This is a genomic window from Photobacterium frigidiphilum (assembly GCF_003025615.1).
GTDB classification, from domain to species: Bacteria; Pseudomonadota; Gammaproteobacteria; order Enterobacterales; family Vibrionaceae; genus Photobacterium; species Photobacterium frigidiphilum.
The window spans coordinates 1-47188 of record NZ_PYMJ01000041.1 but is presented as its reverse complement, the minus strand read 5'-3'; the positions used below and the strand labels follow the sequence as shown (position 1 = coordinate 47188).

Below are 47188 nucleotides of genomic sequence, written 5' to 3'. Positions count from 1 at the left end.
CGGCATGACAGTGCAAAATGAAACGGGCGGCATGACCACCGACTTCGGCAACGGCCACAAGGTCCTGGATGGCTCCGGTTCAATTTCCAAGAATCTGGGATTCGACCTCAACAGCCGCGAGGGCGTCAGCCAAAGTTATCGCAATTCAGCACGGGAATCATACAGCCAGGCAGAAACCCACCGCACCGCGTACAATGAGAGCACCGACAAGACCTTTGACCAGGTTGCCCAGTTCGGCCAGAACACCAACAAGACCCTGAGCTACAGCGACATCACCTCCAACAAGGAAGGCGCATCAACCGCTCGGGCAGTCAGCACCATGAACAGCACCGTAGAGGAATACGCCAAGCTCCACAACATCTCGCGCGATGAAGCTGAATCACACCTCACATCTAAATGGGCGGGTGTATCAGGAACAGTTGGGGGTAATATCCCATTACCTTTTGGAGCAAAAGTGGGTGTACAAGGGGATATGGGATATAAATCTACGAAAGACACACGAGAAAGCACCACAACCAGCGACTCAGAAAGCGACCGCCAGTCTCGGGCACTGCAAGAGCAATTCAATGCCTCCGCCAACGTGGTCAAAAACTATGATTTGACCGATAGCAGCAGTGAGACCCGCACCAAGGCCGATACCGCGCTGGCCACCATCGGCGACAGCCTGCGGGACACCGAATCTCTGGCCATCACGGCATCCACCGAGTTTAACCATGCAAGAGGACTCGAACGCACAGCCGACAAGGTCCAGGACATAAGCAACAGTGTATCATTCAACTTGAACCCGGACTTCCAAGCCTATATGAAGGAGCAGAACCCGGAGCATTTCGAGGGGATCATGTACGGCAGCACCGAAGACCTTCGCGAGCAACGGGCTGGTTACATCCAGCAGTTCCTCAACGAGCCGGAGACCCTGGCCAAGCTAGAACGCTACACCGATGACACCCTGCCGCAGAATCCTGATGGATTACGCCAGAGTTATGAGCAACAGACCGGCAAACTGGAACTGACTCCCGCCCAGCGCGCGGCTCAACAGGAGAAGCACAGTGAACTTCAGACACGCCATGATGAGGGTGTAGAGTTAATCATTGAAGGCAAAGGCGTACGAGATTACTTTGACGAGAATAGGTTTAATACCATTACTCGGGAGACCAACGAGAATATCATTGATGTTCAGGATGAAGTTGCAGATAAGGTGGAGCAACATCAAACACCATTACCTGAAGCTAAACCACAAAAGGTAATCGAGTCTAAGGTCGATGCTGAAACAAAACCCGACCCCATCACTCATCCCGCGATGGGAAGAGGATCGCGATAAAACATTAACGCTTAAGGAAGTACCCGGCTTTTTTGAACGCAAACGGAATTGTTCGAATCAACAGAATAGCTATACAACCACCAACCCATAACACTGTTGGCAAAAAGCCCTCCTTAGGACTAATAGGCAACAAAACAGAAATAAAGAGACCAAATACTCCAGCCATTATGATAACGGCATTGACTTTTGTAAAATGGATCGACTCGTCAACTTGTTCGTTATATTCCTCAGTCGCAGCCATGTGCTCATCCTGCGAAGCAGCAGGCTGAGCCCCCTCAACCGCTAAAATTTTATCGATTTCACCATCCGAAAAACCAGCTTCTGACAAGGCTTTCACTTTTGCAGTGATTGATACGCCTGTATCCGCTGATGCATGACCGCCCTGGTCAATGGCATTTTTCTTTGCCCGCATGGCAACAGCAGCCAGCAATGTGTTATCGGAATCGCTCATGAGAAACCTCACTCTAACTTGATGATTTATTAACAATCATTATACCACACGGTCAATATTTAACCTCATTTATACTGGTTTTATGATCAGTTAATCACAAAAAAAGGCTCACTATGTTTTGCGTTAAACGCTTACTTTTCATCACCCTGCTCGCGCTTGCCACACCGTTGCACGCGGCCTCCATCAAGACCCATTTGAACAGTATAAACAGCCCTGACCCAACGGTGCGGGCTGTCGCTGAAACCTACCTAAACGGCATTATGGATGCCAGCATGTACATGAATGCCATGTTAGGTGCCAACAACAAGCCACTGGCTTTTTGCCTGCCAAGCAAACAACCCCTGAACCGTCAACGACTCGCTGACATCATTGCCGATACCTATCACAACGCGCCCACGGACAAACAAGACCCCACACTCAATGCTGGAATGATAGCCATCATCGGTTTGACGAACACCTACCCTTGCCCCGGAGGCCAACAATGACCAATAAGCGCCCTAAACACAGTAACTACACCCGCGGCGGCCAGATAACATTTCACAACCTGACCATGTTCCTGCAAATCAATGCCAAGCTGGTTCGCTGGATGGGCTATGCCATTGTCGCGTTCACCGTCCTGTTATGTGTGATTTTACTCGACAAAGACACCCTCAAGGGCACCTATTACTTCTGGCTTTACAATGTTATCGCCAAAATAAAACCCGATACCCATGAGGTGTTCACCATATGGGATGGTATGACCTACAAAAGCACCCTGGGCCAACAACTGGCCAACCCGTTTTTTATTGAGGCCAATGCAAAATTCTGGTTTTCACTGCAGCTGTATTTCCTCGCCAGCCTACTGAGTGGCCTGACCCTTTTTACCCTCGCCATGAGTTTTTTCAAAAAAAAAGGGGATGAACAAACCGAGGATCATTTCATCCGTGGGGTTCGAATAGCCGAACCCCCCGAGTTGGCCAAAGAGCTTAAAAAGAAGAAGCAACAATCGCCATTCGCCATAAATGGCCTGAACATTTTTAAAAACAATTTCGAAGTTCAGCACATGCTGATTGATGGCACGACAGGATCAGGTAAATCGGTAGCGTTACGCAAAATACTGCGTTGGATAAAGGCTCGGGGCGATAAAGCCATCATCTATGACAAAGGCTGCACCTTTGTCAGTAAGTTTTACAACCCGGAAACTGACATCATTTTAAACCCGTTTGATGAGCGTTGCGCATTCTGGGATGCCTGGTGTGATGCCAAGGATGCCACCGACTTCGAGAACATGGCCGCCGCGCTCATTCCGATGAATGGCGACGGCGATCCATTCTGGGTTCAATCGGCCCGGACCATATTCACCTCCACCGCGTTTAAGATGGTCAACGAGCCTAACCGCACGACCGAACGCTTGCTCGAATTAATGCTGACCTCAGAGCTGGAATCATTAAGCGAATACCTCAAAGGCACCGAATCGGCCTCTCTGGTCTCCGATAAAATCCAGAAAACCGCCATTTCTATCAAGTCGGTATTAGCGGCCTATATAAAATCCTTGCGCTTTCTGGAGGGACTCGACCAGAAAGATGATCAAGGCAATCCCCTGCGTCCTCGATTCTCTATTCGTGACTGGGTAAAAGATGACGATGAAAAAGGGTTCCTGTTCTTGTCGAGCAACGCCCAGCAGCACGCCTCGTTGCGTCCGCTCATTTCAATGTGGTTATCCATCGCCTCCACCGCCATTTTGGAGCAAAACGAAAACCCCGACCGCCGAATATGGGTGATCATGGATGAAGCGCCGAGCCTGCATAAACTGCCGGAACTGTCTGAAACCATATCCGAGGTCCGTAAGTTCGGCGGCTGTTATATCATCGGTATTCAATCCTATGCCCAGCTATCCAAAATCTATGGTAATCATGCTGGCAAGGAGATCTTCGACCTCTTGAACACCCGATTATTCTTCCGCGCCCCATCCAACGAAATGGCTAAAGTTTCCTCTCAGGAATTGGGCGAGCAGGAAATGGATATCTCAAAAGAGAACTACAGCTACGGTGCCCATGCCATGCGTGACGGTATTTCATTAGGCCACCAAACCATCACCCGCCCAGCGGTCATTCCCTCTGAAATCATGCAACTGGATGACTTGCAGTGCTGGTTACGCTCACCGGGTAATTTCCCTATTACCAAGCTAGACCTTAAATTCGACAAGATGCGTGACCTTTGTCCACCGTTCATCAAACGTGATTACGCCCCATCAGAGAAAATGCAGTCCATTGAACAAATGCTGACCTATTGCCAAATCAGCGCCCTCAACCTCTTATCAACCGAAGAACAACATCAGTTAATGGGCATACACACCGCCCAATTCGAGGACGATGACGAGCGCGATGCCGAAGAGGCCCGCATGAAAGCCACCATTGACAAGGCCAAGGCTGCGAAGAAAAAAACGGCTGAAAAGGACAAGAAGCCATCCTCTGATAAACAAGCCGAGAAGAAAGCCAAAGAGAAGGAGCAAGCAGACGGTGAAGCGGTCACCGAGCAATTGTTCCAGGAAGAGCAAAATATTAACGAACCAGAGATTTTCTGATAATGAGTAAAAAGACAATGAACGCAACTGACATAAAAGCCGATGCTGCCGGCCTTGCCTGGTTAATAATCCGAGAAATAAAAAGACAACATCATCACCTTCGTTCCCCTGAGTATGTTCAGGAAACACTCGATATCCTCGACTGGCTACTTGGCGTCGCGTGTGATGACCAACCTTTAGCAACAACCTATGAGGAAATACAACACCTTCACGCACGTATCCTGCAAACCGACGAGATACATCATCGCTGGTCTTACTGGTGCAACACCCTGGCCACGCATGTAAATACCGAGAAATAACGAAAAGAGAAAAACGGAGAATAAAATGAAACCCTGCTTGTCGAGTTCCAATAAACCACCTTCGATATACCTGCAACGTCGTTTCCATGCCAACTGCTTTCGATCAAATTGACTAACACCCACGTAATAGGGCCGCCCGATACTGCGTTTTTCTAACGAAAAACACATCTTTTCGGCTTAATAGGAAATACGATGATATATCCCCTTCGTTTACTGCAAATAGGATTAGTCTTAGGCAGTGCTTTATTGACAGGCTACCCTTTCGCCTCTGTAGCAACAACCATCACAATGATCGCAATCGGCTTTATTATGCTCGCCTGCGTCGCATGTATTTATTCCCATCCGCGACGCTGGCGCAACCACATCAGGACGCCCATAGCCAGGATGCTGATTGATGCCTTTGGGCTTCTGTGTTTGCTGTTCTGGACTTACCTTCGCTTTCCCAGCCAACCGATCCTCCCGATGACAGGGACGACTCTGCTATTTTTCGCATTTATTATCGAGAGGTCCACAACGCAAACAAGACAATAAAACGTTTCACATCCAACTCATCAAAGCGCCTACTGGCGCTTTTTCCTATTTAGAACACTGACTAGCTCGTATAGGGAGCACCCAAAGCGATCGAACATCAATACGTCATAACCCCATCGCACCGGCACCCAACTACCAACCTCTTCCATGGAGAGCCTATGTCTACCTACGCCATGAATGAATACCTGACGGAAATGTTTTTCTGCATGAGCAGGCTGGCACTCTGTTACTTTTCTGTGCTGTTCGTCATCATCACTTTTATCTCGAAAAAACGTACCCATATTGTCCAGGCCATTGTGCTGGCCGGCATTGCTGTCTACAACAGCTTTTCAGCCATCCCGGTTTTCACCTATCTATCTGTGTTTATCATGACCCTGTTATTCCTTCGCCGATCATTCGACATCGTCGAGGCGGGCAATTTCTTTAACCTGCCCGCCTTTAAAATAATCTTGTTCATCAGCACGGTAATCATCGCCATATGGGGCATCATGGGCCTGGGCTTGCTTGGCTTCTTCATTATCTATATTCTCAGAATCGACCCAATGTTTTCCCTTTAACAACGAAAAAACAGGGCTCATCTCTGACACGACTTCCTTGCAAAACGTCTCATCAAAAAGACCGACACAAACAAAGCGATCGAACATCAATACGTCAACCCCATCGCACGGCACCCAACTACCAACCTCTTCCATGGAGAACCTCATGCATATCTACCCCGTTTTTAATTCCTATCTTGACTACATTTTTTATTTCCTTGTCCTGACTTTAGTCTGCTCGGCACTGCTGTTCATCATTGTATCCATTGTCTCAGGCAAAATAACCCACATTACCCAGGTTATCGTTTTAACCGGCATTGCCATCTACGACAGCTTTTCGTTTTTTCCAATATTTATGGTCCTGTCGTTCGCCATCATGATCACATCAGCCCCCTTCAGGGTCCATGGCGCCATCCGGCGCGGCATCATTGCCAACCCGGCAATCATTAAGTCGCTACAAATATTGACCAAAGCCTCACAAGCAATTTACGGTATCCTTTCTTTGATTATTCTGGTGTTCGTCGTCGCCTCCGTGCTCAGACTCGACCTTCCCTTCATCCCTAGCACCTCCACGAACTCCGAATCAAAGTGTTCGGCGCTTTTTTGCTCCAAAACAAATGGAATGTAAATATCTCAAAAAAGATCGAACACACATAACGAACCCGGTAAATATCAATAACAACAGACATAACAAAGAAATCAGAGTGGAAAGAAATGTGAGTTACAACGTCAAAATAATCATCAGATCTTCTAACAGAAATTAAAAAGGAAAAATACAATGAACGATGTTGACTGGATAACAACGTTATTCTCATATTACCTAATAGCAGGAGCGGTTCTAATACCTGTATCACTCTTGATTAAAAATGACAAAAAAGTGCAACTCATGAAAGTCTTTCTTATCTTATTTTGCTTTTATGGTGTTTTTGATGCATCCATCACTAATGCATTTTTCCTCTTACCTATTCCCCTGTCGGGGATGTATTTCCTCGCACTTGATGCCCGAATGAAAACCAAAAAAAACATTCAACTATTCATACATGAAATCATATTAGTACTCACTCATTTTATGTTAGTGGCATTTCTACTCTTCCTTTTCACCATTGATACAAACATTCCTCAGGGATGGTAAAAACAAGCAACGACGCCAACATAAACCCCTGTCACTACAGGCACCCAACTACCAACCTCTTCCATGGAGAGCCCATGTCTATCTACTCTATGTATTATTTCTTTTCTGATATTTCTGATTACATTAATGACCTCATGTTATTCAGTCTCTCGCTATTATTTGTTGTCACATCCTTTATATCGAGGAGGCTTATTCACATTATCCAGGCGATTGTATTGGCCGGGATTGCCATCTACGACAGCTCTTCGGTTTTTCCGGTAATTGCCTACCTGTCGATGTACATCATGAGCCTGTCGGGCATTATGCGGTCATACGGACTCCTTCGACGTGGCATTATCACCAATCCGTTAACCATTAAGTCTCTTATGTGGCTGACCATGTCAGTAACCATCATCTGTTGCACCCAGGTGCTGGTTATGATTATGTTTTATGTTGTTTCTGCTCTCAGAATAGATCCCGTCTTCGACCTTTTCGGCGGGCCACACAATTGCCTTTAACAACAGGTTCAGACTTTACGACGCTTTTTTGCACCAAAACCACCTACCACTCCACGCCCCTGAGCACTAAACCATCCCACGGCACGTGCCGTGTTCCTGACACAACCGGTCAAAGAGGCCGCGGCTTGCTACATCAGACAACCAACCAGTAAAGAACAATAAGCACAACAACCACAAAGATCATCTTGAACTTATCGTTATTGGCTTTTCTTGATAATGGATCCGGGTCTTTACAGTTTGGGCATTCAACAGCGCCGGTAGATACCTGATGCCCACACACGTAGTACTTCCCCAATACATTAGCCATAACACGCCCTCTAAATATCTTATAAGTCAATCGACTATAACAAAGCTTCACTACCTACAAGAGCAGCAGCAAATAACCTTGTAAGTACCAAGCTTTTTAATCACCAACAAGGAAAAAACCGATGAACACACAGATACATACGTCCGCTATAAGGCGCTTCTATCATCACTTGAACCGATTCTATGCGAACCCGCTGTCGATACTCCTTAGCCTGGCAGCGGGTTTCATTGTTGTCCTGCTCAACAACGACGTGCCGTACAGCAGTGTCAGGGGCTGGGGCACCTCCGAGATCGACACCATCCTCAAATTCGGCTTGTTGTTTAACCTGCTTATGCTGCTGGGATCATGGTGGGTTGTGACGGCCCGGCCAAAAAACTACGACATCATCGAGCCGAAAATAAAACCGCTCGTGGATACCATGAATAACACAGGCCTTATCCAGACCATCGCCTCCTGCGAAGGACACAGTCTTCCGGGCAAGCCGCCCTATGTGTATTTTCGTACCACCGTCGAGTTTGCGGCCCAGTTGGAGAAGCAGCTGCGGGCCAACCTGTCCCACCCAAAAATGCGGGCACTATGGTGTATAGAAGGCAACTTCAACCCGGAAGAGGAACTGGTCTTCACCCTTTTTTCGCCTGTCTATCATTCTCGCCTCTACGCGCTCAGACACACTGTCGAATTTTGGTTATTCAGAAAGCAGGTTGACAAGGAGCTGCTGTTCCTGGCACAGCTGGTCAACAAGGCGGCAGAGAGCTACACCGGAGCGCGCCTAAAGGACATCGAACACCCGCCCGCAGTCTTCGACTATCAGTCTGGATATATTGAGATGCGCAACATGACGGCGTTTATTCTGAATATCGTTGCCGGTGAGATTGATGACGGGAGTCTCCGGGTAGACGGTGACATGGCGTGGTATACCCAAGCGGCTATCGACAACAACGATCCCCGCATTGAACAACAAAAGAAAAAAGCAAGGCAGGCTCTGTCTATTACACACACATTACTCAAACGCTCTGCCCCGGTATCGCTTAGGCAGCATGACAAACTCCTAGAGATTTACTCGCTCTGCCTCAACGCCATCACATCACAAGAAGGTGAAAGAAAAGTGTTCGTTGACCACAGCGAGACACTCGACGATATCCGGTTCCCACCCGAATTGTTCGACGAATACTAACAAGCTGAAAACAAAATATCATCTAAAGAGCCAGAAGAAATAATTATTGAAATTACTCAAAAGATCGATAGCGATGGCTGCGCATTCCTTGGTGAATTTGATCGCGCCTCATTTAAGGTCATTGAATATCCAAAAGGAAAACATCTAACGGCGGATCTTATGCAAAAGCTGCTACATCAATGGTGCTTTGATTGTCAATTGGAACAGTTTGGCAAAAAGCCGACAAACGGCAGCTTTAGAGGTCAAATGGTCTTCATTGATCAAGAAGCGCCAGAAGAAGGGGAAAGAATTAACTTAATACTCGGTTAGTAACAACAGCTTGCCAACCCGATAATATTCCCCAAATCAAAATACCTGAGAAGTTACGCAGGATGGCAATCAACTACATAATTTTGTGAAGTGAAGCTAAGAAAGAAATAAGCGTCCAATTTCAAACACGGCCGCACCTCGATAATTTTTTACACTATCGATTTTTTTGTTGGTTTCTGAATCAAACCAATATCTCCCGTCCGTATGAAATTTTGAAAGCAACCAAGAGTAATCATTGATCTCTTGAGGCGTAACCTCCCCTAGACCTGTAGCTATACCAGCCATCATCGAGTGGTTTCCGGTCCCAACTAAAAAGAACCTCCAGGGAAGAACAAGCGTCACATAGTGATTATAATCTTCCCTCCAGTCTATAGGCTCCATTTCTGGTTGACGAGACGCCAAATAACATAAGTTATCGATGTAACGTTGTCTGTTCCAGGGGCGGGTAAATGCAATATCACGTCCAAGATTTAAAGTTGTATCGTCTGTATGTGAATCTATTTTTCTTGGGTCATACAAACACGATCCCATTTTTCCCGAAAACAAATGTTTAAGCCCAATTTGTTTAACAACTCCAGTCCCTAGCTCCGCAGTAACTAAGTTCACCTCAGATTGCATGGGTTTCAAGATTAGATTAACAAAGTCATAAAGAGCCAACGGATTTTGGGCTTTTATTTCGTGCGCCACCTGAACCAAATTATCAAATTTAACCACCTGCTGGGATTTAAACAGCATCTTTAGTTTTTTATGAAAATTCACAATTCCCCCTTAGGAGAGCCTTTCATGCCATTAATAGTCATTCAGACGAAGATATTAAAACTCTGTCAGTTAATCAAACTTATCCCTAACGACTTAGTCTCGCTATCACATCTTGATTATCAAATACCGATAGAGAAGCATCTCGATGAGTACCGAGAGTTGATAGACGAAATAGAGAGTCAAACTCAATTTTTCAGCAACAAGCGTACTCATTGGTCGATGAACCACGCACGAACTCATGACGATTTTTTGTTGCACTTGAGTGAAATCAAAACACCCAGCCATCAAAAGGAGAGGCTGTATAGAGCCAGACCGCGCCCAAGAGCATTACTTTAATTAAAGGCGAACAACACTTGAAATACATGAGCGTATTGCAGGGGCTGTTGCCAAGCCTCGATTCATCCCTATTTTTTTCATTACGTACCACACTTCTCCGCCCACCCTAAGAATTGTACAACGTTTCAGAATGGCAAGACGACCCGATAACAATCTAACTGCCTATCCCAAAACACAATATTCACAACCCCGAAAAAACATTTCCTAGATGCATCTATTTTGCATAACAGCCTATCGCCCCAAGGAGCACCCGATGTTATCAATCAGTCCCATGTCACAAAGCGCCAGTGATGCGGCCAGCTATTACCTTACCGAAGAAAAACATCACGACCTACCTAACGTCTCATTAGAGGTCGATACCCAATCCCCCGAGAAAGAAACCAACTACTACCTCAAAGAGCAGAGCAGCGAGCCCAATACCCAATGGTTTGGGAAAATTGCCGAGCAAGAAGGTATGCTGGGCAAGCCCGTTGAGGAGAAACAACTGGAAGCGGTATTATCTGGCCACCTCAACGGCACCACGGTGCACGGCAAGCGGGAAAACCACCGCAGCGGGTTTGATTTCACCTTCTCGGCCCCTAAATCCGTCAGCGTATTGGCCTTGGTCGGTGGCGATAAACGCCTGATGAAAGCCCATGATGACGCGGTCAAATTCACCCTGTCACACATGGAAAAAGATGCAGCACAAGCCAAATACACCGACAAGAATGGTAAAACTGCCTTTGCCAACACCGGCAACCTGCTCTTTGCCATGGTTCGCCACAAAACCAGTCGCGAAGATGAGCCGCAAATGCATACCCATGCCTTAACCAGCAACATGACCAAAGACGAACAAAACACCCTGCGGGCATTGGCGTCGTGCTTCAAGCAGCAAGGCGGGGTGATTAACGGCACCAATGAGCGGATTTATAACCATCAACTGTATTACGGTATGCTTTATCAAAGCTATTTAAGCAAGCAAGTCGAACCCCTCGGTTATGGTATTCACAGCGTGGGCAAAGGCCAGTTTGAAATCGAGGGCGTGCCCGAGGGATACCTACAAAGTCAGTCAACCCGCAGCCAGCAAATTGATGAACACGCGCGCAGTGTCGGCATGGATTCAGCCGCCGCACGCGATATGGCCGCCAAAGGCACCCGAAAAGGCAAATCCTACGCCAGTGACGCCACTCTGATGGAAAAATGGCAAGGCGATGCCAAAGCCAGCGGTTTTGACATACAAGCCTTTGTCGCCAGCAGCTATGCCCGCGCCAATAGCGAGGCACCCAGTCAGATCTTAAAGCCCGCCGCCATGGATGCGGCACACCGCGCTATCAACCACCAAGGCCAGACCCGCAACCAGCTGGGGTATGAAAAACTCATCGAATCCGCCGCAACCCAATTTACCCAGGGGGAAAAACTCGATGTCATCGACATCAAACTGGCCGTCGATACCCTTATTCAGCAAGGCCTCCTCATCGGCCTGAACGACAGTCAATCGCTGTTTACCACCCAGACCATGATCGACAACGAGCAAAAGCTGATCGCCAGTACTCAGGGACAAAAGCGTCACTTACGCACCCTGGTGAATACCCAAAGCCTGGAGCAGCAAGGACTCAGCGCCGACAACCAGGATAAAATCAATACCCTGTTTGCCAGCCGCAAACAAACCAACATCGTCAATGTGTTTGGCCAAAGCCAACAGATCGCCAGCGCCCTGCTCCATGTCGGCACTGAAAGTGGCCAGCGGATCCACATCATCACCCCGGACACCCTGAGCAAACAAACGACCGGCGCCAAAGTACCGCGCGAAGCGTTCACCGCCACCCAATGGGTTAAAAACCTGTTTCGCCCTGAGCATACCCACACCGTTCAGCGCCTGCTTCATGACAAAGACACCCCGTACAGCAACCGCGACCTGTTTGTGGTCGAGGCGGCCAACAAGCTGGGCGTCAACGAGGTACAAGGATTGATTGATAAAGCAAAGGTCAGTAACAGCAAACTGATCTTCCTCAACCACACCCATGCCCGCCAGGGCATGAAAGCCGGTCGCGTTATGGACACCCTGAAAAAAGGCAACGTAACCGAACACAGCTGGGTCGATACCAAGGACAATAGTGCTCAGTTGTTTGTTCATGAGAAAAACGACGGCGAGCGTATCGATGCGATAGCCAGGGCGTACAGTGACCTCACCGACACGTCTCAGGTACAGGTGCTGGGCACCACCCAAAAAGATGTGCAGGCATTGAACACCACGATACGCCACACCCTGCAGCAACGCGGGAACATCAACCGCCACGGCGTCACGGTGAGAACCCTTAACCCGGTTTTCTTGTCCGATGCCCAGCGGGAAGTGGTCAGCCATTATAAAAAAGGGATGGTACTCAGTGAGTGGCAGAAGGTACATGGCCGCAACACCAAACAGGATTTCACCGTCACCGCCATTAACCGGAAAAATAACCTACTCACCCTAAAAGACAGCAAAGGCAAAACCCAAGACATCAACCCCAACACCCGCGAAGCCAAAGTCCGTCAATTTTCCATTAGCCGCCCGGACAGCATTGAAATTGCCAGAGGCGATAAACTGCGGGTCAATGGCAACCACTTTGCCAGCAAGCTCAAACAACACCAGACCTTAACGGTCAGTAGCAGCAACGCCCTGTTCATTAACCTAAAAGACAATGACGGCAAGTATCACCTGCTCGCAAAGAGCCAGCTAAACGACGCGCCGCTGAGCTATAACTTTGCCCAACTCCTGAGCAAAGCGGACGACACCAAGGCACATACCTTGATTGGCATGAAGTCCTATGCCGCTTCCAAAGAGTTATTGCATGACTTGAACCATGGTCAGGCCAGCCGCATCGATGTCTTTACCGACAGCGGGGAAAAACTCGATAAGCAGCTGGAAAAAAGCACGATCCAACCCAGCGCCATTCACCGCGTCATGCAGGCCGATAGCGCCCCGGAAAAGTTCATCAACAGCCAAACGTTTGATGTACTGCGCCAGGACGTTAACGCCACACTGCATACACTGAAAGACAAGGCTCTCGACAAAGGACTCATCGAGAGCGCCGTCCAATACGCCATTGGCACCGTCTCCGAAAAAGAAGCAGGGTTCAGTCAAAAGCAACTGGTGATTGAAGCGATCAAGTACGCCTTTGAAGAAAAAGGCCAGGCCATTAAAGAAACTGACATTGTGGCTCACCTCCAGCAAGCCGAAAAAGGCCAACAGCTGTTATCGGCCGAATACCATGATGGCACCCGCTGGACCACCCATGCTGCCATTAATACCGAAACCCGTATTCTTGACCGATTAGCCGCAGGCAAGAACACCGTAACCCCGTTGGCCACGTCCGAGCAAGCCAACCATTATCTTGCCCAACAAGACCGTTTGGCCGAAGACCAAAAAAGTGCTATCTACCTAATCACCACGACCCCCGACCGTTTTGTGGCTGTACAGGGACTGGCGGGGGTGGGTAAATCCACCATGCTGGAAAGTGGCATCAAACTGGTTGAAAGTATCCAGGCCGATACTGAGGAAAAAACCACCTTCATTGGCTTGGCCCCCACCCATGCGGCGGTCAATGAGCTCAAGGCCAAAGGCGTTCAAAGCCAAACCGCCCAATCATTGCTCACGGATTTTCTCAGTGAGAAACACACGCCAGGGCAATTTCGCAACACAGTGTTTTTACTCGATGAAAGCTCGATGACCAGCAACCAGCAAATAGACCAGTTCACCGAATTGGTGAATATAACTGGCGCACGCGCCGTCAAGTTGGGCGATATATACCAGCTCACATCACAGGAAGCCGGCAAACCTTTTGAGCTGGCCATCACCAACAATATCATCGACAGCGTCACCATGAAGGACATGAAACGCCAGCAAAACGACACCCTGCTCGGTGCCATCCATAACATCGTTGACCGACAGGGAGAAAGTGCCTTAGAAAAATTAAAGCAACAAGCCCCGCTGCAAGACTATCAGCCCCTTCCTGCCACCAAGAACGAACAACAAGCCGACGACCAAGAACAAGCCAGCATCAACCAAAGCCACAATGTGATATCCACCTATCACAACACGGACAACCCGAAAAAAGACCAGGAGACCGCCACTCTGGCGCTAGCCACTACCGTGGCTCTGGAATACCTATCACGGACACCGGCCTCACGGGAAAACACCCTCATCATTGCTTACACCAACCAAGAGCGTGATGACATCAGCCACATTATCCGCCAGGGGCTGCAACAACAAAAACACTTGAGCGCCCAGCAATATAACGTGCCACGTTTGCGCAGTGTCGGGGCAACCAATATCGAAATGGCCACCATGATGCCGTATAAATCAGGGCTTATCTTACGTACCGGCAAAGACAACTACGCCGCCATCACTGACGTTGACCGCCAACACGGTGTTGTGACCGTGGCTGACATGAAAACGGGCGAAGAGCGCCCGTTCTTCCCTAAAAACCACGACCACACTTTTACCCAGCTCTGGAGTCAATCAGAACAACCACTGGCCAAGGAGGACAGCATTATGCTCAGGCAAACCGATAAAAGCCGCCAATGGCAAGGTAACAAGGTCTACCGCGTCACTGATATCAACAACGGAAAAATACAACTAGAAAGCAAAGATCGGCACACCTTGAGCCTCTCAACCACCCAAATGAAAGATGCACACTGGGATTATGCCTACACCCGAACCGCTGACATGGCACAGGGTTCAACCTATGAGAACGTCATTACCACCATCAAAGGCAAAGGGATACTTACCAACATTCGCCGGGCGTATATCGATATCACCCGTGCCAGTCATCACGTTAAACTCATCACTGACAACACCGAGAAAACCATGCTGTCATGGGTGAACAATGAGACCAATAAACCCTCGGCACTGGAAACCAGGGACAAGTACTACCCCGAACATAAAGCGCTTTTCAACGACCGTCCTATACCCAAAGACAACCCGGTCTATCAAGACATCAATGGTCGCTTAGATATCAAGACCATGGGGAAAGTCATTAACCAGCAATTACCTGCCTATACAGAATCACTGGCCACCCAACTATTGGGGCAGCCAGATACGACGAAATCGGGCCGGGACACACTCACTTTCCAGCAACCAAAAGGGGAATTGAAAATAACCTTAACCGGCCAATATCGCGGTCACTTTAAAAACTGGGGCACCGGTGAAAACGGCACGTTAATATCGCTGATAATGAATAAAGAAGGACTCAGTTATAAAGACGCTTTATTTAAAGCAGACACCTTATTATCAGAGCCGGATAAACATCAACTGACTATCAACCCACAACATGAACAATTAAAAGCCACCGTTCCGCTTAAACAAAGTCAGTTAGAAGCACGCGCTCAGCAATATTTCAATGACGGCATTCCTGTCACCAACACCTTGGCGCAGACCTATTTAGACACGAACCCACATCGTCCATTTAAAGATAATGACAGCATTCGCTTTCACCCGCGAATATATTCATCAGAATCAAAAACCCCCCACCCTGCTTTAATTGCCAAAATAGAAACGCCAGACAATGACATAAAAGGCATTGAAATCACCTACCTCAATAAAGACACAGGCGACATCAGCGACCTAAAAATAAACAAACGGGTATTGGGCACAAAATCGGGAAACCATATTCCGATTAACGAAGGGAGGAATATTGATTACAGCATTGTGGCCGTCGGCATTGAAAATGCCTTATTCATTAATGACAACAACCCCGCCAATGCCGATATTATTGCCGTCAACCGAAACACAGATTGTCGAACGGTCAACACAGATACTTTGCGTGACAATATTATTATGGTACTGGACCAGGGGAGCACAAAAATAAACTCACAGCTGATTGAAGATATTACCCACAAAATAGAAAAGGAAGGACGACACGTTACTATCATTGAATCCAATAGTATGCAGCCAATGACCAACACATCATTACTCGATGATATTAAAACAGCCATTCATGATATCACTACTAAAGATGCCCATATTCCAGAAACCATCCAATCACTCAACGAAGATATTGGATACACCCTAAACAACGATAGGGATATCGATAAAACAGACGTTAACAATACTGCCCAATCCTTTAAAGAACATGAAACAGATAAATACCATGCGTTGGCTGACAGACTTAATACCCCCAATGATGAACCCACCATCCAACCGCCACTTTTCGATATAGGCGAAAAGACCCGATAATAACGACAAGGGGATATTACTTATCCCCTTCTTTTTCTTCCCCCGCGAGAAATCTTTCCACAAACTCTTCTGCTTTTTCAAAAGTCACACGCTTCCTCGCATTAGACGCAGAATGATCACCTGAGTATTTTTCCTCATTATAGGTTTGGAAATAAATATTATTCTGCATGTAAAGATTCTTTGTCGAAAGCTCCAGCACCTTCTCCATCAATACCCGCATTGAAACTGCTTCCTCCTCCGATGAATGCTCCAACACCCTAAACGCAAAATCAATCAACTCACGTACCGCTTCAGCTTTGCTTTGGATACCTTTCTCTTTCTGGTAATCACCTATCTTCTTATATAACTCAGGCTCACACGCCACCTGGACCACTGGATTTCTCGCCATTTCCCCTCCGAATACACCAACATATCGCAATACACATGTATTGCACTGCATCATTCTACTGTATTGCGCGTGTATTGCACGAAAAAATAGGCGTATTGCGCGCGCAATACGCAAAAACAACGCAAACCAAAATATGACATAATTATCAATCGGTTAAACAGCAGCAATACACCTGCAATACACTGAGACAAAAATAAGCTGCAGCCCTTTAAAAATGCGGCTTCAATACACTTTCAATACGCGCGTATTGCGCACGCAATACACTTTCAGCAAAGTTAAGTTTAACTTTTTTAAAATTCGATAATGCCGAAACTCGTAAAAATATTAATTTTTTCACTTTAAATATCAGCAAGTTACGAACCACAAACAACAACCATCTCGATTTATCGAGATAGCGAGGTGTGTAGTCTTAATATATTGCAATATCCAACCCATCCAAATCGATCATCATTTTTCTTTCTTTTAAGGGGATCATTGCTCAGTAGACACATTCAGGCAGACTGATTGCCAACTGAAATCAGACAGGAAGGTAAAGAGAGCACAAGGTAACGAGGGGGAAAACAACGGCACAGAACGCACCAGGGCAACACAGAGAAAGGAGCAGATCACAACAAGACAATCAAAGCGTGACGGCGTCACAGTGTTATTTTTAGTTTTCAGTTTAAATAACACTGCACCGCATTAACAGAACGTAAGTAATAAACCACGAATCACTCAACATGAACAATTCAATGCCGCTCGCGGCATATAAGCCAACCCGTCAATCATCAATAAGCCATTACCATTCAATTGGCTAAACCCTAACAAGGTCGAATAAAAAAAGAAAACCACCTTCTTGCTAGGCGGCTCTTTATACGGCGGCAATCATTCCAAAAAAAACATTGCTACCTGTCGAAGACAAAAAAGAGGCATAGCGTATGCCGTCATGCTTTTTATGATGATAAATAAAAAAGGCCGCACAAGTGCGACCTTAACAATATAACCATGGATGACTTAATAATAACTGTCCATCATCACGCGATTATCACCCCGGTTAATATTCAATGAAAAAAGAGACAACTTATATTTACCCGACGCCGTAATATGAAAAACCAATGCGGGCACCAAACGATGAAAACGAGCATTCACCCAAGCACCACCATTAAACAACGTGATTGACCACGGTATCTCTGTCACTGTATTTAATGAATCTTCTAACAACTGCAATTCACTATAATCATAGAAACGTTGTGCGCCAACCCTATCACACACAAGTTGACTGATACCCATGGCCCGTAATTGCACTTTATCGTTTTCACACAATACATTGTATTGACGGCTCATTGTGAGTTTTTTATTAATTCTATTTTTTGCCAATAATAAACGGCTGGTCTGACGATGTGAACAACGGGGTGTATTCATAGCATTGATGAGCGATACAGTATTCATGATGACCTCGCAGTAACCCCACAAAAAACGCCACTGTGAAAACAGTGACGGCTTATTATTAATATTCAGACGGCAATAACAAAGTGGTGTACGTTCTATCGGCTTCGGTAATAATCAAGACTTCTTTATTCTGATAACGATACGACGATAAAATACGCGATCCATCAACCGTCGCTGAATTATTTAATGCAGCATCATCAACACAAACATGGCCCCAGTCACAGGCGGCATGACGAGCAAGAAACGACAAAGCCTCTTCTTGAATCTTATTAAACACATCCAATGCATTAGGTGTGATAAAAACATTTCCTAGCGAAAACGGTTTAGGCTCAACCATTTCGGTATAGTGGATAGAATCACAGTAAGCATTCATTGAAAGCTCAAAAAAATCTTTATTGCCACACTGACAAACACCCGAAAAACAACCGTCATTGATGGTGACTTGTTTAATAATGAGTTCATCACGTAATACTAAATATTGCTGACCCTGATTATCTGTGAATAGTTTATGTAACGGTAATTGATCACACTCACCAGAAATTAAATAGTTCATACATTCGCCTTATTATTGGATTGAAAATTAAAACGGGGATATCAACTATCCCCTGACAGCTTGACCGTGTTAAACCGAGTGAGAAGCACCCGCACGAACGGCGGCTAATTCGCTAAACAGTTTTTTTAATTCCCGACCATTAAGCGCATGAAAGGTTATGGGTTTTCTTTGCTCAAAAGCTCTGATAATATCGTTCGCTGTGATCATTTTTGATACCTCGTTAATGGTTACATTTGCCTCCTTCTAGTTCGAGCTAGAAAGGGGCAATCCTCATTTACAACTCTTCTTTACGACTTAATGTTTCAGCCAGCATTTCAGCGGCGGCAATCGCATTCGGGGTGATCTTACGTACCCAAGCCCCGCTATAACGTGACCACTTAAAGCCATAAGATTTAATCAACGCTCTAACAGATTCTGACGGCTTATCATCAAACGAAAACTTAACGCGACCATCTTCTTCATACAGTGTCCATGCAAGCCCCTCAACCTCTCCTTGTGCGTCTAACGGCGTTTGATTGTGCAATGCCTCCAATTCTTTAATGCGTTCGCGGGTGCTGCGAATGGTGGCGTTATTGTTTTGTAATTGGTAGCTAGCAAAACCAACACGGCCAACGTGATCCGGTTCAAGCAACTTTTTCGCAGCGCACTCGCTAAAGCGGTGTGTTTTCACCATGTATTCGATTTTGTCGGCGTCACTCATGTGTTTAGAGCGAATAACGTTGTTCACTGCTTTCATGGTGTCTTGTGCAGATTCAAGGCTGGCAAGTTTTACCTTTAATTTTTGAATCGCTTCGGGATCATCGGATGCAATGCCCCCCGTACCGATACTGGCGGCACGACTTTCTAGTTCGCCCGCTTTATTACTCGCCGCCACGGATTTACCCATATCATTAAAAATACGGTCAGCGTCTCGACGGGCGCGGCCTTCGCTATGATGACCAACGAGAATAGGTTGACCAAAGGGGATATGACTCGCACGCTCTTTTGATGCCAGGTAATAACGGGTTGATTCTGCTGTGGCTTTTTCGGCTCTCGCTTCAAGGCGATCACGTTTGGCCTCGATACGCTCTTGATAGTCGCCCAAGCTCACGACGTTGCGTGAATTCGGCGGCGTTGGGTCAATGGGTTCAGGGTGTTTTTGATCATGATTAAGCGGGGAGATATACCCCTGGGCTAACGCCTCAATAACGTACGAGTAAGTGGTACGCGGTTTCGTGGCCACAGCGACAGCCTTGATACCACGAGCCGCCAAATCGAAGGTCAGCGTCGGGTAGTCAGCATCAATGTCATGACGAAAGATTTTCTCTACGCCACGATCAGAATGTACCGTCAATTTTGTTTTTGCGTATCCCTGCCCTCGCCCAATCTCTAACGCTTCACGCGTTGATTTTTCATCATATTGCGCCAGCGTTAGTACTTCACCGTCTTCAAAGTGATTTGATTCACTCCAAATAATGTCGATTTTTTTAATGACTAGGGTTTCGGTGGTTTCAAACGTCACTTGTGACAAATCACGAAGCGGCACCGGTTCTTTTACCTCAACGGGCGCGGCTTTTTCTTCCACGGCATCAAAGGTCAGTACAACGTCATCAGAAAAGTGATACGGACAATCAGAGAATCGAGCATTCACAAGCAGGCCATCTTTGACATAAAGATAGATTTCTAGCTCGCTGTATTCAGCGTCATACCACGTCCAAAACTCCGCCACATCAATCAAGCGAGGCTCGTTATAGCGATAACAATCATCCATCCCCATAGACTGCGTTTTTAACGTGATACAGGTAGCGATAGACAACAAATCCGCTATTTTCTTTTTAGCATTCTTGCGTAACTTGCCCGCCTTGAAGCTCTTCAACATTTCATTTTTGTTAGAGCCTGACTGCTCCAGAGGGGATACGCTGGTCGCCTGTTGCTGCTTAGTGATTGTTGAGTTGATAGCGGTTGAATGTGTCATGGCAGTGCTTCCTGTTTAAGTGGATGTTCATTTCCGTTCTTCGCCTGACTGTTCGATTTCTTGCCATCGTTCTGCTTTACAAGGGCGCGAAGCGTTTATATACCCTTGTGAATCAGGTTGTGGTGAGAAACGATTAACAGGCAGTAGCGGAAAGGGAAATGAATGGACACGCAGGAAGTACAATGACGCATGAGACCGGTAGCGACGATTACAAACACTTAGCAGGGAAAGGTGAAAGCTCTTGATGTTGTGAGTTCGACGGTAGGAGAAGGATTGCTGTTGCGTTGGGTGATTGTTCACAGGAATCGAGCACCCCTTAGCAACTCGTTGCTTTTAGGGATGCCGGTTATCGTGGGAGGAGCTTGCGACGGAATGAACCGAGCGAACGCGAGAACGTCCAATCAAAACTAGAAGGAAGGATTAAGTAAAACGTTTTAACCTCATTAAAAATTTTGCATGCAAAATTTCTATTTCATTAATTTACCTTTAGCGCTCAACTTCCAAAAAATAATTGCAGTATTACGTTGATAGTTATCATGAGAAACAACCTCACCAGATTTATCAATTACAAGTCGTTCAATTAGTCCAGCGTCAAAAAGAGCATAAAGCCCTTTATGGAAATTACTTTTTGTAGAAATACCAAGCAAACTTTTTAACGATTTAGCACTATAGTAGAGATCATCCCCTAATTTATAGGTCTCTACACTGGCATCATTTAAACCGTTGTCACACCATCGCAGCAAAGTGACCAATTGAAAGCATACTGACTGACGTGGCAATGTTGCAATCTCTTTTAATATATCAACACGGTTCTGAAAGTCAGTCATATTAATTCACCTTAATTACGATTAGGTTATCGTAATAATTATTTATTTTAATGTTCATTTTTCGCATCACGAGCCACAATCAACCAATCCCCCAAGAGATCGACCCATAATTCCGTAATAGAGTGATTATTTAATAATATATACCTAGCAGAAATTGCCTTCTCGGTGTCACTCTTTGGTGTCCAGTCATTCGTAATAAGTAAATCAAATGCCGCTCTACATGCCCATTGAGGTGCATGATTTTTGACACACCATTCTCGCAGTGTTTGTCCTGGAGGTGGCCGCCGTTCATAGACATACCCTTTCTGAACAGCATGCTCCGTCAAAGTTTCTACTAACTCCGAGGCTGAACCGGAAATATAGAAGGAATAAGTTTTAAGTAAACTCACACGATTAGCATTAACCAATAGAGCTAACCCTTTTCTATCAATCGGCATAACTAATTGCCGTAGCCTATTAAATTCACATCCGTAACAGGTAAAATCACAGCCTCAGAGCATTTATCAATAATAATTGATAAATATCCGATATCAGCCTCACCATGCGTATCTATCAAACCTTGCCGTCCATCACTTAATGAAACACGAATAGCTTTTGGTTGATTAATATGAGTTTCATTTGTTCTAGGTTGAGAAGCATCACGAGCTTTAGACTTCTTCTTCCCTCTTGAACTCACATTTATCGTTTCAACTTTTAGCTTTTTCACTAACAATTGAGCGCCTTGCCTAGTGACTTCATTTGCAAGCAAGTTTTTTGTCATTTCCTCATTCATTGAGGCCGCAATACGAAGGGAATTAACCGTCTCTTTGTCACCAATTTGATCATCGTAATACGCCTTCACTACAAATTCAGGCGCAGAAACAGTTTTAAGAAATGCTGATATTTCAGATTCAGAGATTGTCATTTTTTTTGCTAATTGCTTGTTGTTTAACCCCTCCTCTTTTTTCATCAACAACAATGCTGCTCCAACCTCAAATGGGTCTAAATCAATACGGTGAATATTCTCAGCTAACTGCTGAAACATAGTTCCAGTAGTACGGACTATCGCATCAAGATGGCTTATTTCATGAAGTTTTGCACCACGCCATCTACATTCACCTTTCTGAATTTTATAACCTTTTCCATCCATAGGATAAACGACAATAGGTTGTATCTGACCATGCTCTTTAATACTTGCACCAAGATCTTTAATCTTCTCAATCGGAAAATACTTCCGTACCTGCGATTCAGAATAGATCTCAGAGACAGGTATTTTTAAAATTTTCTCACCTTCGCGCAATTCCACATTGGATTCATCAAGTAAATCAATACCAGCAGCTCTATCACGTAATGACATAATTATTTCCCTAGCTTTGAAATGCGAGAATCGAAGGCAATAAAAAACTGAGTAAGCTGGATATGTTCAGCATGCTTAGGAGAAAATGTATTTAGACCGACACCGGCTTCCAAGGCTTCTGATACTTTAATTGATTTATACAGTTTTTCAGTAAAAACCAAATCGCCATAACTGGCTCTAAGTTTGGCTTCATTTTCTTTCTGAGTATTAGGGGTAGGGCGGTCCATTTTGTTAAGAATAATGCCGATAATTTCAAGGTCGGGGTTCATTCTTCGCATTTGCCGAGAGGTTTTAATTACTTCATGAACACCTTTTACTGACTGACTAAGAGCCTCAGTAATAATAAGTAACCCGTTTGCAACCGCCATTGCTGCATGTTGTAAAGTACCTACAGAAGGAGGGCAGTCTATAAAGATAAAGTCATAATCATCTTTAATTAGATCAAGAGAATCTGCAAAATTAAACATTCCATCTTGAGACACATTACTTAATTTTTTAGATGACCCAATTACGCCTACATTCTCAGAATGCATATAAGGAACAGGCTTTTCCACACGTTCGAACATAGCAAGGGCGTGGGATGCATGATTACCCGTAACAAAATCTTGATTGCTTAATAGTTCCTTGGCAAGTAACTCACCAAGGTTGTTTTGAGGGTCAAAATCTAGAAATAAGACTTTTTTTCCTTGAGAGGCATAATTTAAGCCTAAGTTAACAGTAGCCGTTGTTTTACCAACACCGCCTTTTTGGTTTGCTATTGCAATGATTTTACCCATTGTTTTTCTCCTTTGAGAGTGACGTTCACGCCATAAAATAAGCAAGTAATTTACTATGCTAAGAAGATTAACCTCCTCCTCTTATATAGTCAATAAAAGAAAACAGGATGTGTGAAATTTTGCATGCAAAATTTTTAGATAGTTAAGCTATACCTTACTTACTACCATTTGGAGGTGTACGACTGACATTAAATTTTATAACTCGTTGAGCATCAGCATTCTCCGGGGTGGGAGCGAGAATCCATAATGATCATCCTTAACAACCCCTGAATAGTGATTAGAACGATTCAAAGGGTATGTATAAAAATGGACCCGTCATTTTTCCTTGGTAATTAGCAAACAGACAAAATCGGTTGGTAGTTAAGATATGACAGAATTGCTTGATGATCACATGCCAGGGCAGGTACGTTAACGAATAATTAAACAATACAAGTTAGATTCAATACTCTAACTTGTATTGTTCGGATTAGTAGACTTAGGGGAATCCTTTTTATTTATGGTCGTTCTGCTGCCTTGAGCCAATCATTCACTCCGCTAACCCCCAAAACTAAAAGTGTATCTTGCAGAGTGACCACGCGCTGCAACATAGCTCCACTGTCAGATTCTTCCAGCTCTTCAGCCTGTACAAATAGACGGGTCAGTAGTTGCGTTAGGCTGTTATTATAGTCATGAACATAGGCTTTAGTTCGACGCACGAAATCTAAGTAAATCTCAACAGCTTCCAATGCATACATTGGGTCGTGAACGGAAATTACGTTCAACCATTTATCAAAACCAAAAATATTATTTCGTCTAGAATCGGTTTCTGATTCCAGCAGGCTAAAACAACGCTGAATTAGCTTAGTTGGTACAGTTAACAATGGTGTAGATTCTCGGAAAAGATTATGAAATTTACGCGCGATGATAATAGCATGCGAGTTTTCTGCACTTAAACCTGCTTCCAGTCCCGAAAAACACTGTTCTTTGTGTCGTTGAATATTGCTGTGGTGTGTCCATACACTTGCAGCCCCGCTCCATGCAGCGGCTGTTTCAACAACTTTGAGTTCCTCAACAAAAATCGAAAAGTCTATATGTTTCAAAAAAGCAGCTAGTGCAGAAATACGTCCCCAAGTCTCGTGATCTTTGCCGAAACCGTCACGATAGAGGTGTGCTAACCAAGGTGCAATGATTTTGAATTTTTGATGATATGTGTAATACAAGCATGGTTCAGCTAAAGCCCAAAGCCCTTCTGCACTTTCTTTTACTGCAAGATCAAACAATTCCCAGCCAAGCTCAGGAAAACGGTCCTGTAAGTAAGGCATTCGCCTCAGCATAACAGCACGAATTGCTGGGTGCTTGTCAGCAGCATATAGGCGTAATGCATCCGGTAGTGAGTTTGGCCACTGTACACCACTTTCCCCAAGCTGGTTGGCTAAAATCATTAGTGCTTCTGCTATGTTTCCTCGGCTCATATTGATACCAGCATTGAGTAGATCAACAGAGTCGCTTTCTTCCATTATTGATGCAAAACTCTTTGCTAAGTACACTAGCCGTGCTGCATCATGAGTTTTAACGATGACATGTGAACAGCTTTTAATTGCTTTGGATACTGCGCGGTTATGGTGCCAGTGCTCTTGATGTTGCTCCAAATTTTCGAGGATACTCAAAGCTAGCTTTTCTGCATCAGGTTCCTCTATGTATAACCAATTATTGCTAGGTTGTAGGCTTCCATAACGATGTGCTAGATATGTAGCAACCCCCTCCAAGAGGGGCATTGTTGCAACACTAAAACTTTGTGGTCTTTTGATACGGTTAGGCGACTCAGTAGCTATTGGGCATCCCGAGCAGAGTAAAGCGATTTAAAATAGAGCAGCCGAGTAACATTTCCTTTGACTGGTTTTCAATCTTTCTGCTGTGTAATGTATTGCCGATTATCTTCTTGTAACGTTGCATCGCCGTTTCTGAGACGTTCCTTTTTCCGTATTGCCGCACGCTCTGCCAACCGATAATGCCAAGGGCGAAGCAACCTATCAGGTTGCTCATCCTCTTTGGATGATGGACTTCATCAGCAAACGTATTGTCTTTCGGCGGAATAACAATCTCAGCCTCCGGGAAATGCTCCTCTAATGTCTGGTACACCGCATTGGTATCATACATTTTGTCGGCACTGACGTGCTCGACATCCGTAATGATGGACTGACATAACGTCCCGACAACCTGATCATCCATGGTGTTTTTATCAGTAAGGACAGCGCCTTGAATAAAGTGACTCTCATCAACCGCGAAGTGCGCCTTTCGACAGCTTCGTTTTGCATTAACCTTATGTTTTTCCTGGTGCCATTCATCCTTCCCGAACCGCTTGAGCCCCGTTGAATCAATGGCTATCGCTGCAATTTTGTCGTCTGATTTCTCATGCTTTCTAAAGCGTGGTGCCGTGAGATTGAGCGGCTTCAGCCGCTTTGATAACAGCGTATAATCAGGGCATTGAAGGTTGTCCATGCCGAGCTTCATCAGTAAATTGTCAATCAATCCCTGAGCTTGACGTAGAGGAAGTTTATATACCAATCGAATGTAGTGGCAGGCCTCGATGGTGCTGTCAGGATATTTAACAGAAGAGCCGGTACCATCATAAACGCGTTCATCGTGGTGCCAATTATGGATGATCTCTTCAGAGATCCAAATGTCGAACCGCCCGCGTTGCCTGAGAGCCTGATTGTACTCACGATAATTATTTAGCGCGTAGGTATGCTTCTTAAAATGATGGCGTTTTCTGTCATTGTGTTTGTAAGGCATGTGTTAAACAGCTAACCGGAATGAAGGGCTGGTTATGATAACTGAACTCAGTGTTAATGGAATAATTGGATGTTATCTGAGCGCTTCAACAAAGCCCAGATTTGGGGACAAGGCCTTTGAATTACCCAATTCAAAGTACCTGATATATTAAAATTGCTTTTTCGCGATAACTTCATTCACAAAATTATGTAGTTGTTCGATCGTCTATATATACAATCCTAAACGACTGCTTTTCATCTTCCCACTTATTAAAATATATCTTGGCACACCTTAATATCTTTTCTTTACGTAATTGTTTATAATCAATACCTTCCTTAATTACACCAGATGTAAATACTTCGATTTTATCAATCAGAACACTAAGCGTTTTATTTACCTTTAGACGTGTATCATTATCTGTTGTTAATAGTTGGTCAGCAGATAAGGTATAACGATCACGCACTTCTGATATAGTTTTTAGATCAAGTCTTTGTATTTCATCTAAAGCAGTGGTTATTAATCCCATAGTAAGGGCGTTAAACCGTTTACTATGGGCGGTTATTTCGTTACGTTTGTTGGCTATTATGGCTTCTGAAGTAGGTCTTCGATCTTCCATAAATGACCAATCAAGATCCTGTAAAAATCTAAGCACAACACTATCAAATACCTTTGCGCTAATCTTACTACTTATTTGGCAGCGCTCATCACTGCTACACCCATAGTTATAATACCTTCTTATTTCGTGTTTGCTGCATCTGTTATCGGTATAGTTTCTTGCCAAACCACCACCACAATAACCACATTTCAAAAGGTCATTAAACAGGTTAGCATTTTGACTTGATTGTTTTCCCTTACGGGTTTTGATTATTGCTTGTGCTACGTCAAAACATTTCCGCAAGACTATTTCTGGATAAACATCATTGATTATAATGTTGTTTCGTTTTCCAATGAAACAACCATAAACAGCACCATTTTTTAACGTATACTGCACTTGCTTTCGCGACCAGATATCAGCTTGTTGTCGTGATTTAGATTTAGAATAACAAGGTATGTTTTCATTATTCAAAACAGCAGCAATCTGCGACACAGCATAACCAGTAATGTACATATCAAATATACGCTGTACAGTTTTTGCGTGGTGATTGGCCTCATACCTGTTGGGACTTTCTTTAAAGTCGATCCAAAATGGTTTTGACGAAAGTTTAACGGCTTCCCCCTGACGCATCCTGTCGTACTTGATAGCCCAGACATCCTTTACGCGTTGCTGTTTTATTAGGCTTTCAGAATGCGCACGTTTAAACTCACCAAATGCTTCAACCATAGCACACTTGCTATCAAGTTTTCTTAAGCCGCCTATATACATCCAGATCACAACACCTTTCTTGCGTAAATTAGTGTAATAGTGGAGCATGTAGTCAGAATCTTGTCTGCTAAAAAGGTCAAGAGAATACATCAGAAGTACTGTACCTCGCTCGTACATATCAGCTTGTACATCATCATAGATACGCCTTAAAACAGTACTTTCCTGTATGTGTTTTCTATTGTAAGTAGATAAGCTATCATCAAAGTACTCAGCAACTATGCAGCCTTCATTATCACTTATAATCGCATCTACGGGTTCTTGTTGAATATTTTCACCGAATATAGCAATTGGATGTTTTAACAAAATTCGCCCATAGACTATAAATTTCATACACTTAACCATCATCTCAATCTAAGTATTGAAGATACTCTATACTATCAATAAACAGGATGAAACGTTGGATTTCTATTTCTCTCACAAACGTAATAAATAAGCTGACTGTCGCTATCGGTGGATTCAAATTACGAGAACGAGCCTAGCCAGCGCTTCTGGGATCCGAATCATTGCGGATGATAAATAAGGGTCAGTTTAATTAATGGTTACGTGATGAACGTAAAACTCTGCTGCGGGAGAGATCTGCCGTCATTAATCGCCTTATCTAATTACTTGCAACATGCTCGAAAATATTAAGATTGTTGCAACATGAAGGTTCGGTATTCTAAATCGTTAAATTGTCTATCGAGCATAATCAAACCAATAATTGTTGTGAATAGCATAGTGACGGAAAAACCGTAGCCATAAAACACTGGACCTAATTCAATACTGATATGAGAAAAAATGTAGTTACCGACGGCCATAAAAACCGTGAGCGCAAGAGCTGAATAACGCTTATCAAGGTAAAACATTACGTTTAAAATCGACATAACCAAGACTTGCAAGCTGACCCCGACTAAATCAACATACAGTAAGTGTAGGTAGGATAAGTCAATATTCAGTGCGACAAGAATATCTTCCGCCCACAGCAAAAGTAGAGCGAGCGTCATTCCTTGTACTTTGAAAATTTCATAAATACTTTGGCGACAAGCTAGTACCATACGATCTTTCAGTAGATAGATAGATTTAAGGGTGGCTCCCTCACGTACCGAATCGTAAAATTTCAAACAGGCATCAGAAAAATCAGTTTCCATGCGGAGCATAAATACTGCCATTCCCGGTACGATAGCTAGATAAGCGATAAATATCGGTAGATCATAAATATAAGAGGCGCGAAATAAACCAATGACAGGGTGAGATGTTTCTTCTCTAAACCAGAAGACAAATTTATCTAGCCACACGCCTAGGTTGTAAAAAAGACCGCAGAACATTAATGAATAAAAACTTTTTTTAGTATCAAGAAACTCGAAGGAAACAAGTTGGTTAGCTGGATAATCTCGAATAACGTGGTATAAAAAAGCGAACGTTAAGAACGCTTGGCATGATGTGAAAACCAGCATCAGACCAAACAATCCATCAGAAGTATACACAAAACTCAAGCCAACCATTAGCCCGTAACTGATCATCATCGTGATGAAAATACGGTAATATTCTTTCATCCCACTCAAGAAAATCAAGATAAGCCACTGATTACACAATAAGACCAAAGAGGTAAAGATCGTGACTTTAATAATAGGATCGATATGCTGAGAAAACGCCAGAATACCGCCACCAATTGAGCTTGCCAGAACACTGGTTACGAGCATAGAACCTAATAGGTTGGGGACAATTCTATGTTCTTGCTTAGCAAAAAGAAGATCAGAGATAAACCGCGTTAATAATAGTTGAAATAATCCACTAATAATTAATGACCCCGCCATTAAATACGTGACAAGCACTAAGTATTGTACAATGACATAGGAAGGAAAAATCCATCCGACGCTCAAAATACCAATCACAAGCAATGCTAGAATGGATAATACCCATGGTCCCGAGCTGATTAAGCCCGCGAGACCGTATGCTTCCAACATAGAGAGAATAGTATTTTTTTTAAGAATTTTCCTTAGTTCAAATCCGATTCCTGCCATCAATGGCCTCCTGATAGAGATTTCGGTATGAGTCGTACATCATTTTTTCATCGTAATAACGAACAACACGTGATTTTCCGATGTCGCCTGTTTTACGCCATTTATCAATATCACCTAACACTCGAACAATGGCATTGGCACCGTCGATTGGACTCGCGATTGGAATTATTTCACCGCATGAGCCAAGTGCAGCATCTTCGCCTGCTGCCCCATCAATAATTTCGCGACACGCACCAACTTCGGTCGCGATGCATGGAATGCCTGCAGCCATAGCTTCAAGTAAAACAAGTGGTTGCGCCTCACTTATAGATGTAAGCATCATAATACCTAATTGCGGCATAATTTCCGCGACGTTTTGGCTACCGAGCATTTTAACGTTACCTTCAAGACCTAAGCTTTCGATAAGGAGCTTGCACTCATGTACATAAGCTTCATCCTCCTCTGTAGGCCCAATAATCCAGCCTTCGATATTTGGTAATGCCTCTACTGCTCCACGAATAGTACGAATAAAGGTTTTAATATCTTTGATTGGTACTACGCGTCCAACAAGACCAACGACCATTGGTGGTGTATTTGGACGTAGCTTATAAGCTTCACCGAATCGGGTAGTGTTAATCCCATTCACGATGACTTGAGTACGTGTATCAGGTGCGCCATCTTCATGTTGTCGTTGGCGGTTCCCTTCAAATAATGACACTATTTTATTGGCTTGATGATACGCCGTAAGACCAAGTTGCTCAAAGAAGCGAATCCATGTTTTCCGGGTTATATCCATGCCTTTGTGCATGCTAATATCAATAAGTTTATGACGATCTTTAATCCATGCTGCTTGGGCTAAATCAATTTTACGTTCTTTGGTGTAAATACCATGCTCGGTCAATATATAAGGGCTATTTGTGCGTTCTCGGCATAGGGCACCAAGAAATCCAGCATAGCCTGTCGATACACTGTGAAAAATTTTTGCATTCGGTAGGTTTTGTGAAATTTTAGATAAAATAAACAAAGGCTGATAGATGTTCCGATATGTCCAGAAGTAATCCACAAATGATTGGTGCTCTGCTGAGTTCATATAACGCTCAGTTAACACTTCCCACGAGGCTTCGCTGTATAAAAAACCTTCGAGCGTGAGTGGGTCATTCCCCCCCAGAAAACCTGAAATATTTTTTAATAAATCTGACGGGATCGGTTCATCATTTTGTTCAAAAAAAGCTAAAAATCCCCCCCATACATTGAATTGCTTCTTGTTTCCCTTTTGTGGCTTGGGTTTTAAATGACTACTACTTGCCAATAAGTAGTGAACTTCAAACCCCACCACATTATCAGGAAATTCATAAGCCAGTTTGTTATAGAAATCAGGATGCCCACCTAAAAATATGAGGTGAAAATTAAACTCAGGTAGACCACTAATAATTTGGTGAACCCAACTTGATACACCGCCACGAACATAAGGATAAGTACCCTCAAGAAGTAAGCATATATCGACGTCTTTTTTCATATCCAATATTCCTTAATCTGGCTCAATGTTTCTCCTTTCTGCTCAGGGAAGTAATGGATGTAATGCTTTACTGTTTCATAATCACCAATGTCATATGCGGCTTCAGCAAGATAAGGGGCAACTTGTTTAACCATCAAACCACCATTCAGAGCTTGTGTCAGATATTCAAATGCATCATCAGGGCGCTGTTGTTCGAGCATTACACGCCCAAGTAATAAATTGCTCGACGCACTATTGGAGATATCATTCGCAATAGTGAGGTAGAGCTCTGCCTGTTCTAAATAATGTTTGCGTAAAGCGCCTTCAGCAATACCTAAATAGCACAGTTCCCAATACTGCTGTGCTATTTCATACGCTTTGCTTGCTTGTTCTTGGTGTTGGAATTGATTTTTAAACAGAGAGAGAGTCTCGTTGATTTGAGTTTCAATCGTTTCTAACGATGAATAACCTAAAAGGCGAACATCGTCAGATAAATCTTTCAATGCCAATTGTAATAACGGTACCGCTTGAGGCTTAGGTAAATGGCGAATTGCACTTACTGCTATTAATCGGCGTTCAGGGTCGGTGTTGTTCAGTAAAATGTCTCGTAGTGCGCCAGTGCCAAATTGAGTACTCAATACATCGTCAGGGCTTTGTGGAAGTAATGCCTCTTCGCACTCTTGCCAGGTAGTAAGATTTTGTTTTCGAGGAATATATAAAGCAACCAACAATGAAAACACTGTACCAAACATGCCAAATAGTGGCAAAAGGAAATTGAATAAAAACAAAAATGTCACAGAACTAACAATCGGTGTTTTATATCTCAGGGGCAGTAGTATCCAGCATAATAAGGTGAAGCTAGCACACGCAACAGCATGACATGAAATAGAAACCAGCCATTGCATCTGCATCATTTCTTTATTGAACAGGATGTAAAAGCCGATATATTCAAGCGTGAGAGTTTGAAGAAATAGCCAAACTTTCATCATAATCTCCTAATTTATCCATGAAATGCGTAATTTCAGTATTATCCATATCTAATGAAAGTGGCCCAATGATATCAATATCATCAATGTCATCCTCTATATGACTCTTAAGTAATTCAGTAACGCGCGAAATATACTGCTGACTTTCGTAAGCTGTTGTAAGTGGAAGTAACACCATTAAAACGGAAGTGTTGTTTGTTGATTGGTATGCCCAATACACGTCGGCACCACGGCGGAAGCTCACTACGCTGTGTAATACCGTGGTGTGCTTACCTGAATTGTCAGTGAAGGCAACAACATTACTATCAGTACCATAATGATGTTTGTTATATTTAGCGCGTGCCATATATTTCATAAAAAGATTTTTTTGGTTTGCAGTTAGGACAGGGGCGAGCAAGGAATCGTTGAGCAAATCAGCAACATGGTTGGCAACCAATGCTAATAGTGCAATATTCGCAGGGGTAAGCATAAAGAATTTAGTACTTTCCGCGAGTACGATCGCTTGTAAATTCCCCATAGTATCAAGCAGAGGAATGCAGAGTTGATAACGTGATTTATGAACTTCATTTTTCCCTAAGGATGCTGGTGAAAGTAGTTTTTTTGACTCCAGCATATCTTGTAACATGGGATCTTTCGTCATCAGCTGATGGTGGTCACCAATAATGGCGTGAGGTTGTTTATCAATGTTGTTATTGGTGACTTTATACAGCCCAGCGACTTGCAAACCGCCAATATCTACTAATAAAGTTAGCAGTGAGTGCCCAATGTTTTCGATGCGTTTATCGGAGTGAGTAGAGGCTATCTTTTGTAAGGCATTGATACTGGCGCGTAAGCTAATGCTTTGACTTGCTGTCCGTTGTTCTAATTGGTCATGCGAGACTTTCAATAAGTGATAGTTTTTAGTGAAGCTATCGAGCCTCTGACTCATATATTGGTGATCAAGAGTATAGCGTTGATTAATATTATGCCAATAGTCTCGAAATTCCCCTGCAATCATTACCGTTAATATCATACCAACAGCGAGTGACAGCGGATAAAATGCCAGTATCCCAGAGAACTGCATGACTGTAGCTAAACCAGCGGTAGTGAGCAGAGCACAAATTAACCCTTTGGCAAAACCATAGCGCAACGAGATGAGCAGAGGCCCCAAAATAGACCAGAAGAAATGATGATCGGTCGACGTTGGGGCTAGTGAGTCTGACTTTACCCAAATAAAAAGAGACAACAATGCAATAAAGGCTGTTTCCAACCATGCAAACCCATCTTCTTTAAAGCCAGTAATAAGGCGGTTTCCAAGTTTATTCATAAGCTTTCTCACTCAATCTATTTTGCACTTTCTATTTTTGCTCAATATTGATGCCATCTAAGAGTTCATCAATCACGATATGCCCCGCACCACTGACACTCTCTCGCCCCCAGCCCCCACGGGATCCTGTTGCACGCCATAGTGTAATTTTACTTTTTGCTGATTTAATTTCTAGCGTGATACCGACAGCTGGTTCACCGTCTAAGCCGCTTTTATAGTGCCACTCTTCGATTGACCCCGTAATAATATAGTCTGCTGGCTGCGATGCTAACCATACATTAGCCTGTTTACGTTTAGCTGAGTCATCAATAATTATCGCAAGGTTATTTGTATTTAGTTCTGGGTATACTCTCGTACTTATCCCTTTTGCAAAAAGTTGAGCATTGAGGATTTTTTCTACTTTCTCTGCTGCCATTGGGGTATTGGAATGGTTTGCCATTGGCATAATGACCCAACTGCTGTTTGCCGCAAATAATGGGCTGTCTGGCACTTGGTAGCTAGAGCAGGCGCTTAACCCTGCAATTGAAGCAGCAAGTAAGATGCGTTTCATCTGACTTCTCCCTGTTAGAAACTGTAGTAATAGCCAAAAGCTACTTTAAGCGACTCGTCGCCATTTCGGTCTTGGCTCTGCCAATCAACACCCATGTAGAGTTCGTCATTACCTATAATTCGCCAGCCGAGGCCAGTACTTACCGTCATATCAATTTGTTGGGCTTCCACGTTATAGCCAACAGAATTATCTAACCAATAACGAGGGGAAGGTACGGTTGCCCCAGGAGATCCGGGATCACCATGCCATAAACGGTGCCCTATCGATAACCGTTGATAACGTTCAGCAATAAAGTCGCTTGGTGTAAGTGGCCTAGCCCCTTGTTGCCATGCGTTTACGCCTTTTAAATTGCCACCACTATGTTTGACCTGCTGCATACTATATTCGCTATAAACTTGCCATGCGGGGTCATTAAAGAAAAATTGCTCACTGGCTCGAATGTTCATATCCCAACCACGACCAATATCGTCCCCAAAACGGGTCGATAAATTATGAAAGCTAACTTGCATTGCCAGGTTTTCGCGCGCAGTCGGCTGGTAATTTAAGTTCGCCCCCAGAACATTGTCTTGACCTGCAATTGTCATTAACTGGCTGGCCTCAAGGGGGTTATTAATACCCAGTTTGAATCCACCTGACCAGTAACTTTTAAATTGCGTGCTGAACTCACCTAATATACCAAGGCGCTGATCGCCAATACCTTGTGCAATATCTGTTTTAATCGCCCATGTACTTTCATTTTTCTGCCAATAAAAACTACCGCGTAAACGAAATTCATCATCAATGGACGTATTGCCTAAAATATCAGGCACATCAGCTTGCTGAAAGTCTGTACCTAAACGGTAATAGCCGTTGTAGTGAGGGGCATAATAATCAAGACTGAATCGATTGATACCCCATTGAGTAATCATGGTTTGTTGGGCTCGAACGCTATGTGTTTTGTTCGGATGCTGATTTACATGGTTCTTGCGTAGTTGCTTTTCAGCCACTTTATCGGCAAGAACGCCAATTTCTTGCTGTGCCTGTTGCCATGCTTGTTGATGTCGACCAACGGCTTGTAGCGCATAGTTTTTATCAGAAACAGGAAGCGTAAGTGATTCGGTGAGAAGTTTTTCCATGGCTTCACGATCATGTTGCTCTATGGCTAATGACAGTTGCTGCCAATCAGGAAGCTGATACTTATTTAATACGGTTTTTTCATGCCAATATTTAACGGCATTTGGCCGACCTTGCGCAAGATAATACTGGAATAGTTCAGTCACATTATTGCTGGTCGGTTTAGCTAATGTGTTCGCCTCTACTAATTTAAGGGCTGTTTTATCACCAACGAACAAGGCAATTAATGCACGGTGTGAAATGTCACCGTCAGGTAAAGCCAGCAGTGACGCTGTCATGTTTTTAGCAACGTATTTTCGTAGCTGGTAGGCACGATCGTATTGTTCTCGACGTTCAAGTAAAGAGGCATAGTTCAACAGTAAAGCCGCATTGGGCTTATTGGTTACTTGTATTTGCTGGCGATACCAACGTTCAGCTTCATCATTACGCCCGAGCTGTTGTGCGCTTACGGCAAAAACAGACCAGAAATCACGGTTATTCGCGAGTGGTAGGCGATAACGTTCATAAACGCTGAGCAATTTATCTTGATCATTCGTCGCAATTAACCACCACATGTAACCATTGATGGCAGGTTGATAATTGACGTCACTTGAAATAGCCTGCTGGTACAGTTGATGTGCTAGCACTGTGTGATCTTGTTCCACTGCGAGTAGTGCACGGTAATAGATTACTTCAGCATTATTCCTTAAATAGGCATCTTCACTGGCCAGTTCAAACAGTGTCGCCATTTGGTCATAATTTTGGGCTTCATTGCTTACTCTAATCGCTAACAATAAGAATTCACTGTTACCCGATTCTTGGTACAAACGTGTTAATTCATCAATATCTTTCACTGAGAAAGGCGCATATAGTTGAATGTATCGATAAACATCAATATTGGCCGCCGAGCGTTGCATCAAATATTGTTGGCTGAGTAGGGCTAGTTGTTTATCACTACTGTCCCATGCCAAAGCCGCCACCATCTTGAGGTAATCATCATTCGCTAGTTGCCAATCTGTTGGCTCTGTGAGTACGCGTAAAGCTTGTTCTGGTTGATAGAGCGCCATATATGCGTTTGCAAAGCGCATGGCTTCTTCAGTTGTTGGGCTACGTAGGTGCGTAAGTATATTTCTCTGTTTTATGACCTGAGCGTGATCGCTGTTATATGAATATAAACGGGCTTTGTGGTTAACAAGTGCGCTGTCATAAGGGCGCTTAGCCGATAGTTTTTTAATACTGCGCAATGCTGCAGGTGTACCTTTAGCTTTTTCTAAGGCATTTAACCAAGCATCATATTCGGAGGCATTTAAGGCATTCGAATAGGCAAGGACATCGAAGAAAACACCTTCATGATAGATGTCGCCTAGTGCTTTAGATTCTGCGATACCGGCTCGTATTTGTGTTTCACTCGCGCCTTGTTGCAGTAAGAGTAAGCTTGTTTTAAAGGTATTAGGAATATCACTTTGCCAACGATAGACACTGTGTAATTTAGTTAATGAAGCGGTAGTTGGATCGTCTTTAATCGCTTGTGTTAGTAAATCGGCGGCTAATGGTAAATTACCCATTGCGATGGCGATATCTGTGGTTTCAAGTAACAGTGGTATTGATGGTTCAAGTGCCAATAGCTGCTGTGATTTATTTAAGGCTAAATCTAGCTCACCAGCCACTTTAGCCTGCTGAATAACAAAGGCTAAATATTGGGGGGCATTCGCGAGCTTTCCATCGTATTGACGGAAGATTTCAAAATTAGCTGCAGTATTATTCGCGCTTTGGTTGAGTTTTATGAGGGACGCTAGCGATTCAAAGCTTTGATATTCCATGAATGCTTCGCGTTGCAGCTTGGCTGCGTTTTCATAATCTGAGGTTTGCAGGGCCAGCTTGACTAATTCTTTGTAACTAGTTTCACCACTTTTAAGGTGAGGAGATAAGAACTTGAAAGCAAACAGTGGCATGGCCAATGAAATAGCAGCGTCTGTAAATTGGCGAGCAATAGTTGCTTCTGGAATGTAATCAATATTGGAGAATAAAGTGGTTATCTTAGCGTTAGCACTTTGTTTCACCACGGGATCATCAGAGTACGAACGCTGTAAAAGGACGGCTAAAAATAGGCTATGGCTGTGCCAGTCTCGGCGACCATCTGCATAAAATAAAATAGGGTTAAGCGATTCAAGCGCATCATTTAGCAAGCCTAATTCATGTTGATTTTGTGCCTGCATGAACATGATAGTGCGGTTTTGTGGCTCTTGGCTTTCCAGTTCATTAAGAAAAGCCAGTGAAACCTCTGGCGAAGACGAGCGTGAGATAAGCTTAATCAACATCGATTTTGTTGGTGCAACAAGCCATAACGCCCAAAGAGATGTGAGCGTTAGTATAACCAAAGGTCGCCAATTAAGGAGCCGTACTCGTGGTTGCTTTTTGTTGGGATTTTCTGACTCTATTTTTTCCATTTAAAATATATTTCGATCCTTTCCCTGTAAAGGCTAGAAATGCAACAAATTAGATGTTGCTGCAAGTTAATGAACCTTGAAATACACCGGCTTTATTTGATTTATAACGTACTGTGTTTTGTTTTATTTTTGTTCTGGCCAGCGTTTGATTTAAGTGAAATGTGCATTGATTAATGTTTGTGAATTCTATTTCAAAAGGCACGTGGCTAGTAAATTCCCATTGGATAGATTTCCCTTTCTTTATCCACTTAGTTAGTTGAGCGTTTGAACTGTGTAGTCTTGGCGTTTTTGGTTGTATTAATGAAAAGTGCAAGCGTGTACGCGGTTGATTAAGAATTAAGTAATTGCCATCTGGTCCTTTATTCCAGCCTGCAAGCTCTGATAGAGGTGCGACAGGATAGCCCAGCATATCGGGCACTCTTATGCTCTTAATTCCTGTGGTAGTAATTTTCCAATCACCAGATAGCGTTTTAGCGATGCCCGTTTCGTATAAGGTGCGGGCACGTTCAGCATATTCGCTAAGATAGAGCGGAGTTGTTTTTTGTTGAATCGCCCAATCATATACATTCGTTAAGCCTTTTAACGAAGCAGGGTAAGCACCCGAGTACATGTGATAGTAAATCGCAATTGTTTTTAATCGGCGAGGTTCGCCCAATAATTGAAAGGTTTCAACTGCGCGGCCATAGCCATCGTGGTGCTCTGTCCAAAGGTTGGTGTAGAGATTTTCGTTCAATACTGGAGCATAAACATGAACAGCCGAAGGGTACCAAGTAATAGTAGGGGAAACTTGTGTAAAGTTATCATCACCTCGAACTACATAGGTATTACCGCCATTGACGTTGAGTAAGTTGGCTTTTTCAGCAATGGCGAGAATATCTTCTTTGGGATCGGCTTTGCCCGACCATAATATAAGGCGTGCTTTTTTACCCTTTGGTGCAAGATTCTTGTTGATGTAGTTAATTGTACCAATTATCTCATTGTTGTAATCCACGGTATAACCTGAGATCGGTAAGTTTTCACCGTAGACACTCGAATCGATGCTTTTGTCAAAATCCCAAAAAAATGGGTGGCTAAAAGTATGAGAGGCTATTTCAATATGTGGTAGCTTAAAAATTTTACGGGCGATCGCTTCTAGTTGTGGGCTTTCTTTAGGGTATAAACCACGTTTACCTACTTCACCCTCAATCACAGATACGGTTTGAGGAAAGGTATATTTTTTGAAGACATGCTCTAGCAACACTTCAGCGGTGTACGGTTTTCCTGGGAACCAGCTTTTAGACGGAAAACCATCTCCATCAACATGGCTCGTAAGAATACGACGGCCAGATTCGGTGGTTGCATCAGCCGCTGGAATAACGGGGAGTTGTAACGTTTCATCCACTAAGCGGAATGGATCGATTTGCCACACTTCTGTTTCGTTCGCCAAACTGGCCACGGGGAGTGGGTTTAAGATCGCGCCCCCCCAGGCAGCTTTAAAGAATAACGTTGATGTGTTTTGTTGCTCATCCTTGATCGTGATAAGCGGTGTAATAGTGGTTTTATCAATAGTGACTTTTGCTTGCGTTTCAAACGGACTAAAACGTAATGGGTAACGGTTTTTAAGCCAATCATTTCCTGTTGTTAGTGTGATTTTTCCGTTCAAATTACCACTACTTTGAATTCCTAATCGAACCAATAAAACGTTATCGGTCGGTAACTGATTAATAAACAGTACTGGGGTTTTGAAGATGATGGTATGTAGCCACTGCGATAGAGCGGGAACACGCTGAAAAGATGCTTGCTCTAACCATGTATAAACGGCAGCGTAACGGCTCATATCAACCTGAGAAAAGTTAAAACTATTCACGTCTTGGCAGTCGGGCACATAACCATTGTATTCGATTGGCATAGCCATCATGCGGTGGCATTGCGAACTATTCATTGCACCATAGTGACTATCATAAAAACCAAGAACACGCTTCGCGATAGGCTGTATGGTACTGGTACCAAATTCGTACAGTAGACCATCACTGATGTATGGGGTATAACCTTCATCGATCAAGCGTTGCGCGGCTGCTTTTTGCCGTTCACGATCAGAGGCTGGTATATAGTCGATGGCGATAGCTTCAATACCGAGCGTTTTGACTTCCTCTAACCTGCTAGCAAGCCAAGTACGATCATTTTCACTGACTTTATGGTAGGTCTGATCAACAGGGTGATAGCTGTCGTAAAGCGATTCAGCTGCTACGGCATAAATAGGGGCGTTGATTTTTGGAATCACTTCAAAACCACGATTGAGAATCAGCTTTGGTTGATTTGGGAGCTGATGGAAACTTTCAATGATTTGAGCTAGCGCTTGCTGTTGAACCTTTTGTTCTTGTTCTGAATCTGCAAACAGGTAATAGCTGTCGAGCGTATCGAGGAATAGTCCATCAAAGCCTCTGTCTGTCATCTTTTTCGCTTCAATTAGCAGGTGGTTCTGCCAAGCAGGATTTGATAATGTCATTGCATGGCTTTGCCAGTTTTCATTTCTTGCTGGAGAGGCACTTACAAGTGCTTTAGGCAAAATCTCGCCATCATATTCCCCTACACTAATATAAGCGAAGACGAGTGAACCTACATTATGTAAGGTTTTTATTTGTTTGTCGGTAATAAGATTGGCATTAACAACCACACGGTCGTAGTTGATTAATTCACGCACAGAATCGATATTGTTATAATAGAAAACGATGGATGGAGGAGGTTTAGCAAATACATTGAATGTAGTGCTAAGAAGCAATAACAGTGCCAATCGCATAGCAATAATCCTTTTGCGTGAAGTGACGTTTAGGCATATGCAACTTACCTCATCTTGCGAGTGTAACTATATCATTATGAACTTACTATTTATTTTGTTGATTTTGTCGCAAAGCCATTCTATTTGTTATTTTTATTGCAAATAAGCTGATGAGGCGGACCTCTCCGGTACAACGTTTTTACGTTCATTATGATGTAACCAGAAATCAAACAGACCTTTGTTTAACATCCGCTCACAGTGGCATTGTTGCAACACTAAAACTTTGTGGTCTTTTGATACGGTTAGGCGACTCGGTAGCTATTGGGCATCCCGAGCAGAGTAAAGCGATTTAAAATAGAGCAGCCGAGTAACATTTCCTTTGACTGGTTTTCAATCTTTCTGCTGTGTAATGTATTGCCGATTATCTTCTTGTAACGTTGCATCGCCGTTTCTGAGACGTTCCTTTTTCCGTATTGCCGCACGCTCTGCCAACCGATAATGCCAAGGGCGAAGCAACCTATCAGGTTGCTCATCCTCTTTGGATGATGGACTTCATCAGCAAACGTATTGTCTTTCGGCGGAATAACAATCTCAGCCTCCGGGAAATGCTCCTCTAATGTCTGGTACACCGCATTGGTATCATACATTTTGTCGGCACTGACGTGCTCGACATCCGTAATGATGGACTGACATAACGTCCCGACAACCTGATCATCCATGATGTTTTTATCAGTAAGGACAGCGCCTTGAATAAAGTGACTCTCATCAACCGCGAAGTGCGCCTTTCGACAGCTTCGTTTTGCATTAACCTTATGTTTTTCCTGGTGCCATTCATCCTTCCCGAACCGCTTGAGCCCCGTTGAATCAATGGCTATCGCTGCAATTTTGTCGTCTGATTTCTCATGCTTTCTAAAGCGTGGTGCCGTGAGATTGAGCGGCTTCAGCCGCTTTGATAACAGCGTATAATCAGGGCATTGAAGGTTGTCCATGCCGAGCTTCATCAGTAAATTGTCAATCAATCCCTGAGCTTGACGTAGAGGAAGTTTATATACCAATCGAATGTAGTGGCGGGCCTCGATGGTGCTGTCAGGATATTTAACAGAAGAGCCGGTACCATCATAAACGCGTTCATCGTGGTGCCAATTATGGATGATCTCTTCAGAGATCCAAATGTCGAACCGCCCGCGTTGCCTGAGAGCCTGATTGTACTCACGATAATTATTTAGCGCGTAGGTATGCTTCCTAAAATGATGGCGTTTTCTGTCATTGTGTTTGTAAGGCATGTGTTAAACAGCTAACCGGAATGAAGGGCTGGTTATGATAACTGAACTCAGTGTTAATGGAATAATTGGATGTTATCTGAGCGCTTCAACAAAGCCTGATGGTAAGGAATATTGAAATTCCTTACCATGAACGTAGGAATTTTTGATGCGACAGAACCGTATTTACCGGTTATTACATTAGAACCGCATCCTGTAATATTTATTCGATTTTTCAAATTCAATATGAGAGCGCATGCTTATGTTATGCCTAAGTCACACACTTTGCTTTTATAAGGTTCAGAATGAAGTAATTTTACAAACAATTAGTCCCCACCATTTTTCAATGACATGCTATTTTTGTGGGCAAAATTTCAATTATATTTATGTTGGGGGGACTACAGTTGCTTTTTGCCCAAATAGCGCAGAAGAAAATATAAATAAGGTGATTGATTCAATTAAATCAGAGGGATTTAAAGAGAGGGTGGATGTCTGCTGCAAACTAAAATGATTGCTGTACTCGTTTTCTTTGTTTTTTTGGTAGATTTATCCTAACTACTAAATTCGATAATGTGTCGTGGCGATCTTTCTTATATCTGGATATTACATACTCACATTCTTTCAGTGTTGATTAAACATAACGGGCACTTTTTCGTATCAAATGCTCTGTACCATACTGCAATAAGGTTTCCACAAGCTGTGTATTCTGTTCTACAATCCAAAAAACACACTTCCCACTTGTTAAATTAAAGTTATTGTTATATCTATAAGCCATAGAAGCTAGGTTTCAGTGCGTTTCAGTGCTTAATTGGTGTCTGGATGAGCAAGTTCTTGATAATAGAAGATAATAGAGTAATGGCAGAGGTATTAGCTCAAATTATTCGAAAATGCATTACTCCTAGGGAGATCATGAAATGTTCAACTATTGAGTCTGCGCATAAGGTACTCTTGAATTCAAAAGACAGCATAACGGGCATTTTTTTAGATTTAAACATAGAAAAGCGTCTTGATGGATTAGAACTTTTAGCCTTCATTCGAAATAATTACCCCACAATACCTGTTTCTATAATTACGTCTGAAAGTGATACTGAAACAGTAAAACGTACTCTTTTATGCAAGCCTCAAGATTACTTAATAAAGCCATTATCTGTTGCTAAAGTTAAACGAAGCATATTGAAATTTAAAGAAAACAAAAACTACAAACTGAATATGACTTCATAGCCAATCACAGGGGATTGGGTTTTAATGTAATGAACCCGAATTTTTCACATCGACTACATGACGTGTAGGACTGTAAATGGAAGATATAAAGCTGCATGGAAGCAGCATCTAACAGCGAAACACTTCATCAAAACATGATGTTCAAAGTGCCTGTTACGTTAAATCGGCTAAAATCGCGGAGTAAAGCCTGCCTCTACCTATGTCGAACCAATAGTAGATAAAGCGGTACGATAATAAGTACAGACAAAATTAAATATCCGATTATCTGAGCCAAATTATCCATAGGTACATACCTTAGCCTACCCAACTGAGAGCAAAAAAAAGCCGCTAGTGAAACGGCTTGATTAAAAACCACCAAAACAAGGAATGTTAGCTAACTGGCTGGTTAGTAATGATGGCAACAATCGAAACGCATAAAATCATGCGCAAGAAGCCTGTCTAATTTAACGGTTTAATTTAGAATTAAACACCTAAAGATAAGTATCAATAAAACAACTGAGCCTACAAAAATCGGTGTGAGAAATACCTATATATGTTGAATATACGGAATTACTCGCAAAAATGGCTATTTCGAAAAGAAACTTTATAGCAAAGCACTTTTTCAAACAAACCCAAGTAGAAAGACACTCTTTTTGAGTTAGAAATTTATTACAGAATTTTTTCGATTTACATATTCAACTTTCCCCTCCTGAAGCTCACACAAAAAACATCGTTAAAAGTCTGTTTTCATCATTAATAAATAATACCAATTAAAAATACAAAAAGAGTAACCAAAACCAATCAATCGCCACAAACAATTAATACTTAAGCATCAATTTAAAAATAACACGCCACTTAGGTATGCTATGCCGTCTGCGACACATAGGTTATGAATTTAGAGTATCTATGTGGCTGTCACCTCAAAATTAATCTCTAACATTTATTAAATGAATAGATGAATAATCGTGTATATTTTATGACACAAAATAACAGTGACAGCGTAACAACAAGAGAGTTTCCATTACTGGATAATCATAAATTACCGAACATAGAATTTTTTGAAGAAAGCCAATATCAAAAACGGATTTGGACAATTTCGTGTTACGAATGGAAACAACACCAATCCAGTTTGCATAAGAAAATATATGGAAAAATTCTATCTCATTGACCAGTTTTGATGAACCACTACACATCGAGGGTTAGGCGATAAGCTGCTCTGAAATCCCTTTAAACGAAGCAAAACAGGTATCAAAGCTATGTGGCTCTGAGTTGTACACCATTGGAGCCACAAACGCTTCAAAACGTTTACGAAACTCCTCGTTGATTTCTAGCTCTTCTAATCCCAGCTTTAACTCATTACGCGGATCGTCGACAAACTCCTTATGTTGATTTCCATATCGCTCCTTGTCCTCTTCCAACACGGTATCAAACATCGGCTTTAACACGTCCATATCAATTGTATGCTCTGCGCTAATGCAGTGAACATCGTAGATGTGACGAACCAATGTTTCGTCATCCTTACGCTTTGGATCACGCTTGACTGACATGGTTCGACGTAACATGGAAAGCACTTTTTCAACCAACGTCGAATCAATGGAAATACACAACATAGCGCTTACTTCGGCAGGTTGCTTGTAGCTCTGTGCTACCAGCGATGAAATAGAGCGAGATTCAACGCCTTGAAGTTCAATAGTCTCGATGAACTCAAGTTTGATATAAGGTCGTAGACACGGTGCTTGATGGTATTGTTGCGGGTACTCTATTTCGATTTCGACATAGCGATACTCATCGCGTATCGTTTTATCACTGTAATTCAGATAAGGGTGCTCAACTAACCTCTCTATGAGGTGTTCGACTAACGCCTTACGAGCTCTTTTCTTCGCACCTGTGCCCTTGTCGAGCAATTCCTGAGTTGGAATCAATTTTATGTCAACGTCTTCAGACATACGCAGGATCTTAATGTTGGACTTGGCCAAAGCTGTTCCACCTGAAAAAACGAGCCGATGGTGCTCACTTTCCACGTTTTCCAACATGGCAAGCAGTGACACCACCCAATAGTCCTTTTCCGTGATCGATGGGTTACCTAAGTCAAGGGCATCAGAGACTTCAAGAAACTGCTTTTTTAATTTTGGTATGCTCATTGTCGATTATTCAATACTCTGTTACCAACCTTAAGGCTGCGGTTGAAATACTTAGAATCCCACTTGTACCTGATGGACGCTGGTATTTGAGTGGACTGTCCATTGATGCTCTTCAATGACATGGCATCCATCTCAAAGTCTACACCGCGCAATTTTAGGATCTCACGCATGATTGCGTCAGTACCACCGGGGTTCATTGGCATCGGTTTATTAGTTAGGCTGTTGATCGTTGACTTAGTGTATAAGCCATACCCGATTTTCATCAGTACACCTTTATCCACAAGTTTTTTCAAGACACGACCAATTTGGTCATAGCTCGCATAGTTGTCGAAATCTTTACGTTCGAACACATAGCGGCGAGAGCGCTTTATCTTTTGATAAATACGGTCAGTTGCTGTCATGATTCACCCTCCTACATAGTGCTTGACCTTAGTATACTTGAAGCCTATCGTCATTTGAAATATTTACGGCGTTCATTAAAGAAAACATACGACACGTAATTACAAATATATTTATCTATTGTCATGTTTATATAGGTTTTTTTATGAACTATTTAATTTCGACCTTATAATGTATTTATTGTTGACCTAATTATAAATCAATCCTTTATAAGCGTAAATTAGTCATCGTGACGGTATGAAATGTGAAACGCTACTAAATAAACAAAGACATGAGATAAATTAATGATTAGCGCTGTAAGGGGCTTTGTTTAATCGCTCAGATAACACTCAATTATTCCATTAGCACTGAGTTCAGTTATCATAGCCAACCCTTCATTCCGATTAGCTATTTAACACATGCCTTACAAACACAATGACGCCAAACGCCATCATTTTAAGAAGCATACCTACGCGCTAAATAACTATCGGGAGTATAACCAGGCTCTCAGGCAACGCGGGCGGTTCGACATTTGGATCTCTGACGAGATCATCAAACATTGGCAACACAACAAACGCGTTTATGACGGTACTGGCTCTTCTGTGAAGTATCCTGACAGCACCATTGAAGCCTGCCATTGCATCCGATTGGTGTATAAGCTTCCGCTACGTCAAGCTCAGGGGTTGATTGATAGTTTACTGATGAAGTTTGGCATGACCAACCTTCAATGCCCTGATTATACGCTGCTGTCAAAGCGGCTGAAGCAACTTAATCTTACGGTGCCACGATTTACAAAGCATGAGAAACCAGATGACAAAATTGCAGCAATAGCCATTGATTCAACGGGGCTCAAGCGGTTCGGGAAGGATGAATGGCATCAAGAAAAACATAAGGTTAATGCAAAACGCAGCTGGCGAAAGGCGCATTTCGCTGTTGATGAGGCTCACTTCATTCAAAGTGCAGTCCTCACTGATAAAAACACGATGGATGATCAGGTTGTCGGGACGTTATGTCAGTCCATCATTACGGATGTCGAGCACGTCAGTGCCGACAAAATGTATGATACCAATGCGGTGTACCAAACATTAGACGCCCATTTCCCGGATGCTGAGATTGTTATTCCGCCGAAAGACAATACGTTTGCCGATGAGGCTCATCACCCTAAGAGGATGAGCAACTTGATAGGTTGCTTTGCCCTTGGCATTATCGGTTGGCAGAGCGTGCGGCAATACGGTAAAAGAAATATCTCAGAAACAGCGATACAACGTTACAAGAAGATAATCGGCAATACATTACACAGCAGAGAGTTTGAAAACCAGTCAAAGGAAATGTTACTCGGTTGTTCTATTTTAAATCGCTTCACCCACATCGGGATGCCCAATAGCTACTGGGTCGACTAACCGTATCAAAAGACCATCTAGGTTGAGTAGTGCAACAAAGCCCCCGTTTACCGATACAGCGCCAACAAAAGTAGCAAATAACGGACACCGTTTACGCCCACCAGAAATTGTTATCGCTAGAAAGAGCGGTCGGTTTTGGGCTATTCGCGACAAACTATTTGATTTAGACCAATATCAAAAAGTCAAAATACCAACCGCGTCATAGCTTATTTTATAGGGTAAAAGCTGAACATTGGGCACTGTAGGTACCCAATGTTCGCAGTACTAAATTAACGTTGAATTAACTCAGTTTTTATCTCATATATCGGCTTCTGATAGATTCTCTATAATTATAAATAGGTGCTTCCTGTTCATAACTTTCCTCATCGTTATGATCTAAACGACTTTTATCATAGGTATATGGCAGGTATACACTTGGC

At 43.2% G+C, this 47188-nt stretch carries 40 protein-coding genes and 2 pseudogenes; 16 read left to right on the top strand and 26 right to left on the bottom strand.

Annotation, left to right across the window (positions count from 1 at the left end):
* Positions 1-1318, top strand: a pseudogene (locus C9J12_RS30865) (conjugal transfer mating-pair stabilization protein TraG); the annotation flags it as partial.
* Positions 1319-1322: 4 nt separating this feature from the next.
* On the opposite strand, the gene C9J12_RS25560 reads toward C9J12_RS30865, so the two are convergent.
* Positions 1323-1769 (bottom strand): hypothetical protein, encoded by a 447-nt coding sequence (locus tag C9J12_RS25560; RefSeq protein WP_227876459.1) that lies wholly within the window; start codon positions 1767-1769, stop codon positions 1323-1325.
* 194 nt (positions 1770-1963) lie between these two features.
* Here C9J12_RS25560 and C9J12_RS25555 point away from each other — a divergent pair, with 194 nt between their 5' ends.
* From C9J12_RS25555 to C9J12_RS25545, 3 genes are read left to right on the top strand one after another with little or no spacing between them, the layout of a single operon-like run.
* On the top strand, positions 1964-2254 hold the full coding sequence (locus tag C9J12_RS25555) for a Rap1a/Tai family immunity protein (RefSeq protein WP_227876458.1): 291 nt from the start codon (positions 1964-1966) through the stop codon (positions 2252-2254).
* Entirely contained in the window at positions 2251-4332 is a 2082-nt protein-coding gene (gene traD / locus C9J12_RS25550) for a type IV conjugative transfer system coupling protein TraD (RefSeq protein ID WP_107245275.1), read from the top strand. Before C9J12_RS25555 ends, traD begins: the two co-directional genes overlap by 4 nt.
* 2 nt (positions 4333-4334) lie before the next feature.
* Positions 4335-4631 carry a hypothetical protein gene (locus tag C9J12_RS25545; protein WP_107245274.1) on the top strand — a complete coding sequence of 99 codons (297 nt, stop codon included), beginning with the start codon at positions 4335-4337 and terminating at the stop codon, positions 4629-4631.
* A 243-nt stretch (positions 4632-4874) separates the two neighbouring features.
* Here the strand turns inward: C9J12_RS25545 and C9J12_RS30520 are convergent, their stop codons facing one another.
* Positions 4875-5081 (bottom strand): hypothetical protein, encoded by a 207-nt coding sequence (locus C9J12_RS30520; RefSeq protein WP_146150111.1) that lies wholly within the window; start codon positions 5079-5081, stop codon positions 4875-4877.
* A gap of 239 nt (positions 5082-5320) precedes the next feature.
* Here C9J12_RS30520 and C9J12_RS25540 point away from each other — a divergent pair, with 239 nt between their 5' ends.
* The 4 genes from C9J12_RS25540 to C9J12_RS25525 all read left to right on the top strand — a co-directional run bounded on the left by C9J12_RS25540 (position 5321) and on the right by C9J12_RS25525 (position 7327).
* Positions 5321-5719, top strand: coding sequence for a hypothetical protein (locus C9J12_RS25540; RefSeq protein ID WP_193944705.1), 399 nt, complete (start codon positions 5321-5323; stop codon positions 5717-5719).
* Between the two features lie 145 nt (positions 5720-5864).
* The gene (locus tag C9J12_RS25535; RefSeq protein WP_107245273.1) at positions 5865-6326 is read left to right on the top strand and encodes a hypothetical protein; all 462 of its coding nucleotides are present in this window, start codon (positions 5865-5867) and stop codon (positions 6324-6326) included.
* Positions 6327-6476: 150 nt separating this feature from the next.
* Positions 6477-6830, top strand: a complete 354-nt coding sequence (locus C9J12_RS25530; protein ID WP_107245272.1) for a hypothetical protein — start codon at positions 6477-6479, stop codon at positions 6828-6830.
* A 74-nt stretch (positions 6831-6904) separates the two neighbouring features.
* Positions 6905-7327 (top strand): hypothetical protein, encoded by a 423-nt coding sequence (locus C9J12_RS25525; protein ID WP_107245271.1) that lies wholly within the window; start codon positions 6905-6907, stop codon positions 7325-7327.
* 133 nt (positions 7328-7460) lie between these two features.
* Here the strand turns inward: C9J12_RS25525 and C9J12_RS30860 are convergent, their stop codons facing one another.
* Entirely contained in the window at positions 7461-7634 is a 174-nt protein-coding gene (locus C9J12_RS30860; protein WP_170111884.1) for a hypothetical protein, read from the bottom strand.
* Positions 7635-7755: 121 nt separating this feature from the next.
* On the opposite strand from C9J12_RS30860, the gene C9J12_RS25520 reads away from it, so the two are divergent.
* Complete coding sequence (locus C9J12_RS25520) at positions 7756-8808, top strand: hypothetical protein (protein WP_107245270.1); 1053 nt, start codon at positions 7756-7758, stop codon at positions 8806-8808.
* Positions 8809-8967: 159 nt separating this feature from the next.
* The gene (locus tag C9J12_RS30855; protein ID WP_170111883.1) at positions 8968-9117 is read left to right on the top strand and encodes a hypothetical protein; all 150 of its coding nucleotides are present in this window, start codon (positions 8968-8970) and stop codon (positions 9115-9117) included.
* 96 nt (positions 9118-9213) lie between these two features.
* Here the strand turns inward: C9J12_RS30855 and C9J12_RS25515 are convergent, their stop codons facing one another.
* A complete protein-coding gene (locus C9J12_RS25515; protein ID WP_107245269.1) occupies positions 9214-9876 on the bottom strand; it encodes a DUF6710 family protein in 663 nt (220 codons plus the stop codon).
* A 24-nt stretch (positions 9877-9900) separates the two neighbouring features.
* Between C9J12_RS25515 and C9J12_RS25510 the strand changes: the two genes are divergently transcribed.
* Complete coding sequence (locus C9J12_RS25510; RefSeq protein ID WP_107245268.1) at positions 9901-10212, top strand: hypothetical protein; 312 nt, start codon at positions 9901-9903, stop codon at positions 10210-10212.
* A gap of 253 nt (positions 10213-10465) precedes the next feature.
* Entirely contained in the window at positions 10466-16405 is a 5940-nt protein-coding gene (traI, locus tag C9J12_RS25505; protein ID WP_227876457.1) for a conjugative transfer relaxase/helicase TraI, read from the top strand.
* 16 nt (positions 16406-16421) lie between these two features.
* On the opposite strand, the gene C9J12_RS25500 is transcribed toward traI, so the two are convergent.
* The 12 genes from C9J12_RS25500 to C9J12_RS25450 all read right to left on the bottom strand — a co-directional run bounded on the left by C9J12_RS25500 (position 16422) and on the right by C9J12_RS25450 (position 28111).
* Positions 16422-16793 (bottom strand): hypothetical protein, encoded by a 372-nt coding sequence (locus C9J12_RS25500; RefSeq protein ID WP_107245267.1) that lies wholly within the window; start codon positions 16791-16793, stop codon positions 16422-16424.
* A gap of 993 nt (positions 16794-17786) precedes the next feature.
* Complete coding sequence (locus C9J12_RS25495; protein ID WP_227876456.1) at positions 17787-18221, bottom strand: hypothetical protein; 435 nt, start codon at positions 18219-18221, stop codon at positions 17787-17789.
* Positions 18222-18279: 58 nt separating this feature from the next.
* Positions 18280-18774: a hypothetical protein gene (locus tag C9J12_RS31240; protein ID WP_227876455.1), complete on the bottom strand. Its 495-nt coding sequence runs from the start codon at positions 18772-18774 to the stop codon at positions 18280-18282.
* 69 nt (positions 18775-18843) lie between these two features.
* Positions 18844-18981: a hypothetical protein gene (locus C9J12_RS30850; RefSeq protein ID WP_170111882.1), complete on the bottom strand. Its 138-nt coding sequence runs from the start codon at positions 18979-18981 to the stop codon at positions 18844-18846.
* 67 nt (positions 18982-19048) lie between these two features.
* On the bottom strand, positions 19049-20728 hold the full coding sequence (locus tag C9J12_RS25485) for a DUF3560 domain-containing protein (RefSeq protein WP_107245265.1): 1680 nt from the start codon (positions 20726-20728) through the stop codon (positions 19049-19051).
* Between the two features lie 467 nt (positions 20729-21195).
* Entirely contained in the window at positions 21196-21555 is a 360-nt protein-coding gene (locus C9J12_RS25480) for a hypothetical protein (RefSeq protein ID WP_107245264.1), read from the bottom strand.
* A gap of 47 nt (positions 21556-21602) precedes the next feature.
* Positions 21603-21992, bottom strand: coding sequence for a hypothetical protein (locus C9J12_RS25475; protein ID WP_107245263.1), 390 nt, complete (start codon positions 21990-21992; stop codon positions 21603-21605).
* A gap of 2 nt (positions 21993-21994) precedes the next feature.
* Positions 21995-22891, bottom strand: coding sequence for a ParB/RepB/Spo0J family partition protein (locus C9J12_RS25470; protein WP_107245262.1), 897 nt, complete (start codon positions 22889-22891; stop codon positions 21995-21997).
* 2 nt (positions 22892-22893) lie between these two features.
* Positions 22894-23667 (bottom strand): ParA family protein, encoded by a 774-nt coding sequence (locus C9J12_RS25465; protein WP_107245261.1) that lies wholly within the window; start codon positions 23665-23667, stop codon positions 22894-22896.
* A 494-nt stretch (positions 23668-24161) separates the two neighbouring features.
* On the bottom strand, positions 24162-25313 hold the full coding sequence (locus C9J12_RS25460; protein ID WP_193944704.1) for a hypothetical protein: 1152 nt from the start codon (positions 25311-25313) through the stop codon (positions 24162-24164).
* Between the two features lie 154 nt (positions 25314-25467).
* Complete coding sequence (locus tag C9J12_RS25455; protein ID WP_107245260.1) at positions 25468-26439, bottom strand: IS5 family transposase; 972 nt, start codon at positions 26437-26439, stop codon at positions 25468-25470.
* Positions 26440-26623: 184 nt separating this feature from the next.
* Positions 26624-28111, bottom strand: a complete 1488-nt coding sequence (locus C9J12_RS25450; protein WP_170111881.1) for a recombinase family protein — start codon at positions 28109-28111, stop codon at positions 26624-26626.
* 46 nt (positions 28112-28157) lie between these two features.
* Here C9J12_RS25450 and C9J12_RS31235 point away from each other — a divergent pair.
* Positions 28158-28383: pseudogene (locus tag C9J12_RS31235) on the top strand (hypothetical protein); the annotation flags it as partial.
* 24 nt (positions 28384-28407) lie between these two features.
* Here the strand turns inward: C9J12_RS31235 and pelG are convergent.
* The 8 genes from pelG to C9J12_RS25410 all read right to left on the bottom strand — a co-directional run bounded on the left by pelG (position 28408) and on the right by C9J12_RS25410 (position 41674).
* Positions 28408-29781, bottom strand: a complete 1374-nt coding sequence (gene pelG, locus C9J12_RS25445; RefSeq protein ID WP_107245258.1) for an exopolysaccharide Pel transporter PelG — start codon at positions 29779-29781, stop codon at positions 28408-28410.
* Positions 29762-31276 carry a GT4 family glycosyltransferase PelF gene (pelF, locus tag C9J12_RS25440; RefSeq protein WP_107245257.1) on the bottom strand — a complete coding sequence of 505 codons (1515 nt, stop codon included), beginning with the start codon at positions 31274-31276 and terminating at the stop codon, positions 29762-29764. The genes pelG and pelF overlap by 20 nt, the downstream gene beginning before the upstream one ends.
* The gene (locus tag C9J12_RS25435; protein ID WP_170111880.1) at positions 31273-32244 is read right to left on the bottom strand and encodes a HEAT repeat domain-containing protein; all 972 of its coding nucleotides are present in this window, start codon (positions 32242-32244) and stop codon (positions 31273-31275) included. The genes pelF and C9J12_RS25435 overlap by 4 nt, the downstream gene beginning before the upstream one ends.
* Positions 32204-33547 carry a PelD GGDEF domain-containing protein gene (locus tag C9J12_RS25430; RefSeq protein ID WP_107245255.1) on the bottom strand — a complete coding sequence of 448 codons (1344 nt, stop codon included), beginning with the start codon at positions 33545-33547 and terminating at the stop codon, positions 32204-32206. The genes C9J12_RS25435 and C9J12_RS25430 overlap by 41 nt, the downstream gene beginning before the upstream one ends.
* 31 nt (positions 33548-33578) lie before the next feature.
* Entirely contained in the window at positions 33579-34097 is a 519-nt protein-coding gene (locus C9J12_RS25425) for a hypothetical protein (protein ID WP_107245254.1), read from the bottom strand.
* Positions 34098-34111: 14 nt separating this feature from the next.
* Positions 34112-37636, bottom strand: coding sequence for a tetratricopeptide repeat protein (locus C9J12_RS25420; protein WP_107245253.1), 3525 nt, complete (start codon positions 37634-37636; stop codon positions 34112-34114).
* A 49-nt stretch (positions 37637-37685) separates the two neighbouring features.
* The gene (locus C9J12_RS25415) at positions 37686-40412 is read right to left on the bottom strand and encodes an endo alpha-1,4 polygalactosaminidase (protein WP_107245252.1); all 2727 of its coding nucleotides are present in this window, start codon (positions 40410-40412) and stop codon (positions 37686-37688) included.
* A gap of 281 nt (positions 40413-40693) precedes the next feature.
* The gene (locus tag C9J12_RS25410; protein ID WP_107245251.1) at positions 40694-41674 is read right to left on the bottom strand and encodes an IS5 family transposase; all 981 of its coding nucleotides are present in this window, start codon (positions 41672-41674) and stop codon (positions 40694-40696) included.
* A gap of 795 nt (positions 41675-42469) precedes the next feature.
* On the opposite strand from C9J12_RS25410, the gene C9J12_RS25405 reads away from it, so the two are divergent.
* Positions 42470-42871: a response regulator gene (locus tag C9J12_RS25405; RefSeq protein ID WP_107245250.1), complete on the top strand. Its 402-nt coding sequence runs from the start codon at positions 42470-42472 to the stop codon at positions 42869-42871.
* Positions 42872-44049: 1178 nt separating this feature from the next.
* Here C9J12_RS25405 and C9J12_RS25400 read toward each other — a convergent pair.
* Entirely contained in the window at positions 44050-44991 is a 942-nt protein-coding gene (locus C9J12_RS25400) for a nucleotidyl transferase AbiEii/AbiGii toxin family protein (RefSeq protein WP_107245249.1), read from the bottom strand.
* Positions 44988-45392 (bottom strand): DUF6088 family protein, encoded by a 405-nt coding sequence (locus C9J12_RS25395; protein WP_107245248.1) that lies wholly within the window; start codon positions 45390-45392, stop codon positions 44988-44990. The genes C9J12_RS25400 and C9J12_RS25395 overlap by 4 nt, the downstream gene beginning before the upstream one ends.
* 396 nt (positions 45393-45788) lie before the next feature.
* Here C9J12_RS25395 and C9J12_RS25390 point away from each other — a divergent pair, with 396 nt between their 5' ends.
* Both C9J12_RS25390 and C9J12_RS25385 read left to right on the top strand, forming a co-directional pair.
* Entirely contained in the window at positions 45789-46769 is a 981-nt protein-coding gene (locus tag C9J12_RS25390; protein ID WP_107245247.1) for an IS5 family transposase, read from the top strand.
* Positions 46770-46791: 22 nt separating this feature from the next.
* Positions 46792-46974, top strand: a complete 183-nt coding sequence (locus tag C9J12_RS25385; RefSeq protein WP_107245246.1) for a hypothetical protein — start codon at positions 46792-46794, stop codon at positions 46972-46974.
* Positions 46975-47188: the final 214 nt, after the last annotated feature.

Bases quoted from the DNA above. Each gene is read 5' to 3' on its own strand.
- C9J12_RS25405 (WP_107245250.1), top strand. From the start codon at position 42,470: ATGAGCAAGTTCTTGATAATAGAAGATAATAGAGTAATGGCAGAGGTA.
- pelF (WP_107245257.1), bottom strand. From the start codon at position 31,276: ATGAAAAAAGACGTCGATATATGCTTACTTCTTGAGGGTACTTATCCT.
- C9J12_RS25410 (WP_107245251.1), bottom strand. From the start codon at position 41,674: ATGCCTTACAAACACAATGACAGAAAACGCCATCATTTTAGGAAGCAT.
- C9J12_RS25535 (WP_107245273.1), top strand. From the start codon at position 5,865: ATGCATATCTACCCCGTTTTTAATTCCTATCTTGACTACATTTTTTAT.
- C9J12_RS25435 (WP_170111880.1), bottom strand. From the start codon at position 32,244: ATGATGAAAGTTTGGCTATTTCTTCAAACTCTCACGCTTGAATATATC.
- C9J12_RS25400 (WP_107245249.1), bottom strand. From the start codon at position 44,991: ATGAGCATACCAAAATTAAAAAAGCAGTTTCTTGAAGTCTCTGATGCC.
- C9J12_RS25495 (WP_227876456.1), bottom strand. From the start codon at position 18,221: ATGAATACTGTATCGCTCATCAATGCTATGAATACACCCCGTTGTTCA.
- C9J12_RS25540 (WP_193944705.1), top strand. From the start codon at position 5,321: ATGTCTACCTACGCCATGAATGAATACCTGACGGAAATGTTTTTCTGC.
- C9J12_RS25425 (WP_107245254.1), bottom strand. From the start codon at position 34,097: ATGAAACGCATCTTACTTGCTGCTTCAATTGCAGGGTTAAGCGCCTGC.
- C9J12_RS25395 (WP_107245248.1), bottom strand. From the start codon at position 45,392: ATGACAGCAACTGACCGTATTTATCAAAAGATAAAGCGCTCTCGCCGC.
- C9J12_RS25455 (WP_107245260.1), bottom strand. From the start codon at position 26,439: ATGCCTTACAAACACAATGACAGAAAACGCCATCATTTTAAGAAGCAT.
- C9J12_RS25510 (WP_107245268.1), top strand. From the start codon at position 9,901: ATGCCATTAATAGTCATTCAGACGAAGATATTAAAACTCTGTCAGTTA.
- C9J12_RS30860 (WP_170111884.1), bottom strand. From the start codon at position 7,634: ATGGCTAATGTATTGGGGAAGTACTACGTGTGTGGGCATCAGGTATCT.
- C9J12_RS31240 (WP_227876455.1), bottom strand. From the start codon at position 18,774: ATGAACTATTTAATTTCTGGTGAGTGTGATCAATTACCGTTACATAAA.
- C9J12_RS25500 (WP_107245267.1), bottom strand. From the start codon at position 16,793: ATGGCGAGAAATCCAGTGGTCCAGGTGGCGTGTGAGCCTGAGTTATAT.
- C9J12_RS30855 (WP_170111883.1), top strand. From the start codon at position 8,968: ATGCAAAAGCTGCTACATCAATGGTGCTTTGATTGTCAATTGGAACAG.
- C9J12_RS25470 (WP_107245262.1), bottom strand. From the start codon at position 22,891: ATGTCATTACGTGATAGAGCTGCTGGTATTGATTTACTTGATGAATCC.
- pelG (WP_107245258.1), bottom strand. From the start codon at position 29,781: ATGGCAGGAATCGGATTTGAACTAAGGAAAATTCTTAAAAAAAATACT.
- C9J12_RS25475 (WP_107245263.1), bottom strand. From the start codon at position 21,992: ATGCCGATTGATAGAAAAGGGTTAGCTCTATTGGTTAATGCTAATCGT.
- C9J12_RS25485 (WP_107245265.1), bottom strand. From the start codon at position 20,728: ATGACACATTCAACCGCTATCAACTCAACAATCACTAAGCAGCAACAG.
- C9J12_RS25430 (WP_107245255.1), bottom strand. From the start codon at position 33,547: ATGAATAAACTTGGAAACCGCCTTATTACTGGCTTTAAAGAAGATGGG.
- C9J12_RS25480 (WP_107245264.1), bottom strand. From the start codon at position 21,555: ATGACTGACTTTCAGAACCGTGTTGATATATTAAAAGAGATTGCAACA.
- C9J12_RS25525 (WP_107245271.1), top strand. From the start codon at position 6,905: ATGTCTATCTACTCTATGTATTATTTCTTTTCTGATATTTCTGATTAC.
- traI (WP_227876457.1), top strand. From the start codon at position 10,466: ATGTTATCAATCAGTCCCATGTCACAAAGCGCCAGTGATGCGGCCAGC.
- C9J12_RS25530 (WP_107245272.1), top strand. From the start codon at position 6,477: ATGAACGATGTTGACTGGATAACAACGTTATTCTCATATTACCTAATA.
- C9J12_RS25390 (WP_107245247.1), top strand. From the start codon at position 45,789: ATGCCTTACAAACACAATGACGCCAAACGCCATCATTTTAAGAAGCAT.
- C9J12_RS25560 (WP_227876459.1), bottom strand. From the start codon at position 1,769: ATGAGCGATTCCGATAACACATTGCTGGCTGCTGTTGCCATGCGGGCA.
- C9J12_RS30850 (WP_170111882.1), bottom strand. From the start codon at position 18,981: ATGATCACAGCGAACGATATTATCAGAGCTTTTGAGCAAAGAAAACCC.
- C9J12_RS25545 (WP_107245274.1), top strand. From the start codon at position 4,335: ATGAGTAAAAAGACAATGAACGCAACTGACATAAAAGCCGATGCTGCC.
- traD (WP_107245275.1), top strand. From the start codon at position 2,251: ATGACCAATAAGCGCCCTAAACACAGTAACTACACCCGCGGCGGCCAG.
- C9J12_RS25465 (WP_107245261.1), bottom strand. From the start codon at position 23,667: ATGGGTAAAATCATTGCAATAGCAAACCAAAAAGGCGGTGTTGGTAAA.
- C9J12_RS25520 (WP_107245270.1), top strand. From the start codon at position 7,756: ATGAACACACAGATACATACGTCCGCTATAAGGCGCTTCTATCATCAC.
- C9J12_RS25450 (WP_170111881.1), bottom strand. From the start codon at position 28,111: ATGAAATTTATAGTCTATGGGCGAATTTTGTTAAAACATCCAATTGCT.
- C9J12_RS25415 (WP_107245252.1), bottom strand. From the start codon at position 40,412: ATGCGATTGGCACTGTTATTGCTTCTTAGCACTACATTCAATGTATTT.
- C9J12_RS25420 (WP_107245253.1), bottom strand. From the start codon at position 37,636: ATGGAAAAAATAGAGTCAGAAAATCCCAACAAAAAGCAACCACGAGTA.